Below are 57,671 nucleotides of genomic sequence, written 5' to 3' on the forward strand. Positions count from 1 at the left end.
TACCAATTTCAAAATATCTGTGTTAGGTGATGTTGCGCGCCCAGGCTCGTTCAAGATAGGCGCTGAACGGGTATCCATACTGGATGCACTCAGTATGGCCGGCGATATGAATGTAACCGCCCTGCATGATAATGTTACGGTGATCAGGGAAGTAGATGGTGTAAAAAAGTATGTGTCCCTCAACCTGACTGACAGTAAAGTGCTTTCATCACCTTACTATTACCTGAATAATAATGATGTGGTTTATATAAGACCGGGCAAAAACAAAGTGTTCAATAGTTCAAAATTCGTCACGCTGATTCCAACTATGATAAGCGCGCTGTCCCTCATCACAACACTTATTATCGTTACTGTTAAATGATTCCTACGTTATGAACCAAAAAAACGAAACAAATAATCGGGCTGCAGTTATTGATCTGAATGACCTGTTGAAGAAACTGGCATTCCATTGGCCACTTTATCTCATCCTCATACTGCTCTCTGTTTTGGGAGCATTCATCTACCTGAAATATGCCAAACCGAGGTATATGTCCAGCGCTAAGTTGTATCTGAAAGATGAAAAGAAAGGTGGTGGTGAAGAAATGGATATGCTCAAGTCGCTCTCCCTATTCAATAGCGGGAAAAATATTGAGAATGAAATGGAAGTAATCAAGTCCCCGATATTGATAGCCAAAGTAATCAGGGACAATCACTTCAACATTCGTTACTACCGGAAAGCAGCAGTTCGTAATGAAGAACTCTATGACAACTCCCCGTTCAGTATCCGGGTTCTTAGTGATACTGCCAATATCGGCAATTATATTTTTGATATAACCCCAGAAAGAAACGGTCTGAAAGTAAAAGCTGAATATGGTGATGACCAGACGAAAGATTTCACTGTGCAATCAGGCGTCCCTTTTACTGTAGGACGCGATCAGTTTAGCATCACTTACAGCACCCCCACTATAGAAGTTCCCCGCATGAATGACTATCGCATCCGGGTGGATTCTATTGCAGAACTGGCCTATGAAAAGTTGGATGATATAGGCACAGCGCTGGTGAATAAAGACGCGACTGTAATATTGGTGACTTATGAGGATGCCGTCGCTGCACGTGCTGCTCACTTTATCAATGCACTGCTGGATACCTACAACGATTATACGCTGGATGATAAGAACAGGGTAGCCCTGAAAACGATCAACTTCCTCTCTGTACGTATTGACTCCCTGCGCGATGAGCTGGGCTACCTGGAAAAACAGGAGGAACGATTCAAAGTGCAGCGGGGTATTACCGATATCGAAGGCACTTCCAAACTGGCCCTGGAACAGGTAAAGGATGCAGATATAAAACTGAATGATGCAAACATGCAGCTCTCCGTATTCGACCAGGTGGACGAGTACCTGAATGCACCGGGTAATAGTTATCCTTTCGCACCGATGCTGGGCACCGTTGATCAAACCCTGACGGCCATGATCAACAGGTATGAAGAGCTGCTGAAAGAAAAAAACAAACTCTCGCTCTCCCTGCAACCCAGCAGTATGATCGTACAAAACCTGGATGGCCAAATAGAAGATGCACGTAATACTATTAAAAACTACATCTCCGGTTACAGGCGCAACGCCGGCGTAGCACAGAACCAGATGCAGCAAAAGGTCAACCAGATCCAGGCTAAAATTGCCAACATTCCGGCTTACGAAAGAGAATATATCAATATCAAAAGACAACAGGGCGTAAAAGAAAATCTCTACCTCTACCTGTTGAAAAAGAAAGAAGAAGCATCGGTTTCCTATGCAAGTAATGTGACTGACAACAGGGTTATTGCTCCTGCATTCATTCCTGAAAAACCGGAATCACCCAGGAAAACGATGGCCTTTGTAGGATTCCTTGCTGCTGGTCTGGCACTGAGTACGCTTTACATCTACCTGAAATATTTCCTTAACAATAAGATCCTTAGCAAAACTGAGATTGAACAATTATTTGAACTTCCGCTTATGGCAGAAATATACCAGGATGAAGAAGAAACAGCCAAAAACTTTTCTCTTCAAAACAGGTCCGTACTGTTGGAACAAATTTTCAACTTACGTACCAATCTTCGTTACCTGTTGAGCGAACATACTGATAGTACTACTATCCTGGTTACTTCCAGCATTTCCGGCGAGGGTAAAACTTTCTTAAGTGCGCACCTGGGCAACTCCCTCACAGTGAATAAAAAGAAAGTAATACTGCTGGAACTTGACCTGCGTAAACCAAAACTCTCCAAGTTCCTGGGCATGGACAATTTTACAGGCATCACTAATTATATCGTAGAGAATAAATCTATCGACGAAATTATCCGCAAAGTGCCGGGTACCGACCTGCACCTGATTTCATCCGGACCTATTCCTCCTAACCCGGTGGAACTGATAGAAGGAAACAGGATGCGTACACTGCTGACCACGCTGAAAGAACGCTATGACTACATCATCATTGATACGGCGCCAATCGGTATCGTTTCTGATGCAAAGAGTCTGGCATCTTATATAGATGCCACCCTCTTTGTAGTACGCTACAATTTCACCCTGAAATCGAAACTGAAAGCAGTAGCAGAAAATATCAGAGAAGGGCATTTCCGCAAAACCGGTATCATCTTCAACGGTATTGAACAGGATAGTTTCTATCCAAACTACTATTACGACCATTATTCATATTCACAGGAAAATCTGAAAGTAAAAAGATGGTTTTCATTTTTCAAAAAACTAAAACATCGTCTTGCATAAGATCCTTCAAAATAGTGGTTGGCTGCTGATTGACAAACTGGCGCGGCTGTTCCTTGGTTTATTTACCATGGCTATGATTGCACGTCATATCGGCCCTGAGGAATTTGGTATCTGGAACTATTCTATAGCCCTTACTGCAATTGTAGGTGGTATAGCGGTGCTGGGGCTGGACAAGATTGTAGTGAAAGAATTGGTATCTGCCCCTGAGCGCAGGGATGAGATTGTATCTACAGCGCTGTGTATGCGAATTGTAGCGGGCATTCTATCCTGCACAATTTGTATTATGATCCCCTGGTTCACCAGGCAGAACAATCCTTTGTACATCTGGTGTACCACCATTACTGCTTTTAATATCCTGCTGCAATCATTCGATGTATTTGACTACTTCTACCAGGCACACAACCAGGTGCAACGGGTCATTATACCGAAGGTGACCATATTTGTTTTATTCTGCCTGATCAAGATTATGTGTATCAGGATGAATCTTTCTTTTATGATCATCCTGTGGGTATCTCTTGCGGAACTGGTGGTTACCTACCTGCTCATATTTGGGTATTACATCTGGCATGAAGGCATTGCCTCATTGTTTAAAGTACGCATGCAGGAAGCCCGCTACCTGATTTCACAAAGCTGGTCCCTCCTGTTCACCGGTGTACTTGTACTGCTGTACATGAAAAGCGATCAGCTGATGCTGGATATACTGACTACCCCGCAACAACTGGGAGAATATGCAGCAGCTGCCCGTATATCAGAGTTGTGGTATGCGATACCCACGGTGATAGCCGTTGCTATTTTACCCAACCTGATACAGAAAAGGCAAACCAATCACGGCAGGTACTTAGAAAATGTGGAGAAATGGATCCGGCTTTCTATGTGGGGCAGTACGGTGATTGCCATTATTATGACAATTGCTGCCAGCTGGCTCACAGGCATCTTATATGGCAGCCAGTATCCACATGCAGGTGTAATCCTTTCCATACATATCTGGGCGAATATACCCGTATTTATATGCGTTGCCATTATGCAATACCTGATAGTGGAAGGCTACTATAAAGCGAACCTGTATGCAACAATTGCGGGTATTGCAGCGAACCTGCTGATCAACCTGTTGCTGATTCCCTCACTGGGAGGTATAGCTGCAGCTATTGCTACCGTTATTTCCTATACAACCGTCGCTACCTGCCTGATTATCGTTGACAAAACCGGACAGGCAAAAATGTTCATTATAAAAATGCTACACCCAGGAAAGGCGCTTGCAGATATCTGGCAGTTGCATCTGGCGTTGAAGAGTTCTATTGAAAACTTATTATCTGTATTACGTCAAAAGTCGTTGAGTAAATGAGTCAAGTTAAAAATTTAATTGCCCGGTTGGGATCAAAGTTAGCACCTCAAATCAGGTACCTGGCTCCGGCGTACAGCTCGGAGGGGGAAGACCTGATTTTGAAAAGAATTTTTGACAACAAACAAAATGGTACTTATGTCGATGTGGGTGCACACCATCCTTTTCGTGTATCCAACACCTATATATTCTATAAAAAACGCTGGAAAGGCATCAACATTGATCCGAACCCCGGCTCCAAAGCGATGTTTGACAGATACCGTCCACTGGATACCAACCTGGAAATGGGGGTATCCGCCACCAGGCAGCACCTGACCTACCACATTTTCAATGACCCTGCGCTGAATACCTTTTCGCCTGACAAGGTGGAAGAATACACACAGGACCCTAAATACAAAGTGATTGGGGAAAAACAGATTGAAACCTGGCCACTGGGTGACATTCTGGATAAATACTTACCTGCCGGCACTGCGATCGACTTCCTTACTATTGATGCAGAAGGACTGGATATGGATGTGCTGCGTTCAAACAACTGGCAAAAGTATCGCCCTGCATACATCCTGGTAGAAAGCAATCCCTTCCTGCTGGGAGACATGTATAATACAGAGCTGGGCAAATTCATGCAGGCAGCGGGTTACGACATCTTTGCCAAAACATATTACACCTACATTTTCAGGAATATCAAAAGTCATTAGCGTATATGAATAAGTTATATGTACAGTATGGATGCGGTCCCTATTCAGCGCCTGATGGATGGACCAATTTTGATGCAAGTCCAACACTCCGGATCCAGCAGTTACCTATCCTTGGCAAATTGCTGAAAGGCAGGCTGCATGTTACTTTCCCAAAAGATGTTCAGCAGGGAGATATTCTGAAATCATTGCCTGGTATCAGTGAAATTTCCTGCGATGGAGTATACTGTTCTCATGTACTGGAGCATCTTTCATATGATGATTGTCTGCTGGCTGTGCGTAATACCTATCGCATTCTGAAACCAGGCGGCTATTTCCGCTGTGTATTACCTGACCTGGAATCAGCTGCCAGGGAGTATGTAGAAGACCTCGCCAATCATGATATCAATGCAAATACCAAGTTCCTCGAAAAAACGATGCTGGGCAAAAAGCAACGGCAAAGGGGATTCAAAAGTCTGCTGACAAGCACGCTGGGCAACAGCGAACATCTATACATGTGGGATCATCTCTCCCTGTCCAACATCCTGCAGGAAGCGGGTTTTAGTACCGTCCGGCAATGTGCATTCAATGATTGCCCGGATCCGATGTTTAAGCTGGTAGAAGAAAGAACAAGATTTGAAAATGCAGTATCACTTGAAGCTATAAAATAATGAAGCCCGAAACACCTGTGCTATTACTGATATTCAACCGTCCCTTTCAGACCATGCGGGTATTTGAGCAAATCAAAGCCCAACAACCTTCCCGGTTGTTTATCGCAGCAGACGGTCCCCGTCCTGGTAAACCAGGCGAAGCCTCCCTGTGTAAATCTACCCGGAATGAAGTGATGAATGCGGTGGACTGGCCCTGTGAAGTAAAAACCTTGTTCAGAGATGAGAACCTGGGGTGTGGCAAAGCAGTGAGCAGCGCCATCGGGTGGTTCTTTGAACAGGTAGAAGAAGGGATTATCCTGGAAGATGACTGCATACCAGATCCCACCTTTTTCAGCTTCTGTACCACCCTGCTGGAGCGATACAGACATGACAACCATGTTATGCACATCGCTGGCAGCAATTACCAGATGGGACACCAGAGAGGTGATGCATCTTATTACTTTTCACGATTCGCACACATCTGGGGATGGGCTACCTGGCGCAGGGCATGGAAACATTATGACTTTACCCTGCAGCGGTACAAGGATGTTTCCAGGAAAGGTATGAACCGCCAGTTCCTCACAGATATTGACAATATCTATACTAATAGAATCGATACCTGGGATATTCAATGGTTTATGAGTGTGTGGTTCAATCATGGATATGCTATTATTCCTAATACCAACCTGATTAAAAACATCGGGTATGGAAAGGAAGCAACACATACCCGCGCCACGCCTGCCTGGTTCAAAAAAATGGTGTATGGCAGTATCAGCAATATCGTTCATCCAAAAGAGATAAGCATTGACGATGCAGCTGATAATTATTCAGTAGCGAGCCTGTTCAATCCTCCTTACCTGTCTTATATGGCAAAGAAGATTGTAAGGAGCACGCCATTCCTCTATAACCTGTATAAGCGCATTTCGTAAATATGGATAGTATTTATAACGCCCTCATCAGCAGTAATCCATTCGTGGAGATGTTCAAGGAAGCTATGCCCCTTGTCATTGCCAGTATATTGTTATACCTGCACTACAGCAGGAGGATCACTGCGATGGAAACTGCTTTATTTGCCTTTGCCACTGAAGCTTATACGATGCTGATAGTAGGTCCTACCTTTACCGCGACTTTCTTTATCAGTGCAGTCTTCATGGTGGAGCAGGCACACAGGCTCTTTACAGGGCAGACACTCATCAGACGTGAATACCTGTTATTACTGGTACTACCGGCATTGTCAAGCCTTGTTATTTTTGTTCTTGTGCAGGTGTATAAAGATCCGTTCTATTATCCACCTGGTAAGAAATCGGCTTTCTACTTCAGACCCATTTATTTTTACATCAAGTCTTTTCTACCGCTCTTTGCACTGGGGGCTAAGATTGTACAGGAAAGGAAACAGTTGTCTTTTGAGCTGTATGCTGCCACCATGAAAAAGATTGCAAAATTTTCTTTTGCAATTGCCATTCTGCAGATCGTGTCACAATTTATATTTAAAAGTGAAGCATTGGGTGAGATCATCGGGTTACAACACCGTTACCTGCTGGAGCAATCCACATCCTTTTTCAGCCTGCGCATACAGGCATTATTTGCAGAGCCGAAAGTGTTCAGTGCATTTCTATCACTCACCATCCCCTTGTTTCTAAATGACAGGGAATACAAGTGGGCTGCGATCTCTCTGATCATGGGTGTGCTCACTGTATCTCAAACCTTCTGGATCAACCTGCTTTCGGCGGGAATCTGCTGTATATTCCTCGCCAGTATTTCATCTGCCAGGTTACGTATACTCCTATCCATAAGCATCATCATCGGTCTATTCCTGGGGGTCGCAGCATCCAGTAAATATTTTATAAAGCTGTACGCCAAAAACCAGACAAATACCTTTTATCAGTTAGTGTTCAAGCGCTCTGTATACAGGTATGATAATGAGATCTGGCAGAAAGACAATGTGGTAATGGGGATGCCATTGCAAAGAGATATGGAGCTGCCGGTGGTAGACTTCTTCAAAGATGAACCTTACCTGCTGCTGTCCGGCTATGGTGCGGGTAATAGTACGTTTATTCCTGCACAATACTTCTTTGGGCAAGTGAACTATGAAAACAGGTTGAACGGTATTGGCGGGCATAACCTGAATATGCGTTGGTTCTACATATTGGCAGAGTTTGGTTTACTGGCCCTCATCTGCTTTTTCGCAGTGCTTACTATAACAAGGCCACAGCTGGGGGCTTTTCAAAAAGGGTATTTCGCCTTTGTATGGGTATGCTTCTTTTTTAGTCAAATAGATCTGTTCCTGATAATAGTAGCAATGTTATGCGCTTACGATGATGGAGAGACTACTAAAATGACCATGTGATGCAGATATATTTAGACAATATTGTGTTTACGATTCAAAGGGCAGGCGGTGTGTCTATGTATTGGTATGAGCTCCTGAAAGGGCTCTGCAATACAGATCTGCCGCTGAACTTTCTGAATGCTGATCCGCATTCTGACAATCTCTTTGAGCAGCAGCTTGACTATAGTCCTTATCCCTGTATCCGTGAAAGCTGGATACCTCCAAAGTATCTGCGCTACCTGCCATTGCGGTACACACTGCCTTCCAGTGCTGTATTTCATGGTGGGTACTTACGTGTATCACCCCAAAAAGATATCGTCAACATTCTCACATTACATGACTTTGCACATGAGCGAAGGATGGCTACCCGATTCCCCCGCGGGCTGGCCAACATCCGGCAAAAGGCTTATGGCATACGCCATGCAGACGGTATTATCTGCATCTCAGAAAGTACCCGGAAAGAGCTATTGTATTTCTATCCCAAAACGGATCCTGAAAAAGTCAGGGTTATTCATCATGGTATTGCTGATTGCTTTTATCCCCTGAACAAACAGCAGCCGCCTGACTTCGCATTGCCCCCGTCACCTTATATTCTGTACATCGGCGTGCGCGGCCACTACAAAAACTTCGATCAGGCAGTGGCAACATTGCAGTTATTACCAGCCCAATACCAGCTGGTGATAGCAGGTGGTGAACCCTGGCAGCCCAAAGAAAGGGAGGTACTGGAACAGGCCATTCCAGGCAGGTATCATATACTCCGGGATGTGAGTTCCTCAGCGCTGAACATCCTGTACAATTATGCCTGGTGCCTCTTGTATCCTTCCTCCTACGAAGGCTTTGGATTTCCACCTGGAGAAGCCATGAAGGCGGGTTGCCCGGTAGTTGCTACCTACACCACTTCCATACCGGAAGTGACAGGTACCGCAGGACTACTGGTGAACAACCCCTCTCCTGCTGCATTTGCAGAAAAAATTCAATTGCTCGAAGATCAACATTTCAGGGATACAATTATTCAGGCGGGGTATACCCGATCGCAATTCTTTACATGGGACAAAAGCATTCAGGAAACAATCGCTTTTTACAAACATTGCTGGAACACTAAATTTTCACTATGAATTTCATTTTCAAAATTGCCGACGCGGCCAAGGTTTTTTTACAATCAGGAAGAGGTCTCAGTGCTTTGTGGAAAAAAGGAGGATCCATTGCCTCCACCACGATTTTGCATAACTGTAAACACTATATTCCGGAAATAAAAACAATCATCGATGTAGGCGCCAATCAGGGACAGTTTGCGCTTTCTGCACGTTTCTTTTATCCACGTGCCGGTATTCATTCTTTCGAGCCGGTGCCGGCTGTATTTAACACATTGCAGCAAAACATCAGCAAGGCGAAAGGTATCAGTACGTACAACTTTGCACTGGGTAGTACCAACGGCTTCCTGGAGTTCTTTCAGAACGATTATTCACATGCCAGCTCGGCACTGCATGTATCAAGTATACAGCAACAGTTTTTCCCACAGACCGCTTCTGAACACCAGATCAAAGTACCTGTAAGAAGGATAGACGACCTGTTTAGAAACATTCCTTTTGAAGCACCGGTGCTCCTGAAACTGGATGTACAGGGGTTTGAAAAAGAAGTACTGAAAGGGGCTGCTGCAAGCCTGGACAAAATAGATTACCTCCTGTTCGAAACATCGTTCGTACCTATGTATGAAGGAGAACCCCTCTTTGATGAGATGCATAATTATGTAAAAGAGCTGGGATTTGAATTCATCGCTCCTGTTGGTTTCTGCCAGACAGATGCTTTGCAAATTTTACAAATGGACTTGTTGTATAAACGAAAAACAGCAGCCTGAGCTGATCATCTTTTTTTTAAAGGAGTAAGAACAAAAAGCGTAGCAGTTTTGTAATAATAAAACCAAGCAAGCCCCCAAATTCACCACTCCGATCTTCATAGCCTACCCAAACCTGACTGAGTTAAAAACTAACAGTAACGCCAATAGGAAATTGATATACGGCAACCGATGCCTACTGTAATCTTGTGACTATGAAGAATCGAAATTATGCTGTACAATATTTACGGCAATTTATTGACTTTACCATACTGGGAGCGGCATTTGTACTTACCAGATACTATATCAGTACCAAGGGGGGGATGATATTTACTCCCCTGGATTGGATACTGCTTAGTATCAGTATCAGCACCTGGATCGCGCTCGGCTCGTCTCTCCGGTTGTATGATGAATATGATAAGGTTAACTCGTTTTCATTTGAATTTGTAGCTGTATTGAAAAATGTATTGTTACAATCATGCGTACTCACCTTCCTGTTTTTTTATCTCTTCAAAAACTATAGCTACCCACGCACCTTTACGTTATTGTATTCCACATATGTATTTGCGGGTGTATTGTTCACAAGATATGCAGTAAAGAAAACCTTGCTGAAACTCCGCAATCAGCGGCATCGCAAAAAAAATGTTCTGATCGTAGGCACTGGCGAAACTGGTATCGACTTTTATCACACTATTACCAATAACGGTCATTTCGGTTATAACTGTATCGGTTTTGTAGGCGACCAGGCGCAAACACAGTTACATGGGCAATACCTGGGCAATCTCTCTGAACTGACCAATATACTGGAAGCAAATGAAATAGACGATGTGATCGTTGCCCTGCCGGAATATGCCAGGGACCAGACGGAAAGCATTATTGTAGCCAGTGAACGCGCCGCAAAAAATGTGAAGATCATTCCCAATGTACACCAGTATTGTTCCCCTACGGTGAGTATGAACCTGTTGGGATCTTTTCCACTGGTAAACATCCGTTCCTGTCCGCTGGATGATCCGGCATTACAAAGAATAAAGCGGGGGTTTGATATCGCATTTACGCTCGTACTTTTCACTGCTTTCAGCTGGTTGTTCCTGCTGATTGCGGCGCTCATCAAACTGACTTCAAAAGGTCCGGTATTTTTCAAACAGGAAAGGTGGGGGCTGAAAAATAAAAAGATCACCTGCTATAAGTTCCGTTCCATGATCGTACAGACCAGTGAAGTGGATGCGAACGGCATGTTCCTGCAGGCAACCCGCAATGACAGCCGTGTTACTTCAATAGGCAGGTTCCTGCGTAAAACCAATCTTGATGAATTGCCACAGTTTTTCAATGTGCTGTTGGGCAACATGTCATTTGTAGGTCCGCGTCCACATGCCACTCCCCTGCATATAGAATCAAGGGAAACGGTGCAACACTATATGCGCAGGCAGATGGTAAAACCGGGCATCACAGGATGGGCACAGGTAAATGGTTGCAGGGGTGAAACCAGCCAGTCAGGTATGATGCAGAAAAGAGTAGACTACGATATCTGGTATATTGAAAATTACAGCTTCTGGCTGGATTGCCAGATCATATTCCAGACAATGGTGAACATGATAAAAGGGGATAAGAACGCTTATTAAGAATATGTCCGAACGATTATTACTGATTACAGGCAACTATAGTCCTGAGCCAACGGGAATTGGAAAATACAATGGGGAAATGATACAATGGCTGGCAGATAAAGGTTACGATTGTACTGTCATTACTACTTATCCTTATTACCCACACTGGAAGATACAGCCTCCTTATGAACAGCAGGGATGCTGGTATAAAAAGGAAGTACACGGGAGGCTCACTGTTTATCGCTGTCCTCAGTATATACCGGCAGCGCCATCAGGTATGAAACGTATATTGATGGATGCGACCTTTTTTATCGCTGCGTTCTTTCGGTTATTCACATTGTTGTTTACCACGAAATTCGATGTGGTCATGGTGGTCGTACCCCCGTTCCATTTAGGCTTTCTGGGCCTGTTGTACAAGTGGATCAGGGGGGCGCGGCTGCTCTATCACATACAGGACATGCAGATAGAAGCAGCCCGTGACCTACAGATGATCCGTTCCAGATGGCTGATCAATACCTTGTTCCGCATGGAGCGTTTTATACTCCGCAGGGCAGACCTGGTAAGCAGTATTTCGGAGGGTATGATGCGGAAGATTGCGGCCAAATCAGGCAGGGACATCTTCTTTTTCCCAAATTGGGTAGCCATCAGTCATTTCTTTCCCATCACAGAGAAAGCGATTCTCAAAGCAGATTTTGGCTTCCATGCGCAGGATAAAGTGATACTATATTCAGGTGCTATTGGCGAGAAACAGGGGTTGGAATCCATACTGGAAGTAGCCGGCGCTATGCAGACAGATACCCGGCTGAAGTTCCTGATCTGCGGGGCAGGCCCCTATAAAACAACTTTGGAAAACAAGGCGCAGGCCATGTCTTTGCACAATGTGATCTTCTACCCTACCCAGCCTTCTTCGCAATTCAACCGGTTCCTGAATATGGCAGACATTCACCTGGTAATACAAAAAGCCAATACCGCCGACCTGGTGATGCCAAGTAAGCTCACTACGATACTGGCAGTAGAAGGATTAGCATTGATCACGGCCAATGAAGGTACCAGTCTGTACGAGCTGGTAAGGACAAATGAAATGGGTATAGTGGTGCAGGCAGAAAACCAGCAGGCGCTGTATGAGGGATTGCTACAGGCTATAAACGAAGATTCCGGACACATCACCAGTCGTGCTGGAGACTATGCCCGGAACTTTCTCGCTATAGATTCGATTATGACAAGCTTTGAACAGACAGCGATTAAGGCTGCCAGATAATGCGTGCACCACCTTTTACATCGCCGCTGTATTCAGTGGAATTGAATATCACACTGCAGAAGCTGATAGTGGTTACGTTATTATCAATAGATACATAAACAGATCCTGATGATGTATCTGTGGTCCATGGAGCAGTAGTGATCGCCTTGGCCGTCAGTCTGCAATAGCCTGAAGGCAGTGAAGAACTGGATTTCTGGATAGAATAGATACCTTCAGCAGGAGGCTGATTGTTGGGGAATTCTACAGTAATAGTAGCATTCCCGTTTGTAGCAGTAACTACGTAATCGCTGGTACCAGTAGTCCCTACTACCTTATTGAAGGAGAGGTCAACCACACCTTGCAGGGTAGCCTGGTTACTATCCAGACCACAGGCGTTTGTAGGGCCAGTGACAACGATAGTATCAGAATTGCCGGTGTAGGTACAGCCACCTGTGGTAGTTACAGTTACTGAATACACATATTTTCCTCTGGTAGGAGCAGAGATCTTAGGTGCCGCATCTGTTGATGTATACCCATTGGGGCCGGACCAGACATAGGATTGAACGGCACTTACACCAGAACTGGAGAGCGTGAGCGTTTCATTGTTACCAATGGGACCATTGCTTTTGACTTTGGGCTTAAGGCCTGTATCGCAGGCGGCTCCGCCTTTGGAACATCCTGTTAGCGCGCTGATCCATCCTAAGATTAATACGATAAATATAGATTTATACTGCATTGCCAAATATTCATCAATACGAAATAATATTATATGCTTTACTGCCGTTAATATGTAACCAATAGCTCCAGCGTCGTACAAAATGTTCCATTTTTACTACCGCACATAGCTCTTCCAGCAAGAACAACCCTCGTTGCTTTGGCATCATATTGGATAAAAGGATGTAAATCGGAAATAAATATAGTAAATACTTTAGTTATTAGTATTTTTTAATATTAATAATATATGAACAGATACGGGTTTAGGTGCGTTAAAAAGATTAAAATTATATCAGTATCAAGGGGTTGGAGGGCATATATTATATAGGTAAAAAAAATTAAAAAAGTCAAAATTTAATAGAGAATTTAACATTTTAGATGAAAAATGGCTGTTTTCCGGGAGAGTTGGGCATAGATGATAATGGGGGGTTTAAAATGACTTGTGTGGATAATTTTCAAAAAAAAATCGCTTTTACCTGACGGTAAAAGCGATTTTTTTTTGTCCGGGCCTGCGGCCGGCTAATAAAAATGAGACTGGACTATAATTGAGGGCCAGATTATTTTATTTCAATTACTTGTTCTGCCAGGTTCCAGCCGCTCACAGTTACCTGTGCTTTGCCGCTTTTACCAATTGCATCACCACTGATAATCACTACTTTCTCTTCTCCAGGCACTACTGATACATAGTTATCATTGTAGAACACAGGCAGAATTCTCTTCTTTGTCTGTGCATCTACCAGTGATACCCTGTTAAAGAATGCCAGCGGACCACCTTTAGGGTTGCTGATCTTCACATGGATATCATTGCCTGATTTAGTTGCCGTGATCTGTGGTTTAGCAGCCTGCATGTTCTGCAGACCGGAGTAGTTGCCTTTTGCATCAGGGAACCAGTACAGGTTATCATCCATCACAGTTTTATCAGCTTTGATGAGGCGTACTGCCAGGAACACACCTTCCTTCTCTCCCAGCTTATCCAGGAAAGCTTTGATGTTCATGATCTTCTGTACATTGGATGGACCGATTTCAGAGAACACCTGTGTGATCAGCGTATCATGACCTTTCATATCATATGCTTTCAGTTGCAGCATGATGTCGTGATAGTAATCGAAAGTATTGTTTACAATGAATACTGTACCATCGGTTGGATTGATCATACCATGTACAGGTGTAGCACCGGCTCTGTTACCATACAGACAGGCGTTTGGATCCAGGTAGTAATCGTAGTGCTGTCCACGTAATGCAGTCCATGGGTTCTGTGTTTTCCAGATGATCACACCTGTGTACCAATCCCACATATGAGAACTGAAACCTTCCATCAGGCCACGGTACTGATCATAGTTTACCAGCTGTGCCTTGTTCGTCCAGTCCCTGATATCTTTGGGTTTACCATATACATCCAGTGAATTGAAGTAAGGAATGTATTTGTGATAATCCCATACTGAATCAACACCACCAGGTTTATTTTCAGGACCTACCAGGTTTTCTTTTGGTATAAAGCGTTCCAGTGATTCCAGGTCGCCTACGCCAACAGAGCCTACTTCGGAGTTGAACGGCCAGGTTCTTTCATTCCAGAATACATTCAGCGGCTGCCAGTTGTAAGGGCCGTCACCATTGCCACCCAGCATGTTGTAAGACATACTATCGGTGTTGGAATAATGGAAGAAGTAACGTGTACCATCCAGTTTAGGCATAATGCTGTCTGCCAGCACATCGAAGATATCTGTAGGAGGGGTAATTTCATTACCACCACACCAGAATGCCAGGGAAGCGTGGTTACGCAGTAGTTTTACCTGGTCCGCAGCGGAGTTGATCCACAGGCGGTGATCATCAGGATATTGTCTGCGGGTCCACTGGTCTTCTTTCTTCATTGGGTCTACCCAACGACCGTTACAGTCGCCGCTCATCCAGAAGTCCTGGAATACCAGCATACCGTATTTATCACAAGCCTGGAAGAACTCAGGCCTTTCGGTGAGACTACCACCCCATATACGGATCAGGTTCAGGTTCATGTCGCGGTGGAAACGAACTTCTGCATCGTAACGCTCGTTGGTGAAGCGGAACATTGCATCGGAAGTGATCCAGTTACCACCCTTGATGAAGATATTCTGACCATTTACAGAGATCTCACGGCTTCTGGTGTGCGCATTCCAGAAAGTACGGATTTCGCGTACACCTACAGTGATTTCTTGAGTATCGTCTACTTTGGTATTTTCTACAAACTCTACCTTGCTCTGGTACAGGTTCTGCGGGCCATAACCGGCAGGCCACCAGAGTTTAGGATCTTTCAGTTCCAGGTCGGGCAGTTGTACTTCGGTATGTGCTTTTGGCGCCAGCGTTACTTTGCTGCTCACGGTCACACCACCAATGGTATAACGCAGGGTACCTGCAATGGTTTTTGCAGTAGCGTTATCCAGTTCTGCGCTTACCTTGATTGTAGCAGGGGCCTGCTTGCCTTCCGGCCATCTTGGACCTGGTACATTGGTTACCACGTGTGGGTTGCTGATGTTCACAGCACCTGTTTTTTCGATGGTCACCTTGTCCCATATGCCGGTATTACGATCGCGCATGGGCTGAATCCAGTCCCAACCCGCGGTGTACTGAGGGCCTACGTTTTTTGCAATCGTACCATCGCCACCCTGGCCACCATTAGGATTACCAATATTGACAGGTGGATATACGATTACCGCCAGGCGGTTTTTGCCATCCTTTGCGAGGAAGGAAGTAATGTTGTAAGAATGACGGATGTAGGTACCGTAGTGGGTAGTCGCGTTCAGGCGGTGACCGTTCAGGTAGATATCGCAACCGTCGTTTACGCCTCTGAAGTGCAGCCAAACCTGGCCGTCAGCAGCAGGAGTCGCTTCTGAGAAGTCTTTTACGAACCAGTAAGTATAATGATCGCGCCCTGTGGTATAGATATCAGGTATACGTTCATTATTCATTCCATAGAAAGGATCTGGAACAAGTTTGTTGTTCAGTAACGTCGTTAAGACGGTACCCGGCACAGTAGCTGGTAACCAGCCTTTGAGCCCATAGGCAGGTGTTGACAGTGCTTCGCCCTTTACAGTGACGTCGGATACATTTGCACATTCCCAGCCACTATTAAGTTCATATTGGCTTTGCGCCATCAATTGTAAAAAGGGTGCCAGTAAGAGACCTGTCACATTCAGTAGTTTCCGGACCATAGTTATGCATGAAAGTTTAGAAGGCAATATTGCCTGTTCACTGTTCTGACAAAAATATACGTTGGAATTCCAAAATCAAAATGATGCTGATTAGTTAGGTCAAATATGAATTACAAAAGGAGAATTACGTATTAGAAAGGGGGGAAATAAAAAAGCCCCTTTGGTTAAAGGAGCTTTTAAAATACGTTTTTATTATTCTGCTTGTGAAGCAACTAATACTATTTTAAGATAAAGGTCGCCAGGAGGATCTACTGTTGTACCGGTAGCGCCCTGAATTTCAAGATAGAGTACGCCTGGTTTGTAGGTGTATACAATACTGGAACCATTGTACACATCTGGTAAAGCTTCCCAGGTAGTACCATCACCGGAAATATATGCTAATACGCCATCAGTCTGGTTTGTACTTTCATTAATTTCAGGCATATTAATCTGTGCATAGTAAGTTTTTGTAGTCTGGTCATATTGCCAGGCAGTGGAGGCAACAGATGTCTGAATTGTAATGTTAGGAACCTCTTGTGTGATGTACTCTTTTTTACAGCCAGAAACAAGGGACCCCAGGCCTAATACCAGTACAGCAAGCAATAATTTAGTTTTCATAAATAAGCATGTATTGATTAATTACAGAATAAGGAACATATATCCTAATCTTCAAATACGATGCCATATTTTGTAGAATTAACTTCCTTCTATTGCTTTCAATGTTTTTTCTGCCTGCTCTTTTACAGCCGGGTTTGCACTTTGCGTCATCGCTACTACCCTTGCTTTCATCTCTTCGGCTTTGCGTTCTGCCAGTACCTGCAGGAGTGCAATCTGCATAAGCGGTGGTTTATTTTGCAGAGAGATGCCTGCCGTAGAAGCGACCATATTACTCCGCATTGTGAGCAAAACATCCCTGATTAAAAAAATCGTACTACTGTCCACGCGATTCATTTCATACACCAGCGCAGCGATCATAGTGGTATTGCCTAACATGCCTGCTGCTTTGATAGCTGCCGTTTTTACGACCATATTACTATCGTTCAGTGCTGCCTGTATCACTCTTGTGGCAGTACGCTGACGGCTCTCGCCAAGCAATAATAGTATGCCTGCTTTCACTTCATCTTTTTCTCTTACTACTCTGTCTATCCAGTAATTGGTATTGGAAGTATTCAGGTTCTTTGCCGCCATCTTCAATGCTGCTGATCTGAAAGCGGGATCAGGATCTGCAGCGGCATCGCCTAATACCCTGTTGGCATCATTGAACCTCACGGTCACCATGATTTGCAGTGCAGCAATCCTGGCAGGCAATTGTGCAGGTGATTTACATTCTTTCAGCAGGCGGGCAGCAATTTTTCTTGCAGGTTCCTGTGGCCAGTTTTCCGCCATGCGCTGTGCAAATAATATATACGCTGCCGTTGCATTCATGCTGTCGTATACATATCCTGCTCTTGCCGCTGCAGCACGTAACAAAGAATCACTGCTTTCATTGCCTATGTTGGCAATCGCCATCAAAGCAACCCTGCGTTGACGCAGGTCTTTTGTATTTGCCAGTGCTGTCACCGCATCGAGGCCGCTCAGGTAACGGAGTTCTCCGATGGCATTGATCAGCGCTATTTTGCTATTGCCTTTTGCTTTTGATAAGGCATATACCAAAGTTGGTTTCGCCACCGGCCCACCAATTTGTATCAAGGCCCTTGCTGCAGCATCGCACAATGGCTCCTGCACCAGGTAAGGGGCAATAGTAGCAGCGGCGACGTCATTGCCACATAACTGTAACTGGCTGATCAGAAAATTTTTGGCGGGGATTGACGGCACCCATTTCAATGCCCTGCACCAGGCTTTTACAGCCGTTTTACGGGCAGAATCCTGCAGGGCGGCAGTGATATACCTTGTATACGCGGTGAGGGCATATTGCACTCTTATATTCCCGGTCTGCGACATCATCGCGAGTGTAGTCAGTCCCTCTTCTCCCAGCTTTTCCAGTTGTTTCATGGAGATGTTTTTCAGACTATCGTTGGGTGATGGCATTTCCTGAAGGATCGCATTGATCCGGGTAGCATAGGGAGATGGTTTCCCCTGCCCAGCTGCATATAGTATAGGGAAGAGGATAAATAATATAATCAGTTTCGAACGCCTCATGGTACATGGTTATTTCCAGGTGGTGCGCAGGGGCTGGTTCAGCAACCTGTTTGCACCTTCATCGAACAGGAAAGTTTGTTTTTCAGGATCATATTGGAGAGAGCGGCCCAGCTGAAGGGCGATCTTTCCAATATTGACAAGTGTACAGGAACGATGTCCGTTTTCTTCGTTTGTCACGAAGGTTTGTCTTTCTTTTACCGCTTTCACAAAATCAGTGATAGCCAGTAGTGGTTCAGGAAAGTTGGCCAGGCGTTTTTCCAGGTCAGGGATATCTGATCTGAAATCAGCATACAGTTTACCATTGGGTCCGGAAATGAAGGGGGCGTTTGCATCCCGGCCTTCCGGGTCCAGGATGATCTTGCTGCCATCCTGGTAGGTAAAGGTGATCTTCTGCCAGGTACCTACGGCATCCGGGTGTTGTAACGGTGTTTCCACCTCTACCTCAATCGGACTGGTTTCATCTTTATCCAACAGGTATTGCACAGGATCGAGGTAATGTTGCCCTGTTTCACCCAGCACGCCTGCTCCATAATCCCAATATCCACGAAAGTTCTGTATCCGGTTGATATTGTAGGGTTTATAGGGTGCAGGTCCCAACCAGCGGTCATAGTTCAGGGTTGCCGGCACAGGTTGAACCGGCAGGTTGGTTAAACCGGTATACTCACCAGGCCAGGTAAAACCCGTATGTGGTGCCAGGGTTATGGTGAGCGGCCAACCCAGTAGACCGCTGAAGGTCAGTTTCTTCAATTTTCTGACAGGAATATTAGTCCCGTAAAAGTTCCCATCTATGCGGTGGTTCATATTGAGCCGGAAGATGCGGCCATAGGTTTGCACGGCATTGACCACCTGCTTTCCTTCGGCAATGGAATGGGTCATCGGGGTTTCGCACCAGATGTCCTTCCCTGCGGCGGCGGCTTCCATAGCAATGAGGCCATGCCAGTGTGGTGGCGTGGCAATATGTACGATGTCGACATCCTTTTGTAAAAGAAGGTGCCGGTAGTCGTCGAAGGTTTTGACTTTTTTGTCTGTGAGGAGTTTACTTTTATCTACATCACAAATAGCGGTGAGGCGTGTACCGGCGTAGTCTATATGCTGATGGCCGGCGACACCCATACCGATCACACCTTTGGTCAGCTGGTCGCTGGGGGCAGGGTAGCCACGGCCCAACACATGCCGGGGAATGATAGTAAAGGCAACTACCGTTCCGGCTATATTTTTCAGGAAATCACGTCTATGGTTTGGCATAGGATCTTCTATAATGATCACGAGGGGACAAGATATGCATTTTTTATAAATATAAAGTTTTGGCCTCCTATCTGGAAAAATTTTACTTAAATTAGGGCTAGCCCTGAACCATTGAACACAAATTCCATGTCTAACAATCATCACGAAAAAGTAATTGCCAGCATTAGCGAATACCTGCTACTCAACCTGAATAAGCCGGTCAGTATTTCACAACTAGCTCATTCTCACTACATCAGTGAGTCAAAGCTCAAACAGGATTTCAAAAAATACAAGCAGCTTTCCCTGATAAACTGGTTATTGGAGCAAAGAATGCAAAAGGCTTTTCAGCTTTTACAACAATCGGATAGTAAAATTTCCGATATTGCGGAGGAAGTCGGGTATAGTAATGTATCCAGTTTCAACCGGGAGTTTAGGAAACATTATGCCTGTTCTCCCCAGGAAATCAGGAATGGAAATAGTGAATAAGTAAAACCATTAGGGGATTTTTAGCGTACATATACTCAGTGCCAAAAAATTTCTGCATTTTTCTTTGAAATCAGCAGCCTTGCCGAAAGAATTATCAGACAAGCACTTATATCTGTAGTACGTTATAATTAAGACTGTTCCCTGTAATTTTTACAAATCATTAACAGCCGTATTCGAAGTTTATTTTCTAAAAACAGCAATGTGTTTAGTAGTTTTGCCCCGCTTATGAAGTAATCGGTTACGATAGCCAGGCAGGCAGAATAGTATAAAGTGAGTGCATAACGTGTCATGCGAATCATAAAGATCTGGGGCTAATAACCTACAGGATACGTTGGGTTCTTATTGTTCCAATCTAATTATTATACATGTCGCCACTTTATATGCAAAACGAAAGACACCAGACTACAACAATGCACAATGCTTTCCAAATTACCATCGCGTAATCAAACATATTTACATAGTGCCTTGAAAAAGGGGCTATAACCTTCGTTTACGAACAATGCAAAATGAAATACCGGTACTTTAGTCCTTTAGTGCCGGTTTTTTTTTGTCCGTATCTCTAGTAGGAAGGTCTATTAGATCTGCTCTTTTCAGGGGTATTCTCAAGACGTTCATCCAGTTGCTCATCGCTCATTTCTCTTTCTGATTCGTCCAGCGGACGTTCTGCCTCTTCAAATGCTCCACCCGAACCAGTGTGCAAAATTTCGTTTTCTTTGGGTGAGCCGGTCGACGCGCCGGTGTCGTTCACGTAAATCATTGGTATACACGTTTTTCCATTCAAAGGATCAATAACAATGCTAATCTAATAAAAATCGTGGGTATTCCATAATGGTAGGGCTTTAACTCTATATTAAGAGCGGGGTTTTGCCGTGCAAAACCCCGCAGATCTGTTATTTTAATAATTTAATAATCCCCTTACCCCACAGTTTTCCAAGGCTCTCTGCCCCTACCTTGTTGGGATGCAGATAAAATACGCCCTGCCAGCCTTCTTCTGCCTGCAATTCTGCTGCCGCATGTTGCTTAAAGTACCCAAATCCCTGTTTATCACCTACAATCACCTGACCGGGTTTGGTTCTTCCATACTCCTTCACCAGGTTGCCTACCTCCGGGAAATAGGTTTGCAAACGGTCCAGACCACGCTGTAAATAGATAGCACCATTGTAAGTATTCGGGCTATACCAGATAGGCAAATGAATGACCACCCTGCTGTCGGGAAAATCCGTCAGCAACTGGTCTATAATCGCCTGTAAGTTCTTTTTATAGTTTTCGGGAGACACTGGCGCTCCATTGGGCCCTTCTACGGCACTATCATTGGTACCCAGATCAATAGAAAATACTAACAATGCATCTTTGTCTGCCTTATAAGCTTCAGCCGCAGCTTCTACTTTTTTAAATGCTTTGCCGGTAGCTGGCAGAAAATCTACTGTGGTGTAACCGCTTACGCCCTGGTTGGAAAAATTCACCTTTCCCACTCCTTCCTGTGTTTGTAGCCACTCCACCGTTCGTACCGGCGGTGCCTCCTTGTCAGGTTCCTTTAGCGTGGCTCCATGCGTAATGCTGTTACCAATAAATACAATGTTCAGATTAGTGGCGGCTTTCTTTTGCGCCATTGTTGGAAGCTGGGCAATCACCAGCATGAGCAGGTATACACCTGCCCGTTGGCCATAGGTTCTCATATACATGACAGTTTATCTCCGCCACTGGAAGTAGAAACAGCTACCCTCGCCTAAACGGGATTCCACCCACACCTTGCCTCCCTGTGTTTCCACCAGTAATTTGAGGATATTTAATCCTATCCCTGTGCCTTTGTCATCATCTTTGTCTACCTTTTCAAACAACCTAAAGATTCTTTCATTGTCCTTATCCTCTATGCCAGGACCATTGTCCTTCACATAAAAATTATAAAACTCACCATCCGGTGTACCCCCCACACTGATCTCTGCTAAAGCTTTATCATTATATTTAATCGCATTACTCAGTAAGTTCTGGAATACCTGTTGCAGTTTTTGTCTGCTGGTATGTAATACAGGCAGGTTCGTTCCCACCTGGATGTGTACATGTGCCGGGGGGAACAACAGTTTGATCAACTGCTGCAACAACTCGTTTACATCCACATCTTCTGTCTTGTTGGAGAACTGGTGTTCCTTGCTGTAGTCTAGAATGGCTGTGATCATATCTGCCATCTGGGTAGCGGCATTCACAGACATATCCATATACTCCGTCAGCATAGGGGATACCTTGATCCCATCTTCCTCCTGCATCAGCATCAGCAAACCGGTAATACCGGAAAGCGGTGTTTTCAGATCATGTGCTACCACATGCATAAAGCGCTCCAGCTGTCCATTGATCTGCTCTTTCTCTTTCAGTGTCTGCTTCAGTTCATCCTGATAGAAATATAATTGTTCGAATACATTTACCTTGGCTCTGGTCACATTGATGTCCAGGGGCTTTGACAGATAGTCTACCGCTCCTATTTTAAATCCTTCCAGCACATAGTATTCGTCTTTATTGATGGCTGTCACAAAAATGATGGAGATGTTCCGTGTTTTAGGGTTGGCTTTTAGTAACCGGGCTACTTCAAAACCGTCCATATCCGGCATCTGCACATCCAGCATAATCAACCCAATATCGTCATGCTTTAATACCAACTTCAATGCTTCATTGCCCGATGAAGCCTGTATAAAAGTCCTGTTATCCGCCAGCAGCATCTGTTCCAGCGATAATAAATTCTCCAATCTATCGTCTACAAGCAGGATGGTAAATTTTTTAGTCATAATACTCATGGGCTCTCTTTTAACGGCTAGTCTTATTTATATATACGAAGAAAACATTACTCACGGTTCATTAATTATAAATTTTATTATATCTTCAACTGACAGTACGTGAATCCCTTTGCACATTTCTATAGCGGCCAGTGGCATCGCCTCGAACGCGGCAGTAGCCGGATCCTGTACAATGCCGGTACCGCCTGCAGCGATAATATCGTACATACCTGCGGCGCCGTCTTTGTTGGCTCCACTCAATAAAATGGCCAGTGCGCTGCTGCCATATACCTCTGCCACACAGCTAAATGTCATGTCAATTGAAGGCCGGCTATAATTGACCAGTTCTGAATAATCCAGCATAAAGGTCTTATCAGCTTCCAGCATCAGGTGATAATTTTGTGGTGCCAGATAAATGTTGCGGGGTTTTACAGCTTCTTTATCTTCAGGTTCAATAATTCTTCTTTTGTTGGAAAGTAACCGGCCCATTTCACTCTGCACATTGCGGAGCCGGTGCAATACGATAACAACAGGCGTCTGCACATAATCGGGCAATGCATCGAGAATGCTGGTTAATACAGCGATGCTACCGGCTGACCCTCCGATTGTGATAATATCGTACTTTTTGTTCTTCATAAATTTACAACATCCGGTTTATCCTTTTCTACGGTAAATTTTATGAGCCGCATGTATTGTTTCAAATTTTTCATGGATGCTGGCAAACCTCATCGTTTCTTTGATCCCCATGGCCAGGTAGCCGCGTGGAGAGAGGCTATCATAGAATAATTGCAATACGTGGTTCTGCAGTTCCCTGTTGAAATATATAAATACATTCCGGCAACAAATGAGCTGGAACTCATTAAATACTGTATCTGTGACCAGGTTGTGCTGAAAAAAGGTAATGTGTTTACGAAGTTCCTTTTTGATCAGAACATTGTCATACCTGGCTGTATAATAATTTGAAAAATCGCCTAACCCTCCTGATTGAATGTAATTATACACATAGTCTTTCATATTATCCAGTGGCAGGATGCCCATGTTCGCCTTTTCAAGGTTCATCGGGTTGAGGTCAGTTGCATATATTTTAGTTCTACCAAGGAGCCCGGCCTCATGTAGCAGGATTGCCATAGAAAATACCTCCTCTCCGGTAGAACAACCGGCATGCCATATTTTAATATTCGGATACGCCGCCAGCTTGGGAAGTACCTGTGTCCGCAATGTTTGGTAAAACAGGGGATCGCGGAACATTTCCGTCACATTTACAGTGATAAACTGAACCAGCCGGTTAAAAAAGTTTGCATCATTGACCAGCTGATACTTCAGTTCAAATACGGTAGCTATCCCGGTATAGCTCATAAAACGAACAATACGGCGCTTGAGTGATGCCAGCGCATAACCGGTGAAATCATATCCGTATTGCAGCTTTATAATATTAACAATATCGACGAAATCTGCATTAGATATGTCTTCCTTCATAGAAACGTTACAAGGTTATACCATCCAAACATGCATTAATGATAAAAGTTTACTGCTGTCGATGGGCTTTGCTATATAATCTGATGCTCCAGCGGCAATACATTTTTCTCTGTCCCCCGCCATAGCTTTTGCAGTTAGTGCAATTACCGGCAGATTTTGATAACGAGGATTAGCTCTGATGTGGCGCATGGCTTCGTAGCCATCCATTTCCGGCATCATGATATCCATTAGTACTAACCGAATATCAGGATTTTCTTCCAATCTTTCAAGTGCTTCTTTTCCATCGGCAGCTGTCACGACATCCATACCATGTCCAGCCAACAATGCACTCAGGGAAAATACATTTCGCATGTCATCATCAGCCAGTAGCACTTTCAGTCCATCCAGGTTCCTTTCTGTTTTAGGTGCTCTGTCTGAAGGCTTTTGAGAATCAGACGCAGTCAGTTTGTACAGGAAGAGTTCAAGTTCGTCCATCAACCGGTCTCCGGAGAAGGTGGAGTTTCGGACGATGGCAGCAGCGTTCTTCTTCAGCGCCAGCTCATCGGCTTCTGAAATGTCGTGATCGAGATAGACGATCACCGGCACGTCTCTGGCAGTGCTGATCTGCTTGAGTTGGTTCAGCCTTGCTATGCTTTCTGAAATATCTGTACCGGCATCGAGTACGATCCCGTCATATTGATGGGATTGTAGTTCCAGGGCAGCTTCCCCCAGTGTTTTCACCAGGTGGTACTGGGTTTGTAACTGCCTTTCGTCACTCAGTGATTGCAGGAAAGGGTGATGGAGTAATACCCCGTCTGAGATTACGAGCACCTTTTTCAGTCTGGCTTCCAGCTGGGAGCTGATACCATTGAAGACACTCTCCAGGTCGGTCACCTGCAGTGGCTTCTGCGTATATCCCTCTACTTTATCACGTACCTGCAGAGAGATCTCTCCGGCAGATACTACGTGTACGAGTATATGTTTCAGCTCTTCATTGTTCTTCAGGATCTTGAGGATACTGCTGCCATCTATCAATGGCAGGTTCATATCTAATATAATAGCCGCTGGCAGGAACTTGCGGGCGAAGAACAGGCCATCATTACCATTCAGGGCAACGATGGTTTTGAATCCTTTCTGCCGCGCGAAGTCACGGAGGATAGAGGCAAAGTTGGCATCGTCTTCGACGATGAGAATGAGTTTATCCTGTTTGCCCAATGCATTACGATCGTCATCTACCAATTGTTCTTCAGGTGGGGCTACTTCTCTTACCACTACAGGTGCTTCCTTTACGATAGCAGGTGCAGGTGATGCATTCGAAACCGCATTGGTGCCGGTCTGCATCACAATCGTAAAGGTGCTGCCATGACCTTCAGTGCTGAATAACCTGATTTCTCCACCCAGGCGTTTCATCAGTTCCTTGCTTATGCTCAGTCCCAGGCCGGTACCACCGTATTTACGGCTGGTAGAGCCATCAGCCTGACGGAAGGCTTCGAATATCAATTGTTGTTTATCAGCAGGAATACCGGTTCCGGTATCTGATACAGCGATGTGCAGGCCATCGGGGTGCAGGGTCCAGGCCAGTTCGATGGTGCCGTCTTTCGGCGTAAATTTAAAGGCATTGGAAAGCAGGTTTTTAATGACCTGTTCCAGGCGCTGGCCATCCGTTTGTATCATGGCTGGTACAGCAGGATCTATGTTGGTAATGAAGTTGATATGCTTTTCATCTGCAACGACATGAAAGAGTTGTTCCAGGTCGCTGGTAATACTCCTGACAGCTACGGGTTCGATATTCATCTCTACCTTTCCTGCTTCAATTTTGGAGAGATCCAGGATATCGTTGATGAGTTTGAGCAGGTCGGAGCCGGATTTGTGAATGATACTGGCGTATTCCATCTGCTTTGGACTCAGGTTTTGTTCCTTATTTTCTTCCAGCAGGCGGGCCAGGATCAGCACACTATTCAGAGGAGTACGCAGTTCGTGCGACATATTTGCCAGGAATTCAGATTTATAGGTACTGCTTTGCTCCAGTTCTTCTGCTTTTTTAGACAATTCCTGTCTTGCCATTTCAAGGGCTTTGTTCTGCACGCTAATTTCATCGTTTACCTGGCGCAGTTCTTCTTCCTGAACTCTTAGTTCCTCTTCAGAAGCCTGCAGGATTTCGGACTGGCGGGTCAGTTCTTCGTTGGATTGACGTAATTCTTCCTGCTGGGTTTCGAGTATTTCTTTCTGGTCCTGTACCCTGGTGAGTAGTTCCAGTACTTTCTTGCGGGAGGCAGCCGCGTTGACAGCTACGGCTGTGGCGTGAGCGGTATTGCGCAGCAATTCCATGGCCCTTTCAGAAAGCGGGGTAAATGAAACGAGTTCTATCAACCCTACCAGGTCGTTATCATGCCACAGGGGCAGGCATATAACAATACCGGGGGTATTGTTGCCTGTGGCAGATTCAAGTCGCCAATAGCTGGCCAGAATATCTTTGACAACTGTCAGTTCTTTGTGGGTGGCAGCTTCACCGGTGATGCCTTCATTCAATGCATAGAATTTTTTAACAGTGGCAGGCAGTCCTTTGCCGGCACAAAGTTTCAGCAGTTTATTATCCACATCATAACAATAGAAAGCGCCACCGGGAAGGTCAAGATAATTGACCAGGGCTTGTAGATTTTTATAGGCGAGGGTGTCAATAACGGCATCCCCCTGCAAGCTTTCATTGATCAGGCTCATACCGGTGAGCAGCCAGTTGTTGGCATTTGCATTTTGATTGAGTGTTTCCGTTTCCTCTAATTTTACCTGCAATTCTTTTTGGGCTTTGAAGCGGATGTTAAACTCCCGGAAGGAGATGGTCATGAGTATGATAGCTACAAGCAGGATAAAGGCTGTATTAAGAATGAGGGCTGTAAAGGCAACCTCAACGTTTTCTATATTTGCCCCGTTTCTGTTGGCAAGCAGCAGTCGTTCTTCGACAATCATATCCTGGAAATCATTATGAATTTTTTCCAGCATTGCCCGCTCTTCTTTTGTGATTTCCATGGCATGGGAAAACACAAAACTGGTATCGTGCCTCACTCCCAGCCCTTCCCAATAATTTAGGATTCCTATCAATTCTTTTTCTATGGCAATCGTTCTTTTGAGCTGGCTGGCATTGTCCATCACCCTTTTACGGAGGTCGTAAAAGGCTGGCAATATTTTTGGACGTATATCGAAGTAAGGGTCAAGGTATTTGAACTCATGAGTGTTCCTGTAGGCGGTTCCTGCAGATTCGATTTCGTAAATATATTTGTTGATACGTTGTGCAGTCGTAATGACTTCATAGGATTGTTCGACCCATTCGGCCTGTGAGCGTTGTTTCTTGAAAGTAATGTAGGTAAAGACACCCCCTCCTATTACCAATAATATGGCGAAAGAGAAGCCTAGATACAGACGTGTTCTTAAGGAGTTCTTCATAGTTAACAAATATAATACAGATTCGATATAGTAAGGGCACTATAAGGGCATCAAAAGGTCACTTCAATATCCTTTGGATAATGAGATGCCCTATTGGAGACCTTATAATAATGAGTTTGTGATACGGCTTACGTATATAAATCTCAATTATATGGCTATAATTCCTTTGTTGGTAGTAATTTGCAGCTATATTCGAGTGCATAAAATCGTAAACAGAACATTTACCGCCCCGAATAATTTTAAATAATTTATAATGTTAAAAAATTAACGAATCGTTTGCAAAAAGGTGAAAACCTTTAGGGGTGATTTCGAGTATATATGGGTAAGCCATTAGTAGACCATGCAAAATCGCCTTCACTTCAACAAAAACGTGAACAATTTTTTATCATACACTAAAAACATACGGTTGTACATCCCGTACCGCCATTCATCAAAAATAAAAGCCAATATATGAGTAGTAAAATTCTGCTTATTGAAGATGATGAAGTGATGCCGAAGATTGTAGAAAGGATCCTGCACAAAGAAGAATACAAGATTGAACATGTGACGAATGGCAAGGAAGCCTTCCAGAAGCTGGAGGATACCAACTACGACTTTGATCTTATCATTACTGATATTATGATGCCATATGCCAATGGTTTCGAAATACTCAGTAAAGTAAAAAACCGTAAAGAGGGTAAACCAATTCCCGTGATTATTGTTTCTAATGCAGGGAACGAAGATATCATCCTCGAAGGCTTCAAACTGGGAGCTGACGATTTTCTGAAAAAGCCGGTGATACCCGGAGAGTTATTGATCAGGGTAAAAAGGCTGCTGATGCAATATAGCCGGTAATTACCGTTGGATATTCTATGTGACTGATGACCAATTGACCAATCCTTATGGAATTTAGCTTTTACGAATTCAGGTATGCTCCCCTGAGTATACAGATTGCATCCACTTTTATTGTTGTTGCCATTGTGTGTACGTTCTTTGCGTACCTCTCTATACTGGTCGGCAGGTACAAAGCCTACCGCCAGTCAGAAAGGTTGAAGAACCTGCACCCGATCATCGATGACCAGCTCATGGAGCACATCCTCCTGAATGAAGAGCTGGCCAGCGACGTGCCTGCCGACCATGTACAACTTCCTCTTGAAAGCTTTCAACAACCCATATTTGAAAAGAAATGGGCCCGTCAGGCGCTCATTGACCGTCTCATCCATTATAGAAATAATGTAAGAGGGGCGATGGGGGAACAATTGCGTAACCTGTACATTCAGCTGGATCTGGACAAGGATTCCCTGAAGAAAATGAAATCCCCTAAATGGGAAAGAAAGGTGCAGGCGCTGGCAGAGCTGAGCAACATGAACATGTCTATTGCTGACGTAAGCATCCTTCCGCTTACGAACAGTAATAACCGTGAGCTTCGTGCCGCTGCGCGTCATGCTTATATCAAGCTGAGTAAAAACGAGCCGTTCAAGTTCTTTGATGTGGTGACAGAGCCGCTGCTGCTCTGGGACCAGGTAGAGCTCTTTAAGATCATCTCTACAACTGAGCACATCGCTATTCCCAATTTTGCACAATGGATCACTTATTCTTCCAATAAATCGATTGTATCTTTCTGTCTGAAGCTGGTGGTGCACTATAATCAGTTAAGTGCCGTACCTGCTGTAATCAAACTGCTGGATACCAAAGATCACTATGTTCGTGCCGATGCCATTAACTGCCTGGGTAAGATGAAGATTGAAGATGTGGAAGAGAAACTGGTACACATGTATAACAGCCAGCCCCTCAATTGCCGGCTGGAAATACTGAAGGCATTCGGTAGGATCAGTAGTGGAAAGTATGTAGATTTTCTGCGTCAGGAATTCCTGCACGCCACCGATTTCGAAGTTCGTAAACATGCGGCCAAATCTCTCATTAATAATAAATGGGCAGCCAAAGGACTGATACAGGAGCTGATTGATACTGCTACGTCAGAAAACAAGCTGATCCTGAAACATAGCATGAACCCGTTAATAAAATTCTAGTTGTGAATGGATAATATCTGGGAAACTCTCGGACGAATATATGAGAATAGCGTTTTCATTTATGGTTCAATACTGCTGGTAACATACGCCTTGCTGGCTATCTTCTCAATGATATCCGTACGTGCATATGCCAAGAGGGACAATGCGGATCAGCTGAATACATTGCTCAGCTCTCCATTAGCCCCTGGCATTACTGTGCTGGCACCTGCCTTCAATGAAGGTCTTACCATTATATTTAATGTACGCTCACTGCTCACGATGAACTACCCCCGATATGAGATTATCATTGTCAATGATGGTAGTACGGATGACAGTCTGCAACAAATGATCGATGAGTTTGAGCTGGTGGAAGTTGACTTCGCCTACAATGCCAAGATCCAGACCAAGCCGGTACGCAAGATCTTTAAATCGTCGAATCCTGCCTACGCCAAACTGATGGTGATAGACAAAGTGAATGGTAAAAGTAAGGCCGATGCTGTGAATGCAGGTATCAATGCCGCTAGTTATCCTCACTTTGTATGTACAGACGTGGATTGTATTCTGGATAAAAACACCCTGCTGGAACTGATCAAACCGGTGATGCAGGAAGAGAAAAAACGGGTAATCGCAACAGGTGCTACCCTCCGTATTGCGAACTCCTGTGAGTTCGACCAGGGTGTGATGACCCGTATGCGGCCTCCGCGACAGCTCCTCCCCCGCTTCCAGGAAGTGGAATATATTCGTGCATTCGTGTTAGGTAAAATGGGGTGGACCCTGCTCAACTGCGTTCCGAATGTATCAGGTGGTCTCGGCCTTTTTGATAAGGAAATCGCGATACGCAGCGGGGGATATGACCATAGTTCCTTTGGGGAAGACATGGAGCTGATGACACGTATGTGCCGCTATGCACATGACAACAAGATTGACTACGCTATCCGCTATATACCAAAGACTCTCTGCTGGACAGAAGCACCTGTGACCGTTAAGATCTTTAACCGCCAGCGTACCCGCTGGGCCAGAGGTCTTGCACAGCTGATGTATGCCCACTTCGGGATGTTCTTTAATCCAAAGTATGGCAGAATGGGGATGATCATTTTCCCGTACAACTTCTTCTTTGAGCTGCTGGCGCCAATCATTGAGTTCACTGGTATCATCTACTATATTGTAATGACCATCTTCGGCCTCATCAACTGGCCTACGGCACTGATATTACTATTATTTGTATATACGTATTCGGTAATGATCACAACCATAGCTATCCTATGGGATCAGCTATCGTTTAAATATTACCGGACGTGGAAGGAAGTCGCTTTTCTGTGTACCACACCATTCATGGAATTCTTCCTCTATCATCCGCTGATCGTGATTTTTGCCCTTCGTGGATATTGGTATTTCCTGACAGGGAAGAAAAGTGCCTGGGGCAACATGCAGCGACGCGGATTTCAGCAAACACCTAAACCAGCTGCTACAGCAGCTACAGCTAAATAAATACGCCTGTGGAACTGATAAGAAATTTTTACGAAGGCTTTGTGTTCATTTATGGTTGTACAATGCTGTTTATGTATGCGTTGCTGGCATTCCTTTCCCTGAGAGGCATCCGGAAATTCCAACGTAAGAACAGCTATGTAGATTATACCAAGATGCTGCAGTCACCGCTGGCACCCGGTATTTCTATTATAGCTCCGGCCTTCAATGAGGCGGTGACTATTATTCAGAACGTACGCTCACTGCTTACGCTCAACTATCCCACCTTTGAGGTGATCATCGTGAACGATGGCAGTACGGATGATACGCTTCAGAAACTGATCAATGAGTTTGAGCTGGTGGAAATAGACTTTGCTTACAATGCGCGCATCAACTGTAAACCCGTAAAGCGCCTGTTTAAATCGACCAACACGGCTTATGACAAGCTTGTAGTGATCGACAAGATAAATGGTAAAAGTAAAGCAGATGCTTCCAATGCGGGTATCAATGCCGCTGCTTACAACTACTTTCTCTGTACGGACGTGGACTGTATCATTGAGAAGGATACCCTGATGCGCATGATCAAGCCTTTCATGGATGAAGAGCACCATAAGATCAAAGAAATTGGTGAGCCTTGTCCTGAGTGTGGTTTTGTACATGTGAAAGAAGACAGTATCCGTGTAATTGCAACAGGGGCTACTCTCCGTATTGCCAACAGCTGTGAAATTGACGAAGGGGTGATCACCCGTGTACGTCCACCGGAAAAGTGGCTGCCACGTTTCCAGGAAATGGAGTACCTGCGTGCTTATGTACTTGGTAAAATGGGGTGGAGTGTGATCAACTGTGTGCCGAACGTATCTGGTGGCCTGGGTTTGTTTGACAAGGAAATCGCGATCAAAGCCGGTGGTTACGACAGTAAATCATTTGCGGAAGATATGGATATCATTACACGTATGTGTACGTACATGATTGACAATAATCTGAAGTACGCCATCCGTTACATTCCTACAACACAATGCTGGACGGAGGGTCCTCCAAACATGAAAGTATTCAGCCGTCAGCGTACCCGCTGGGGTCGCGGTCTGGCAGAGATCATCACGATACACAGAAAGGTCATCTTCAATCCCCGTTACAAACAGTTGGGGATGGTCGTATTACCGTACAACCTGTTCTTCGAATTCCTTGCTCCCATTATCGAATTTACAGGGATCATTTATTATATCTACCTCATTATTACCAACCAGATCAACTGGCAATATGCATTGATACTGCTGGCGTTCGTGTACTTCTATTCTGTGATGATCACGACACTCGCAATATTATGGGACCATAAGACCTATCAATACTACCGTACCTGGAGAGAGGTATTGGGGCTGGCACTCATGGCTTTTATTGAACCTTTCATATACCATCCGCTCATCGTATTCTTTGCCCTGCGAGGTTATTTCAACTTCCTTACGGGTAAGAAACACACATGGGGAAATATGCAGCGTCAGGGATTTGGTAAGAAAAAACCTGCAAACACGTAAGATGATGTCTCTTTTTAAACATATACTATCAGGTATCCTGATATGCCTGTCCTTACAGGTAGAAGCGCAATTATTTAAGAAAGGCCCGGATGCGGACGACCTCTATAATGAGGCGGTGAAAGAAACTAAAGCGCAACATTATGCAAAAGCGATAGAGCTATCTAAGGCTGCGCTGGCAAAAAGGCCTGAGTTCACTGATCAGGAATTGCTGCTGGGCAGGTTGTATATGCTCACTGGTCAGACAGAACAAGCACGTAAGCATGTAAAAGCAGTACTGACCAAAGATCCGTTGTACAGAGATGCCTACCTGTATGCGATCAATATTGAGTTGGGCGCAAAGAAATATGATGAAGCAGAGTGCTATGTAGATGAAGGATTGTACCACTTTCCTGCAGACAGAGACCTGATGCTGAAAAAGCTGGGGATACTGGATGCCGGTGAAAACTTCTTCCAGGGCGGCATCTATGCGACGTCATTATTAGAAAAATATTCTTCCGATACTGTAGTGACCCGTGCTTATACCGGCCACTATATGCAGGCAGGCCACTTTTACCAGGTAAGAGGTAACCAGCCACTGGCACAGCAGAATTATGAAAGAGCACTGCTGGTAGATCCGAATAACAGGGAAGCAAAAGAGGCAATCACCAGTATGTATATCCGTAGTGGCAGCTATACCAGCGCCATGGAACGGATCAATGCAGAACTGGCAACGAATCCGGGTTCTTATGACCTGATGATGCGTAAACTGGGGTTGTTGCAGGATACACATGACTATGCCGGCGCACTGGCATACTTACAGATCATACTGAAAAGATTCCCGAACGATGGTAAAGCACGTAGTATAGATGCCCCATTACGTATGGAAGCTGCTGCGTGGTATGCCAATACAGATCCTTACTTATTGTATGAAGGTGTGCTGGAAAAGAATCCCGGCAACCGTGAAGCACTGGATAAAGTAATTGGGTTAAGCATGTCTCGTGGTGCATATCGCGAGGCGCTGGCATGGATAAACCGTGGGTTGAAAAATAGCCCGAATGATCAGCGCCTGCTGGCACTGAAAATGGATGTACTGGAAAGCGACCGGAAATTCACTGAAGCCGCTGCGCTGGCAGAAAAACTGCGTCAGAGCAATCCGGGGAATGCGGATCTGAAAAGCAGGTATACTGCCCTGAAAATAGCCAGTGGCAGGGATTATCAGTCACAGCAGCAGTACGACCTGGCATTGTCTGAATTCAACAAAGCGTTACAGGCAGATCCTAAAGATACCGCTGCGCTGGACATGACTGCAAATACGTACATCATCCAGAAGGATAACGTACGTGCGTTGCAGGTGTTAGATAAAGCACTACAAACATATCCAAATAATACCCGCTTCCTCATAAAGAAGAGCAGTGTACTGGCGGACATGGGACAATATGATGAAGCGGCAGCGATTGCATCCCAACTGCTGGAACGTAATCCGGGTGATGAACGCTATCAGGCGAACCTTGTGGATTTACGTCTTACAGCGGGTCGTATCCTGATGCAATCAGAAGAGTATGATATGGCAGCAGGGCAATTCAGGGCAGTACTGGCAGAACAGCCGAACAACCCTGATGCTATTAACTACCTCATCAATATGGAAACTGCGGTAGGGCAACCAGACAGCGCATTGCTCTATGCTGATCAGGGATTGAAATATTATCCTGATAATAAAGATCTTTTACTGAAGAAAGCAGGTGTATTAACCAGTTTACACAGGTATAATGAATCGAATGACATCACCTATCAGCTGATGCAGCGTTATCCATTTACCGTGAAATACCGGAATGCCTATACAGAAGGTTTATTGTCACTCGGCACATCCTATCAGCGGAACAGTCAGCCGGATAGCGCACTGGCAGTATTCAAACAGGTACTGGCAGTGAACAGACGTGATTCATTGGGTTTATTGTATAGCATTAATCTGCTGAATGGTAAACAACAATATGATAGTGCACTGGTATATGCAAATGAAGGGATCAGGTACTATCCTAATAATGATGCTTTTGTACAAAAGCGTGCTGTGACCCTTGAGAATAAAAAGGAATGGGTGGCGGCAGCCGCAGCTGCGGATTCTGTAGTATTGTTGAAGAATAACCCGGTGAATGTGGATTATGCAGACTACCTGAAGAGTAAAACGCTGAAGAATCAGTTTGGCATGTATTACCTGCATACCAATTATGATTATTCTGATACGAAATACAACATTGCAACACTGGAATACCGTCACTATATACCGCGCGGTTCCTGGGCTGCCAGGCTGAACTATGCAGGTCGTACACAGGGTACGGGGCTGATGGGTGAAGCGGAGATCTATTATAACCATACGCCTAAGATGTATTCTTATGGTCTGGTGAACTACTCCAATGGGATTGTGTTTCCACAGCTCAGACTGGGGTACTCCCTGTTCAAAACCTTCAGGCATAATATAGAAGGGGAACTGGGGCTGCGCTATTTAAAAGGAGATAGTATCAACAGTATATCAGGGCTCGCTTCTGTGGCTAAAACATGGAAGGATTTCTGGGTAAACTTCAGGGCGTACTTTATCAGCGACTCGCCTAACTTCTATACCTCCTTTAACCTGACGAGCAGGTATTATATGAACCGCAACCAGGATTATCTCATGTTTGTGGCAGGGTTGGGTACATCGCCGGATGATAAGAGCCGGTTGGTGCAGTTCCCGAAACTGGCCGGGTTATTGACACGAAGTGTGGGCGCCGGTTATATGAAGACATTCAAATACCGGACTACAGTTGGACTTAATGCCACCTGGATCAATCAGAAGATTACTGATACGGACTTCCAGAACCAATATGATCTTTATATAACTTTACAACGTAAGTTTTAAATATACTGACTCCCTCCCTGATACAGAGGGAGTTTTTTTTCAGTCTAATTTTAAATTTTCATGTTCAGAATGATGCACTCATTGTTATTAGCATTGACCCTTTTTTCATGTCAGTCTACGGTTTCCCGGATAGATCTGAAGAAGCATGTGATAGTGTTACCCGTAGAACCGACAAAGAATGAAACGCATGCAGGGTCCGTATTGCAGGATTACGTGAAGCGGATATCGGGGGTGACATTGGCTATTGTAAAAGAGAACAGTTACCAGAAGAATCAGGCGGCGATCTTTGTGGGGAATACGGAGCAAGGGGTTTCTTTTGGTAAATTAAAAGGAGAAGGATTTATAATTGCGTCTGATGCGAAGAATGTATATATCAAAGGCGGTACAGGAAAAGGTGTGGTGTATGGAGTGTATACATTAATAGAGAAATACTTTGGCGCACGGAAATATGCGGAGGGGCCGGCTTTTATACCAGCATCAAAAGATGTTAGCGTGCCGCAGCAGTTGATGGATAAGGAGGAACCGACACTGGTGTACAGGGAGACGTATTACCCCGCTGCGTTTGACAATGAATACCTGGAATGGCATAAGCTGCATAGATTTGAAGATCTGTGGGGGGTATGGGGGCATTCATTCTTTAAGATTGTGCCACCAAAGACTTATTTTTCTGCACATCCGGAATACTATGCATTGGTAGATGGGAAGAGACAGGCTACGCAGTTGTGTCTGAGTAATGAGGGGGTGTTTAAAATAACGGTGGATTATTTACGGCATGCGATTGCTGATAACCCGGATGCTTTGTATTGGTCGATTGCGGCAGAAGATGGAGGGGGATTTTGTACCTGTGATCAGTGTAGTAAGGTGAATAAGGAAGAAGGGAGTGCCGCTGGAACATTGATCCGGTTTATTAACAGAGTAGCTGCTCAATTTCCGGATCAGCATTTTACGACACTGGCGTATACCTATACCGCAAAGGCGCCATTAAAGACGAAGCCAGCTGCTAATGTGTATATTATGCTGAGTAGCATTGATGCTTACAGGCAGGAGCCATTGAGCACGATTCCTTCTGCAGCGGATTTCAGGAAGAACCTTGAAAGCTGGGGGGCATTGACAGATAATCTCTTTGTATGGGATTATACAACGCAGTTTACGAATTACCTGGCGCCATTTCCTGATTACAATAATTTACAGCCGAACTTACAATACATGACTGCGCATAAAGTGCGTGGGGTGTTCTCACAGGGAAGTGGAGATACGTATGGGGATATGGGGGCTTATAATGCTTATTTGCAGGCTCAATTACTGTGGGATCCTTCGGTGGATGCAGCGGCGGTTACGAAGGATTTTTTTAACGGGTATTATGGTAAAGCGGGTGCGGCTATGTTGGAATATGTGCAGACGTTAAGTGAGTCTAAGGCGCAGTTGGATATTTATGGAAATCCTGTGGCAAGTGCAAAGAACTATTTATCGCCGGAGGCTATTGATAAATATTCTACCATTTTGGATAAAGCAGAGGCAGCGGTAGAAGATCCATATTTAAAGAGAGTATATAATGCAAGATTGGGGCTGGAATATTGTGTGCTGCAGCAGTCACGTTTCTTTGGAACGGATAAGTATGGGTATTTACAGGCTTCCGGAAATGGGTATGTGGTGAATCCACGCTGGCCTGAGCGGGTGAAGAAATTTGTGGCGCAGTGTAAGGTGGCGGGTGTAAAGGAGATATCAGAGGGAGGTGCTTCGCCGGATGCGTATCAGCAGGAATGGGATAGTATTTTTTCGAAGAAGTGGGTGAATAGTCTGGCGTTTGGTGCGAAAGTGACATTGGTGAATCCGCCATCGGATGAATATCCGGCAAAGAGAGAAAGGACGCTGACGGATGGGTTATTGGGTACGAAAGATTTTAGTATTAACTGGTTGTTTATTTATGGAAAAGATCTGGTGGCGACGATAGATTTAGGGGGAGAAAAGACGGTGAATACAGTACAGATGAATTTCCTGAATGATCCAAGGCATTATATATTTACTCCTGCTACGATTACCGTGGAGACATCTGTGGATGGTGTGCATTTTACACCTGCGGGTACGCAGAAGAGTGCTTTTCCTGCAGAAGAGGATTATACAACGAGTATTAATACGTTTAAGTTTGGATTGTCAGCAGTGCATGCCCGGTATGTGAGAGTGACTGGGCAGTGTCAGGCTGCGGTGCCGGGGTGGCGGGGAGCGCCGCCTACGAAGAAGGCTTCGGTGTGTTGTGATGAAGTGTATGTATTTTAAAAATAGAAGTTTATGTATTCTAAATATTACAAAGGGTCGGTGCAGTGCACCGACCCTTTGTAATTCTGCAGCCAGTAATTGCTTCGCAATCATTGGCTATATTTTAAAATGCACATAATAATTACTTTCTAATTGCTCTATCACTGCTTCCGCCGTTTCTACAGCCGCGGCTGCATTCCGGCCTGTGATAATATTTTCATCCGTCACGACCTTTTCTCCTTTATAGAATACGGCGCCGATTTCTTTCAATCTTGTTTCCAAAGGGAAAGGGACTTCTCCTTTTTCTTCATCATTTGAAATTGCCGTAATATTCTTCCCTGCGAGTAAGCTCATTCCACTCTTATCTTTTGAACAACACAACCCTGCCACCCCGTGTGCCACAGCCGCGATGGGCTTATGCGCCTTGTTGAAATCCTGCAATAAACCATTCAGTTCCTTATTATCTACCAGGTCCCACATTGCTCCTCTCCCACCTGCAATAAAGATGGAATCAAAATCCTCGGCACTCACCTCAGACAACCTGAGCGAGTTAGCCAGCCAGTAGACGACGTCCTGATCAGCCAATAACTGTTGGTGTTGCTCTGCGGTTGGATCTAAGGTAACCCGGCCACCTTTGGGTGAAGCGACCTGAACTTCTGCGCCGGTTTCGATAAATGCATAGTAAGGGGCTGCCAGTGTATCAAGCCATAGACCTGTGTTACCTGGCTGATGGTGGGTTGTGGTTACTAACAATATCTTCATAAGCATTTGTTTTTGACGCAAATACTGCTGCAATAATAATGCCCCGGAGGGGTGCTCCGGGGCATTGGATTGTTAAAGAACTGCAATTATTTAAAAGGTACTTATTTAAGGTTGATTAGGTTAAGATTACTTATTATGAAGTTGCCTTGCTTTAGGATTACTTATTACGAGGCGACTTGTTTTTAAGATTACTTATTGCAAGGCGACTTATTTTAAGACGGCTTGTTTTAAGGTTACTTATTACAAGGCGACTTATTTTAAGACGGCTTGTTTTAAGGTTACTTATTGCAAGGCGACTTATTTTAAGGCGGCTTGTTTTAAGATTACTTATTGCAAGGCGACTTATTTTAAGACGGCTTGTTTTAAGGTTACTTATTACAAGGCGACTATTTTTAAGGTTCCCTTATTTTAAGGTGACTACTACGACAGAAGTAGCTGGCAGTTCTACAACAAGGTCATTCCCTTGTTTCTTCGCACCATTGAAAGTAGCGATCTTCACCTTGTCTGGCTTTTCGAAGGTATTGATGTCGGTATATTTACCAGAGGTAAGTACCTGACCGGTTGCGGTCTTCCATTGTACATCCTGCAGACTTGCTTTTACAGTGATCTTTTTGGATGGATCCAGGTTGACGAAAGAGATATGCACTGCTCCGGTAGAATCTTTGGATGCAGAGGCATTTACCGCAGGGATGCTTTCGTTGCCATTGGTATATAATGGGCTATTCAGCTGAATAGGCAGGTAAGCGGCGTCCATGTGTACCTGGAACAGGTCAAATACATAGTAAGTAGGAGTCAGCAGCATTTTTTCCTTGTCGGTCAGGATCAGGGCCTGTAATACGTTTACAGTCTGCGCCAGGTTGGCTAATCTTACACGGTCGCTGTGGTTGTTAAAGATATTGAGTGTAGAGGCGGCGATCAGGGCGTCTCTGAGGCTATTTTGCTGATAGAGGAAACCGGGGTTTGTGCCTGGTTCCACATCTGTCCAGATACCCCATTCGTCAACAGCCAGGGCTACTCTCTTTTTAGGATCGTATTTATCCATGACAGCGGAGTGTTTGGTCACGAGCGTGTCCATGACCAGGCATTTCCGCATTGTGGTAAAGTACTCTTTTTCGTCGAAGCTGGTAGCAGAACCTTTGTGGCCCCAGTCGCCAGGCAGGGTGTAATAGTGTAAGGACAGTCCCCACATCATGTGCAGCGGAATATCTCTCATACAAACCTCCGTCCAGTGGTAGTCAAAGTCGCTGGCGCCGCTGGCCATTCTTTTCAGTTTTGCACCCGGATAGTCGCGGGCATAAGTAGCATAGCGACGGAATTGGCCGGCATAGAATTCGGGGGTCATGTTACCACCGCAACCCCAGCTTTCGTTGCCTACACCCCAGAAACCGACTTTCCAGGGGGCAGGGTGACCGTTTTCAGCACGGAGCTTGCTCATTGGGCTTACACCGTCGAAGTTGAAGTACTCTACCCATTTAGACATTTCTTCAACAGTACCGCTACCTACATTCGCAGAGATGTAAGGCTCTGTGTGCAGCAGTTCGCAGAGGTCCATGAATTCGTGGGTACCGAAGGAGTTGTCTTCAGTGACACCGCCCCAGTTGGTATTTACCATTTTAGGACGATCGGATCTTTTACCGATACCGTCACGCCAGTGGTATTCATCTGCAAAGCAGCCACCGGGCCAGCGGAGGTTCGGAATGTGGATCTTTTTGAGCGCCTCAACGACATCGAGGCGGATGCGGTCTTTTTTAGGTACGTTCAGTGAAGAGTCAACCCAGAAACCATCATAAATACAATGGCCGAGGTGCTCAGAAAAGTGACCATAGATGTGACGGCTGATCTGGTGATCGGATTTACCAGATACCGTGAGGCTCGCTGTGGTTTGTGCCTTTGTAACCTGCATGATCACCAAAAGCAACAGGAAAGTGAGATTCTTTTTCATATACAATTTTCATTAGCGTAATTGCGAAGACGTGGAACGATGGCTAAGATAGAAAAATTAATTGTCAATTATACAACAATATTTCACCTTTTTATATAAGTATTAATACTCCGTTTAATATAAATGTCAGGTTTTGGTTTGCGTTACATTTGCGGGTATGGAAAAGATTATTTCAAACACACTTACATTGGACGCCTCCCCCGAAAAGGTATGGACCCTACTCACGGAACCAGGTTATGTAAAACAATATATGTACAACAGTGATCTGGTGACTGACTGGCAGGTGGGTCAGCCTGTAATATTTAAAGGGGCATACGCTTATCAGGCAGGAAGGAACATGTTATGATGTGCAGGACCAGCAGCATAATATCATTTATGCGAATGGGTACATGAATACGTTTGAGAATAAATCGCTGGATGCGGAGAATCTAAGTATTGAATTTAGCAGGGAGGCATTTTTGCAATTGACGGAGGGTAGTAATGATACGATGAAGCGATTTGCAGACCGATTAATGGCCGGAGGACCGGTGGTGATGGGTATACAGTCATTGCCTGCAAATGCGACGATACAGCGGGTCATACAGGATATTATACAGTGTAATTTCACGGGGCATTTGAAGAAGCTGTTTTTGTTGTCTAAAAGTATTGAGTTGCTGGTATTGCAGGCGGATGCGTGGCACCAGGCTTTTCAGTTTAGGGAGCGGCAGCAGTATAAGCGGGATGATGTGGAGCGGATTCATTATGCGCGGGAGTACCTGATCAATAATATTGAAATGCCGCCGAGTTTGTCGGAGTTGTCGAGGATAGTGGGGATCAATGAGTTTAAGTTGAAGAAGAAGTTTAAGGAGGAATTTAATACGACGGTATTTGGGTATTTGGCGGATTATCGTTTAGGCATGGCCAGGAGTTTTTTAGAGGAAGGGAATAAGTCGGTAGGAGATATTGCATATGAGCTGGGATACTCGTCACCACAGCATTTCAGTGCGGTGTTCAGGAAGAAGTTTGGGGTGGCGCCGAGTGAGTTGAAGAAATAATTTTTAAAAATATTTGGAGGATTAAAAACAATTCGTACATTTGCAATCCCAATCGCAGCCATGGTGCTGCGAAAAAGGAAAAAAGCTCTTAAAAATACAAGCGGAAGTAGCTCATTTGGTAGAGCACGACCTTGCCAAGGTCGGGGTGGCCGGTTCGAGCCCGGTCTTCCGCTCAGAGATTAAAAGCCTGATAAGATAACTTATCAGGCTTTTTTGTTTTTAATGCATTCTATTAGCCGGCCGTAGACCGGGCTGCTCATAAAAAACCCGCATTTGCCGTAGGCGAATGCGGGTTTTTATTTAAATAAAAAAGAGCCTTCCGGTATGGGACCGAAAGGCTCTTTCAATATGATAGAATCCTTATTTGTATTTAGGATTATAAAGCGTGTTTTCTGGAACATTTACCTCAGGCTTACCAGGATAACGGTGTTTGTACAATTGGTAGCAACCTCCCAGAACAAAAGACAAAAAGCAGAAAATGCTTACATAAAATAAAAATCTGGAAGACGACACCCAGTTATTGGTAAAGTCATTCTTGTTTTCAACAGTATTATTTTCCATATCTAATTATTTCGCATTGCAAACTTACATCATGTCAAATGAAAATCAAAGTAAATTTTTACAATTAATTTACTCTTTTTCCAAAGTTCTGAAAGTCTTCCTGTTCAGGAAATAATACCTCCAGATCATGATCCCATGAAACACTCCTGTCATACCCAGCAGCTTCTTCTGTGGCAGGGGATGTTTCTCTCCTGTATACTTCCTGCGCCAGCGGAGATAATCCACATAAGCTCTGTAAATGGCCGTCATATCTTTGGGTTTTCCTGCTACCAGGCTCTTCACCGCTGCCAGCACATCCAGAAAAAACCGCTGGAAGAGCACGATCCATCTATCATGCGGATGCAGGTTCTTCCACAACATCATCAGGTTATTCCTGAAATTCAGGTACACCTTCCTGGGATTTCCCTGTGGGAGGCTACCTCCACCTACGTGATATACAATAGATTGAGGACAATAGCAGATCCGGTACCCGGCCCGTTTCAATCGCCAGCATAAATCCACCTCTTCCATATGTGCAAAAAAATCCGCATCAAACCCTCCAACCTCATGATAACAGGAAGACCGGATAAACAATGCAGCACCCGTAGCCCAGAAAATATCCTGTTCGTCGTCGTACTGCCCTTCGTCCGTTTCGGTTGTATACAGGATACGTCCACGGCAAAAAGTATATCCCAAAATATCCATCCAGCCGCCCGCAGCACCTGCATACTCAAACTCCGGCTTATTATAATAAGCCCTCAGCTTCGGCTGACAGGCTGCAATATGATGGTCCCTTCTCATTAATGCGACTACAGGTTCAATCCAACCCGGCTCCACTTCCACATCCTGGTTCAGCAATACATAAATATCAGCATGCACATGTTGCAAGGCTTCGTTATATCCCCCGGCAAATCCATTATTAGTACTATTCTGAATAATTTTAACTGCCGGGAAATGCTCGCGTACAAATTTCACGCTATCATCCGTGGAAGCATTGTCTGCTACGTATAACTGCAGGTTCTCATAAGTTGACCTGCATACGGAAGGCAGAAAATCTTCCAGAAACTTACGTCCGTTCCAATTCAGGATGACAACTGCTACCGATGGTATTCCAGACAAAAGATACTGTATTATACGTGAGTAATATATTTAGCGTTGCAAATATGCGAAAAATACGTTAGTGTATAAGGGGTATTCCTTAAATTCGATCCTCATATGTTCAAACAGTTCATAGGCTGGAAATTCCTGCTGGTTACTGCGGCCGTACTCATCATCGTGGGTACGATCTGGTATGTAAGCAGCCTGGCACGCAAGATCGAAGATGAAGAAACCCGTAAGGTGGCTACATGGGTGGCGGCTAACAGAGAGTTGTTACAGGCTCCTGATGAGGCGAACCTAAACCTGGCTGCGGAAATCATTACCAACAATACGACTATTCCTGTGATCATCACTGACCGGGAAGGCCATATCATCGACTCCCGCAATCTCGACACGGTTCGTATGGCGCATGATCCGCAATATATTGAAGATGAACTGACTACATTCAGGAAGCAACACCGTCCATTTATTATGGAGATCGATACCCGGAGTAATCTTTATAACTACATTTATTATGGAGACTCCCTGATCCTCAAACAGGTTCGCTACTATCCATATATACAACTGATGGTGGTGGCCCTCTTTGTGAGTATCATGCTGATCGCCCTCTCCTCTTCTAACCGCGCCGTTCAGAACCTTGTATGGGTAGGGATGGCAAAAGAAACGGCACACCAGCTGGGTACTCCCCTCTCTTCTATAGAAGCGTGGATAGAATTGCTTAAGGAAACGGATGGGAATGAGCTGATGGCAACAGAGCTGACGAAAGATGTGAACCGCCTGAAACTAATCACTGAGCGATTTTCCAAGATCGGTAGTGTGCCGCAGCTGGAAGAGCGGGATGTGATCCACCAGGTGAGTAATATGATGCAGTATATTAAAAAGAGGGCGCCGCAAAAGGTGGTGTTTAACATGCATACGCAGGAAAATGAGATGCCGGCGATGATTTCGCCGTCGTTATTTGACTGGGTGATAGAGAATTTGTTGAAGAATGCGCTGGATGCGATGGAGGGTAAGGGTAGTATTGATATATTTATTGAGAGTCACCCGGCGCATATTATTATTGATATTACGGATACCGGGAAGGGGATTCCGAAGGCTAATTTTGAAAAGGTGTTTAAGCCGGGATTTAGTACAAAGAAGCGTGGCTGGGGGTTGGGGTTGTCACTGGCTAAGCGGATAATAGATGAGTATCATAAGGGGAGATTGACGGTGAAATGGTCAGAAATTGGTAAGGGGACGACGTTTAGGATTTGGTTGAGGAAATAAAAATGGCGGGTTCTGCAGAAAAAGTTTCAATTAAATTTGTTGGTTTTAAAAAAGAATTTAAATTTGCACTCCTTCAAAGCTGCGGAGGTGGCGAAATTGGTAGACGCGCTACTTTGAGGTGGTAGTGCCTGAAAGGGCTTGGGAGTTCGAATCTCCTCTTCCGCACACAGGGCGAAAAATTACATTTTAAAGTAATTTTTCGCCCTTTTTTATTGTGGGAATTGTTGGGATTCAGGTGTTTATAAAGTGGTGTATTTTAAATAAGTGTTCGATAACGGAAATGGGCAAATGAATGTGTTGTTTGGAAGTGAATATCGCGACAACTTAAAATTACTGATTATCAGATAGTTAAAAATAAATTCAAACTAACTTGATTTGATCAGATTCGAATAAATAATAATTTCTTTAGTTTTCTATAATCTGGTGGCTGTTTAGCAAGAATATAATCGATGATATTTCGGATTGATCTCAATGTCAATTTGAGAACTGATCTTATCAACAAGATAATATCTTGTGTTGTTACCCACACCTTTTCGTGGTAACAAAGAAGCTTTTGAGTGTTCATAAACAGTTGTCCTAACATAATCATAGCCATGTGCTTATGCCAGCTTTGAGCGCTTCGGGTTTGATACTCATTTAGACCTAATTCCTTTTTACCTTCTCTAAATGATTTTTCTATAAAGAACCGCTTACACTGCATATAAGCTAACTCTTTCATTGATGCTCCAGGTTTGTAGCACAGACTATATTTAATGGTGCCGTCAATATCCTTTCTAATTAATAATTGCAGTAGCTGACGTTTCTCTGTTAACGGATTGAATATATAAATCTCTCTACAATGGAACCAGGCAAAAAGCTTCTTCCCTTTGCTTTGATGACGTACCTTCATCCAGGTCCAATCTTTCTTTTTCAGTCCGGACATGTATTTCCGGATTGATATAGATTCTCTGTTTGGTCGTGCATAAACACTTTTTCGTCCTCTCTTTCCGGGGACGCTGACAGGGACTCTCATTTGAATTAGCTATTGGGCTGTTCCCGCAAAATGGTAAGGAGAATACCACAGATATTCCTTAGTCAACGGATCCACACTCAGAAACTTCCCCAATCTCGGATCATACACTCTCATCCCATAATCCTGTTCATTCCCATCTCCCTTCACCTCATTATCATTCTCCTTACCATTAAACCCATAACGATATTCATTCAAGCTATACCTCCTATCAACCTGCAACATTCCAAACGGATAATAATCCTGAGCACTATACACCACCGCCTTATTATCTCCTTCAAGATAATCTCCAAGCGTTACCAACACATTCCCCAAATGATTACTCAACTCATACCTCTTCCTATCAGCCTGATCCCATATTGAACCCGAACTATCTGTAGCCACCAACATCCCTGGTTCCCAAATTCCTAACCGACTACTTCCATACAAATCCTGCTCCTGCCAATAAACCTGATCACCTCCACCCTTTGTACCATACACAGACAAAGTATTCCCCTGAGCATCCCTCACATACCACGTCTTATTAATAACCCCATTATGCGTATATCCTTTATACACTCTATTTCCTCCCGCATCATACCTATATTCCAAAGAACTTGTATCACCTAAAGTAATACTTTTTATCTTTCCATAAACCGTCCATTCAACCTTCGTAATCCCCGCCTGTACTTCCTTCACCAGATTACCTATACTATCATACGAATAATTATTACTTCCCTGATTCTTAAGATCTTCCGTATATTCTGAACTAGTCACCGCATCATTTACCTGCAACAACTTATTATTCAACAAATAACCATTCGCATCTTTACTATAACCATATGTCAGGTTATCCATTCCCACTCCTTTCCCATTCGCGCCACTACCATTCCTGAAATAAGTAAGAATATTCCCGTTTGCATCATAAGTGACATCTTCCCTATAAGCATCTCCTGCTGTACTGCTACTCCATGAAGGTGTACTAGAAGACAAACTATGCTGACGCATGGATTTTAACCTGTTTAACTGGTCATAACGGTAAGAATATCCCACTGTATTGTTGAACTGGCTCAATGCCATCGTACTACGGCTAATATTACCATTATACAGGTTTCTCCCTATTTCTAAAGTACTACCATCTGTCCAGCCTAATGCCAAAGCACCAGCTATCGGCTTATAATCTCCTTTATAGTAATCCAAGGAATATCCATAAAGATCTGGTGCTACTACCGACCGAGCCTTATTGGCTACACCATCTCCTCCCATATCTGCCGCAGGAGATAAAAACTGACTATTCACCTGCTTCAACCATCCCTGCAAGGTATAAGCATAGTCTACTCCCTGCACCAGCTGATCATGCCCCAATTCCATACGTGCCAACGGGCCATGGTAATAATAACGATACCCCGCATCTGTTCTTGGATTCTCAATATCCCAACCATCTGAAGAGACAGTATTGACCCCTGTTGCAGATTTGATTACCCTATTATCCGCATCATAATCATACGCATACCAGAATTGATCGTTCCTATCATCCTGGTAATTATACCTCACCTTATTCACCTTTCCACTTACCAGGTCATACTTATACTCTATCTGCTTCATCTCCAGCCCCAACATCTGCTGCCACAATGTTTTCACATTTCCTATCTGGTCATAACTGTAATAAGTGACCTGCTGCACGGTGTCAGTAACCGCATCCTTATAACTCACGGCTGATACCCGCTTACGCAGATTTTCCTGTGTATACGCAAATCCACTATATGCAGAATCATAATAAGTACGTGTAATTTGTGTATTCGTACCCCCTGCCTGGAAAGAAGCCACACTCGTACTATCCAGGAATCTATCCGTTCCCGGGCTACTTCCACCTGTTTTCTCTCCAACTTCCAATATCCTGCTTTGCGCATCATAGAGCGTATAACTATACTTCCCATTTGCAGCCTGCTGCGCATTCTGCGATACCACTACTCTTCCTAATTTATCATACCAGAACTTACTCAATCCTCCATCCGGTGAATGCTGCCCACTTACACCATTCAACCCTTGATAAGCATAGGATGTCAACAATGTATGCCCCGGATACATCGGTGTATATTGGGTCTCCGCTGTACTACCGGCTCCTGTAGTAGTAGTAGAACCTGCTGCTGGCACATTAAACCGCCCCCTGTAAAGTAAAGACGTATTCAACGCCGCATAATAATCTGATGCCAATGACATACATGCCTCTGTTGCATTTGCAGCTATTTCATCTGCCGATAAGAGACGACTGTAATACCTGATCTGTTTTACATAAGTTAAGTTCTCAGGATAAGCTCCTACAGCAAGCGTCCATCCACAACCGCCTTTAGCAGTATCAGATGTAACTGCCGGACAAAGCTTACCATTGATATACACCGCGAGGTTATCCGCGTTTAAGGATGCACCCTGCACCACCACGTGCGTCCAGGGTCTCAGTGGCAAAACAGCAGCCATATTTGCAACTGTATGCTTTGACAATGTCAGTATCACACTATCTGCTGTACCCTTCATTGTATACAGGTCCATATGCATATTCTGTCCATTCAGACAGATATTTACTAAATACTGCTGCCCGCTGCTGGAAGCCAGGAACTGCCCACCACTGGCCGTAGAATCATACATCCACAGCTCAAGTGCACGACCACCTGTGGAAGAGAATGCACTCGTTAATGCTAATAATGCAGAGTCCTTACTTGTATTAAAACCTGCACCATCAAATGTACAATTGGTACCGGCGTGATTTCTTGCGCTGTCTACCTGCGCCTGCAGACTAGCTGCCATAAGATGTACCCCTTCCGGTGGTACTGTTCTTACCAGATTGCCTGCCTGATCGTAATAATATAAAGTGAAATGATACAACTGCTCATTCGTCGTCATTTGCAAAGCTGGCTGGGCTGCACCGCAATATGCGATGTATTCCTTCCTGAACAAGCGTTTTACTTCCTCTATATATTGATTATACAACACAGTGCCTGCCGTCACAGCTGCATCTATCATCAGCTTTGAACAACTATAGGGTTCTACAGTCACTGTAGCATATACGGGAGTATTGCACAACATTTTGGTGGAGCCTGCCGCCAGTGAGTCAAGGTAATCCTTGTAATCCCCATATGAAAGTGTAAAACCCCACAACTGATTCAAATAGGTGGCAACTACCGTCTCATAATTCACACTCGTACTATCCAGCCAGCTACCTATTTCTGTTTGCATCGCACTCCATCCTGTATTGAACTGCGTAGCCGTTATGGCACCTGTAGAGGCAGGGTCCATGAATACCGGCAAAGTCAGCTCGCTCGCCAGTAAATAGCGACAGTTATTACAGCTATTTTGTAAAATGGTCAATTCTGATGATGACAGCGTCATCGCATCACCATATTTATTTACCAGGTATTGGTATAAACCAATTGTTGAACCGGAGGCGTGATATTCACTTGCTAACACCGATAATTTACTACAAATATCTATACTTGATTTTTCAATTGTAGTCGATGCCGCCTGCATATGCACATCATATGGATAAGGTGACTCCAACAGCCATGGATTGCAGATCATGTTTAAAGCAGACAAGCTCAGCATACCTTTTATAGCATCTTTAAATGAGGTGTATCCTTCGGCGGTTGACTTTCCTGAAGGAGTAGTACTTGCTCCGGACTGATGGTCTGCATCGCCCCCTAATTCACAGATCTCTATCAATTTTGCACGCAACGACGTACGGATGGACGTATAATCTGAACGACCGTATAAACAAGAGTCTAATTCTGTCATCCATTTATCTGCCTGCGCCTCACAATTTGCCGTAATATTAGCAGCCAGCGCACTCGCTACTGATGCTGCAAGGGTTGCTGTATCCGTTGTGATACCAGCCGTACTGTAGGATATGTTGGTGATCCTGGATATTTTATATTGATAGGCGGTATCACAAGTACTGGTAGTTGGTGTGGTGGTCGTTTCAGGATAGGTACATCCCATCACTACCAGTGAGTCTGCTGTAATAGTACAGGTGCCTATGCCTTCCAGCGAGAAGGTTGTATCTCTGGTGAAGCTGCTAAATGTAAGACTGTTCCAACTTTCCCCAACACTACAATCAAATACAGATACAACACGTACCTTAATAGTATTTCCAGCAGGAATGTCCCGACCCAGGTAAACCACCTTCACATCCCAATCGGACCCATTATTTCCTCCTCTTGTATATGTCAATCTAAAATTGCTCTTTACAGCATCCACACTACATGAAAAATCTACTGTTGAATTATTACAGGATAACCCACCCGGCTTTATAGCACTCACCACAATCTCCTCCCCTACGCAAATATTAGCCACCGTCTGACCAGCTGCAAATACCACACTACTAACCTGTGTATAAGCTGAATCTTCTGATGGGTAATATAATGAAAGCGTTATGAATGTGGTTGTTAGGAGGGGAATATGGCTATTATGCCTGCATCAAAATAAAGCCATCAAATCTTTGGATCAATAATCAGGCACTTTGCCAAAAAACTGAAGCCATATAGCTGCGATACATAAAATTTTATTGTATCTTTTTTGCAAATAACTGCAACAAAATCTAAGTTAACCGGTCTTATTCGACAATGAGCTATTCCGCGGAACATAATTTCACTGACCAATTCCTTGTCGAACAGGTGCTTAAGGGCGACCAGCAAGCATTTACACGGATTATCCGGCAAACTGAAAAACTGGTAGCCCAGATAGTATTTAAAATGATTCCCTCCCCTGCCGACCGGAAGGATATAGTACAGGATGTCTATCTGAAAGTCTATTCCAATCTTCCCGGGTTCCGTTTAAACGCCAAGCTTTCCACCTGGATAGGGCAGATAACATATAACACCTGCCTGCATTATATCGAGAAAAAGAAATTGGTGTATTTGCCCTCTTACTTTGAAGAGGATGATGCAGAAGATCACCATGACCGTATCAGTTATAAACAGGGAAACATCGCGCAGAATGAGGTGGAAAAGGAATTACAGGCCAAAGATCTCACCGCTATTCTCAGCTCAGCTATCAAAATTCTTCAACCACCTATTTACCAGACGCTGATCATATTGTACCACCAGGAAGAAATGAGTTACGGTGAAATCGCTGAGATCACGTCGCTCCCGGAAGGCACCGTAAAAAATTATCTGTTCAGGGCCAGAAAGTCGCTTAAACAACAATTGCTGACGGCCTATAAAAAAGAAGAAATATGAAGCAGGTACATCTTTCAGAGAATGAAGTACAGCAATTGGCTATGAAATTGCAACAGGCTGATCCACTGCAGGCACAGCACCTTCGGGAATGTGCTGCATGTAAGACGGCAATAGCCAGTTACCAGGCAATATTCACTTCACTAAAAGTAATGGAAAGCCCCGCATTCGATTTTGACGTGGAGCAATTGGTAATGCCCCAACTACCTCAGCCGCAAAAGGCTGTTTCCAACAGTCAATGGTCTATCATACCTACCATTGGAATAGCTGTGGCCGTTTTTTGTATTCCTATCTTTATAATGAGCAGGTTCCTTTCTAATCTTGCAAAGGGCATTCCCGAGTACACCTTATATATTATTATAGTGACAGCCCTGGTTATTGCGGGCTTCCTGGGCAGGGAAATGGTGACCTCTTACAGGGAAAAAATTCGCCTGTTAAATTTTTATTGAAAAAGATGCAACATTCATTTGTTTGACCGGTCATATACGGTATAAACAATAAAACAGAAAAAAATGAAAAAGATCATCACTACTATAATGCTTGTTGCACCTGTATCAGTATTTGCACAATCACCGCTTTTTCCCGCGAACAGCGAAATCACCACTGAACTGCTCAGGAGTACAGTGGCCACCATAGTCCTTTTTATAGCATCTTCCTTTATTCTTTCATTGCTCAGAATATTGCTGAATAATCAGCTAAAGAAAAAGATGCTGCAAAAAGGAGTTTCAGAAGAGGTTATTGCCAATATGCTTCCACGTAAAAGTGAGCAGATTGCAGCAATTAAATGGTTTGCCATTCTTACTGCCATTGCTGTAGGATTAACAATTATCACATTTTTCCCTCCGATCGGCATTCACTCTGTAATTATAATGGCTGTAAGTGTAGCATTGGGCTTTTTAGGTTATTACTTCTGGGTGAAAAAGATTGAAAAATAAAGCATGGCTGGTTACCATCATATTCCTCACATTAATGCTTACATGTATGAAAACGGCATATATTCTATTTTCGGTTAGCGTGGTATTAGTTATCATTTCAATAAGTTTGTTCCTTAGTAATAATACGACCAGTCATAAAACGGCAGTTTCTTACGCTGAGACACCTACTGCTTATGTGTTTCGCGCATCCTACAATGCCAGTCAGGCTGAGTTGGTAGAAAAGTACATAGATAGCTGTTTTTCCCCGGTTGTAATTTTCGGCACCACTCATAAAGTAAAGAAAGAAGTGGTAACTGCTGACAATACCCGCTTTGATATCAAAGCATCCCAGGGAAACTTTTATGTAAAAGCAGATAAAAAATTAAATAGTCAGGCCGCTTTGGATAAGCTCATTAATACCTGCATGGGCTTGAAAAGTGTGATTAAACCCATATAACCATTACATAATCCATAAACATTCTTAGATGAAACCCTTGATAACCCTCATGGCTGTAAGTGTCATGCTCCTCTCTCTGTCCACAAAAGCCCAGCTGCCTGTCAGCAAGATCATTGGAAAGATCGTACAGGCTGACCAGCAGCCTGTCAACGCAGCCACCATATCATTATTGGTAGCAGGCAATACACAACCAGTCAAATTTGAGGTATCTGCTACTGACGGATCTTTTTCATTTGAAGATATCCGGCCCGGCATCTACAGGATAGTAGCAACGGCAGTAGGACTCGTCAAATATGAAAGTGCTCCTTTTACAATCGACTCATCCAACAACCAGACTACATTGCCGGTCTTTATAGTGAGTAAAGCAGATATTGAGCTGAAAGAAGTAGCCGTAACAGCCAAGAAGAGTTTTATTGAACAAAAAATAGACAGAACCGTCGTAAATGTGGATGCCATGATTTCCAATGCCGGTACTACCGCGCTGGAAGTACTGGAAAAAGCACCAGGCGTGCGCGTAGATCCTAACGGTACAATCAGCCTGAAAGGACAACAGGGGGTTACCATTTTTATTGATGACAAACCCTCCTATCTTTCAGGTGCTGATCTGCAGAATTATTTACGCTCACTTCCTTCCTCCACACTGGCACAGGTGGAAATCATGACCAATCCACCTGCCAAATATGATGCAGCAGGTAATGGAGGTATTATCAATATTAAAACTGTAAAAAAGAAGATCCAGGGTTTTAATATGGGTATTAACTTAAGCCCAAGATTTTCAAAATACACCAGCGTGAATAATAGTCTTGACTTTAACTACCGCCACAATAAATTCAACTTCTTTGGCAACTTTGCATACGGTACACGAAATAACTATAACGATATCAGCATCACCAGGAAATATAAAAATGAGGATGGCAGTCTGAAAGATATCTTTACACAGGACTCCTACATCCGCCGGAAAGGATATGGTGTAAAGGCAACTGTTGGTGCAGATTTCTATGCTTCTGAGAACACCACCCTGGGCATCACCCTTGACAATATGCTACGTTATCCAAAGAATACCAATACAAGCACCGGGCAAATATATGATAGCAAGATGATACTGGATTCTTCAATCGTTTCGATCAACAATGAAGATGGTAAATTCAAAAGCCATGGTGTCAATTTCAATATCAAACATGATTTCTATAAGAATGGTCCATCTATTCTTGCCAATTTCGACTACCTGACATACGATATCAACAACGACCAGGTATTCTCTAACAAAAGCTATTCTCCGGAAGGAGTATTCAAATCGGAAGACAAACTGGATGGTAATTTGCCAACTGATATTAAAATTTATTCTGGAAAGGTAGATTATAGCCAGACGTTCAAAGGTGACTGGAAATTTGAAGCAGGTGCGAAGAGCAGCTATACCAATACCTCCAACATCGCTAATTATTTCAATACTATTGGAGGCATCACTTCACCGGATTATGAAAAAACAAACAATTTTAGTTATAAGGAAAATATCAATGCAGGCTATGTAAACTTGAATAAGGATTTCAACAGGTTGAGTGTACAGTTGGGATTACGTCTCGAAACAACTTCTTCTAAAGGACATCAGCTTGGGAACGTAGAGAAACCTGATTCGGCCTTTGACCGTAATTATACGAACATCTTCCCTACGGTATTCCTGATGTATAGCCTGGATTCATTAAGCGATCATCAGCTTAAATTTAACTTTGGCCGAAGGATTGACAGGCCTTATTACCAGGACCTCAATCCCTTTATATCTCCTTTGGATAAGTTTTCCTACTACACAGGAAATCCTTATCTGCAACCATCCCTTTCGACAAAGGTAGAATTGGGCTATATCTTCAAAAACAAACTGACTGCCACAGCAAGTTATACAAACACGAAAGACCAGGTGTTTGAAACGATTGAGATCATTGACAATATCTACTATAGCAGACCTGGAAATATTGGAAAAACAAAACTCTATACACTTGACCTGGGTGCAGGTCTGGACCCTACCCCCTGGTTTACTTTCCAAATCAATGCACAGTTAAACTATTTTCATTCTAAAGGTAATTTCTATACAGGCTTACTGGATACCAAAAGTACTTACTTGTATACGCAGGGGATGGCACAGTTTAAATTGAAGAAGAATTGGATTATTCAGCTAGATGGTTATTATCAGACCAAAATGACAAACGTACAATTTGAGCTGGCAGCCAGGGGCAGATTGAATGCAGCTGTAGCGAAAGTATTATCGCCAAAGGCAACGCTCAAATTCAGTGTGTCGGATATCCTGTTTACCAATATCAGCAAAGGTACAATCACCAACCTTCAGCTGACAGATGCATACTTTAAAACGCTTTCTGATTCAAGAGCAGCTATCCTTACGTTAAGCCTTCGTTTGGGAAAGGCGGTAAAGGGTCAACGTAAACATAATAGCACAGGAGCTGATACTGAATCAAACAGGGTAAAGAACTAATCATTATTTTTTTCATCATGGAAATACAAAAGGGTAGCTTCCATTCCTGGAGATTACCCTGTTTTTATTTCAACAGATCACTATTATCGCAGTCAAAAAGTAATACAACAGATTTAACTCATTTGGCAATCGTCTATTAATTAAAAAATCTTTTGGGGGAGAGCAAATAATCTTTGTTCTTCACACAGCCTTTAATTACATGGATGTTGCTTAAAAAATGTCGAAAAAGTCAAAATTATTTGCATTCAGCTCCACATTGCTTTCATTTTCTCCATTTACAATTCTTATCAAAATCAATAATGGGATCAAATGTTAGATAGAGAACTCCTCCCGTGCACATTAGGCGAAAAATTACTTTAACAGTAATTTTTCGCTCTTTTTTATTGTGGGAATTATTGGGGTTCAGGTGGTTATGAAGTGGTGAATCTTAAATAAGTGTTCGATAACGTAAATGGGTAAATGATTGTGATTGTTATCTGATTTGAAAATTATCATTGAAAAATATTTATCCGGCACCATATCGATAGTGCTATCCTGGCAATATCCCCTATACCCCAATAACAAAATCAATGTTAGGACAAATAATAATGATTTCATAATCGCAAACAATTAATAAATAAAAAATGCAACACCCCAAATGCAGGATAAAAAACAATGAACACATTTCAAGTCATAGAAGATATATGCATTGAATGAAAATCAATCCCCATCATCTTTTAGCTTCTAGTAACGACATAATTTTATCAACACGCTTTCTCAATTCTTCATTCTCTTCTTTTAACCTCTCATTACTTTTATGTTCTTCAATAAGGTATAAAGTAATCTCTTCCACTTTCTGCAACAATAATCTATTCATTTCGCCGAGATCAACCCCATGGGCTAATACATCCGATTCTGCAGGAATGCCAGGCAGGTGTTGATTTTCACTAATATATTTCTCTATACTACTAAGTGAAGGTAGATTGTAAGATGGCTTGAAAACAAAGTCAGCCCAACTAGTTTGCGTAACTTGTAGCTTTCTTGCACCAATGGTTCCTTCAACGGCTAACTTATAATTTCCTGCTGTGGTGGTACCGATACAAAGATTTCCATTTACATCCAAACGCATCTTTTCTGTACCATCATTTGAACAAAAAGCTAAAAATTGACCGGTAGAGTTATTATGTCTCATAAAAAGAACTTTAGCACCCTCTACGCCAGCAATACTAGAAACGACGCCGAATGCAGGCGAATTTAAAGCAGTTGAATATGATCGAATACCTATATAAGTTCCCTTACCCGTATTATTTCCACCGGATAATCTAGCCAAAACGGAAGTCAGCGAATCACCTGAAGTTCCAGCCACATCTAAGGAGGCTCTTGGAAGTAGGGTTCCAATCCCAAATTTGCCACTTTCCGTAGATGTTACACTATCTGGCAAATAAACATTACCTACAAACGAATTCTTATAAGGAACAATGACAGGATTTGTAGCTGAAGCAATTAATGTACTATCTACAACCGACCAACCACCAAAATTTGCAGCAGTCTCACCAGGGAACCCCTTTGCAAAAACTCTAACATGAAACCTTATCCAATAAGCTTTGGAATCGATAAAAATCGAAATTTTCCCATTTTCGTTAGCCAGGGTTATGGGGGGATTAAATGAACCTGAAGAGGTTACGGCATAATGAGTAAAATCACCAGCAGTATTAATATACCAGCATAATGTAAGATTAATCGGGTTGGTATATTGGTAGTCATATCCTTCTATCATAAGTGTAGGCATACTTATATTTATACCATAAGGTATATTGGTCTTTATTTTGATTCCATAAACGGGAGTGCCGTTAATTTTATATGAACACACAACATCATCGATTTCTTGCGAATAGCAGGAAAAACATAGAAAAAGAATAAAGGATAAAATAAGAGATAGTGATTTCATACACGATATTTTAAGTATTAATAAGAGTTTTTTAATTGGGTTATAAAGTATCCGTAACCTATTATAATAATACTAACATAGAGATACTGACTTGCTCATAAAAAGGATCGTTCTAATTTCATACTCAGAGACCCTGTACCTGTTGATGACCAATGACTGCACGAGCCAGCGGACTATGCTTGTAGTATTCGTACTTATCTGTGCACCATCCCAATTCTGAAGCTTATCGTACAGGAGGTTTTTGAAGTCCCGGTTGGTGTACTTCATATTGATACCTGTGATATTGCGAAACAGGGTTGAATTTCCTCTGGCGGTTGTGAAACCGACGCGTACGGGGTATTGATCCCTGATGGTGAGGTTGAGATAAATCTGTATTGTATGCTGGTAAATATCTTTTTGCTGATATATGGGATAACAACGCCGGATTGGTAGTAATAGTCATACATGACATTCCCATGCACCTTCAGGAAAGGCTTACGGAGTAATAGTGGCCGGGTTATGGTGTCATAGTTATTTGCATGTAAGGGTACAAGGTTAATATTGCCAGCTGTGTCGGAAGCTAAGATATAGGACACTTCGCCGGAAGATTGTTTAATACCACGGGGGAATGCAACTATGGGTCCTTTACCCAGGGCGCCGGGCAGCGAGGTACTACGTTGTAATTGCGCATAGGTTACCAGGCTCCCTGCCGTGAGGAAGAATAACATAATGTATATGTGATTTCAACTTGCTATTTAAGCAGTAGTGATTGGGAATAAACATGTATAGGTATGCTTACACCGGTAATGGGTCCCAAGATTTTTAATGAGTAAAAATTATGACATAGTTTTTGTATTTGGATTAAAAAACGGGTATAGGCAATTCACAGACAGAAAAGGTTAAAATAGTTAGATGTGAGCAAAATTAGAGAATAAAAAGAGATTTCAAAATTTATTGTGAGTATTATATTAACGATTGGAGGAATAATGAAAAAGCATAAGGCCAGTTCCAAAGAACAAGCCTTCATAGATTTGCAAACAGTAATTTATTTTAACTTAAATAATCAGATTCAATAATCTTTTAATCTAACACTTTTTTACCCTTTATACTTTTTGTTTTTACCAGCCTTAGATCTCAATATTAGAGAGATTGGTAAATAATAAATTGTGTACCTAAACAAAAGTAAAG

General features: G+C 43.6%; 44 protein-coding genes and 2 tRNA genes (1 of these 46 running past the window's edge). 28 read left to right on the forward strand and 18 right to left on the reverse strand.

The genetic code is table 11. The features are described 5' to 3' along the window. The 11 genes from QQL36_RS33165 to QQL36_RS33215 all read left to right on the forward strand — a co-directional run. Positions 1 to 361 carry the end of a polysaccharide biosynthesis/export family protein gene (locus QQL36_RS33165; protein WP_083722109.1) on the forward strand. 404 nt of this gene lie to the left of the window's left edge, so only the last 361 of its 765 coding nucleotides appear in the window; its start codon lies off the left edge, out of view; its stop codon occupies positions 359 to 361. A 10-nt stretch (positions 362 to 371) separates the two neighbouring features. Beyond that, positions 372 to 2,735, forward strand: coding sequence for a polysaccharide biosynthesis tyrosine autokinase (locus tag QQL36_RS33170; RefSeq protein ID WP_321568201.1), 2,364 nt, complete (start codon positions 372 to 374; stop codon positions 2,733 to 2,735). Beyond that, positions 2,728 to 4,077, forward strand: a complete 1,350-nt coding sequence (locus QQL36_RS33175) for a flippase (protein ID WP_321568202.1) — start codon at positions 2,728 to 2,730, stop codon at positions 4,075 to 4,077. Before QQL36_RS33170 ends, QQL36_RS33175 begins: the two co-directional genes overlap by 8 nt. Beyond that, positions 4,074 to 4,769, forward strand: a complete 696-nt coding sequence (locus tag QQL36_RS33180) for an FkbM family methyltransferase (RefSeq protein WP_321568203.1) — start codon at positions 4,074 to 4,076, stop codon at positions 4,767 to 4,769. Before QQL36_RS33175 ends, QQL36_RS33180 begins: the two co-directional genes overlap by 4 nt. Before the next feature lie 5 nt (positions 4,770 to 4,774). Next, positions 4,775 to 5,416 (forward strand): class I SAM-dependent methyltransferase, encoded by a 642-nt coding sequence (locus QQL36_RS33185; protein ID WP_321568204.1) that lies wholly within the window; start codon positions 4,775 to 4,777, stop codon positions 5,414 to 5,416. After that, on the forward strand, positions 5,416 to 6,324 hold the full coding sequence (locus QQL36_RS33190) for a hypothetical protein (RefSeq protein ID WP_321568205.1): 909 nt from the start codon (positions 5,416 to 5,418) through the stop codon (positions 6,322 to 6,324). The genes QQL36_RS33185 and QQL36_RS33190 overlap by 1 nt, the downstream gene beginning before the upstream one ends. 2 nt (positions 6,325 to 6,326) lie before the next feature. Continuing rightward, complete coding sequence (locus QQL36_RS33195; RefSeq protein ID WP_321568206.1) at positions 6,327 to 7,742, forward strand: hypothetical protein; 1,416 nt, start codon at positions 6,327 to 6,329, stop codon at positions 7,740 to 7,742. Next, the gene (locus QQL36_RS33200) at positions 7,742 to 8,836 is read left to right on the forward strand and encodes a glycosyltransferase family 1 protein (RefSeq protein ID WP_321568207.1); all 1,095 of its coding nucleotides are present in this window, start codon (positions 7,742 to 7,744) and stop codon (positions 8,834 to 8,836) included. The genes QQL36_RS33195 and QQL36_RS33200 overlap by 1 nt, the downstream gene beginning before the upstream one ends. Further along, positions 8,833 to 9,576 carry an FkbM family methyltransferase gene (locus QQL36_RS33205; protein WP_321568208.1) on the forward strand — a complete coding sequence of 248 codons (744 nt, stop codon included), beginning with the start codon at positions 8,833 to 8,835 and terminating at the stop codon, positions 9,574 to 9,576. The genes QQL36_RS33200 and QQL36_RS33205 overlap by 4 nt, the downstream gene beginning before the upstream one ends. Before the next feature lie 191 nt (positions 9,577 to 9,767). Then, positions 9,768 to 11,171 (forward strand): undecaprenyl-phosphate glucose phosphotransferase, encoded by a 1,404-nt coding sequence (locus QQL36_RS33210; protein ID WP_321568209.1) that lies wholly within the window; start codon positions 9,768 to 9,770, stop codon positions 11,169 to 11,171. A 4-nt stretch (positions 11,172 to 11,175) separates the two neighbouring features. Continuing rightward, on the forward strand, positions 11,176 to 12,411 hold the full coding sequence (locus QQL36_RS33215) for a WcaI family glycosyltransferase (RefSeq protein ID WP_321568210.1): 1,236 nt from the start codon (positions 11,176 to 11,178) through the stop codon (positions 12,409 to 12,411). On the opposite strand, the gene QQL36_RS33220 is transcribed toward QQL36_RS33215, so the two are convergent. The 5 genes from QQL36_RS33220 to QQL36_RS33240 form a co-directional block, all read right to left on the reverse strand. Then, positions 12,395 to 13,126, reverse strand: a complete 732-nt coding sequence (locus tag QQL36_RS33220; protein WP_083722119.1) for a hypothetical protein — start codon at positions 13,124 to 13,126, stop codon at positions 12,395 to 12,397. The genes QQL36_RS33215 and QQL36_RS33220 overlap by 17 nt on opposite strands. A gap of 535 nt (positions 13,127 to 13,661) precedes the next feature. Continuing rightward, positions 13,662 to 16,286, reverse strand: a complete 2,625-nt coding sequence (locus QQL36_RS33225; protein ID WP_321568211.1) for a glycoside hydrolase family 2 protein — start codon at positions 16,284 to 16,286, stop codon at positions 13,662 to 13,664. A 192-nt stretch (positions 16,287 to 16,478) separates the two neighbouring features. Continuing rightward, positions 16,479 to 16,883, reverse strand: coding sequence for a hypothetical protein (locus tag QQL36_RS33230; RefSeq protein WP_083722121.1), 405 nt, complete (start codon positions 16,881 to 16,883; stop codon positions 16,479 to 16,481). Between the two features lie 78 nt (positions 16,884 to 16,961). After that, on the reverse strand, positions 16,962 to 18,404 hold the full coding sequence (locus QQL36_RS33235; protein ID WP_321568212.1) for a HEAT repeat domain-containing protein: 1,443 nt from the start codon (positions 18,402 to 18,404) through the stop codon (positions 16,962 to 16,964). Between the two features lie 9 nt (positions 18,405 to 18,413). Beyond that, positions 18,414 to 19,649 (reverse strand): Gfo/Idh/MocA family oxidoreductase, encoded by a 1,236-nt coding sequence (locus QQL36_RS33240; protein ID WP_321568213.1) that lies wholly within the window; start codon positions 19,647 to 19,649, stop codon positions 18,414 to 18,416. A 126-nt stretch (positions 19,650 to 19,775) separates the two neighbouring features. On the opposite strand from QQL36_RS33240, the gene QQL36_RS33245 reads away from it, so the two are divergent. After that, a complete protein-coding gene (locus tag QQL36_RS33245; protein WP_083722123.1) occupies positions 19,776 to 20,114 on the forward strand; it encodes a helix-turn-helix domain-containing protein in 339 nt (112 codons plus the stop codon). A 559-nt stretch (positions 20,115 to 20,673) separates the two neighbouring features. Here the strand turns inward: QQL36_RS33245 and QQL36_RS33250 are convergent. The 6 genes from QQL36_RS33250 to QQL36_RS33275 all read right to left on the reverse strand — a co-directional run bounded on the left by QQL36_RS33250 (position 20,674) and on the right by QQL36_RS33275 (position 27,769). Beyond that, entirely contained in the window at positions 20,674 to 20,814 is a 141-nt protein-coding gene (locus QQL36_RS33250) for a hypothetical protein (RefSeq protein WP_321568214.1), read from the reverse strand. A gap of 190 nt (positions 20,815 to 21,004) precedes the next feature. Continuing rightward, positions 21,005 to 21,790, reverse strand: a complete 786-nt coding sequence (locus QQL36_RS33255; protein WP_083722171.1) for a GDSL-type esterase/lipase family protein — start codon at positions 21,788 to 21,790, stop codon at positions 21,005 to 21,007. Positions 21,791 to 21,802: 12 nt separating this feature from the next. Beyond that, a complete protein-coding gene (locus QQL36_RS33260) occupies positions 21,803 to 22,897 on the reverse strand; it encodes a sensor histidine kinase (RefSeq protein ID WP_320576604.1) in 1,095 nt (364 codons plus the stop codon). Between the two features lie 51 nt (positions 22,898 to 22,948). Next, positions 22,949 to 23,512, reverse strand: coding sequence for a chemotaxis protein CheB (locus QQL36_RS33265; protein WP_321568215.1), 564 nt, complete (start codon positions 23,510 to 23,512; stop codon positions 22,949 to 22,951). Between the two features lie 18 nt (positions 23,513 to 23,530). Further along, positions 23,531 to 24,352, reverse strand: a complete 822-nt coding sequence (locus QQL36_RS33270) for a protein-glutamate O-methyltransferase CheR (RefSeq protein WP_321568216.1) — start codon at positions 24,350 to 24,352, stop codon at positions 23,531 to 23,533. Positions 24,353 to 24,367: 15 nt separating this feature from the next. Continuing rightward, complete coding sequence (locus QQL36_RS33275; RefSeq protein WP_321568217.1) at positions 24,368 to 27,769, reverse strand: response regulator; 3,402 nt, start codon at positions 27,767 to 27,769, stop codon at positions 24,368 to 24,370. Positions 27,770 to 28,219: 450 nt separating this feature from the next. Between QQL36_RS33275 and QQL36_RS33280 the strand changes: the two genes are divergently transcribed. The 6 genes from QQL36_RS33280 to QQL36_RS33305 all read left to right on the forward strand — a co-directional run bounded on the left by QQL36_RS33280 (position 28,220) and on the right by QQL36_RS33305 (position 37,893). Beyond that, positions 28,220 to 28,603: a response regulator transcription factor gene (locus QQL36_RS33280; RefSeq protein ID WP_321568218.1), complete on the forward strand. Its 384-nt coding sequence runs from the start codon at positions 28,220 to 28,222 to the stop codon at positions 28,601 to 28,603. Positions 28,604 to 28,650: 47 nt separating this feature from the next. Next, positions 28,651 to 29,778 (forward strand): HEAT repeat domain-containing protein, encoded by a 1,128-nt coding sequence (locus QQL36_RS33285; RefSeq protein ID WP_321568219.1) that lies wholly within the window; start codon positions 28,651 to 28,653, stop codon positions 29,776 to 29,778. A gap of 6 nt (positions 29,779 to 29,784) precedes the next feature. After that, positions 29,785 to 31,245, forward strand: a complete 1,461-nt coding sequence (locus tag QQL36_RS33290) for a glycosyltransferase (protein ID WP_321568220.1) — start codon at positions 29,785 to 29,787, stop codon at positions 31,243 to 31,245. An 8-nt stretch (positions 31,246 to 31,253) separates the two neighbouring features. Continuing rightward, complete coding sequence (locus QQL36_RS33295) at positions 31,254 to 32,750, forward strand: glycosyltransferase (RefSeq protein WP_321568221.1); 1,497 nt, start codon at positions 31,254 to 31,256, stop codon at positions 32,748 to 32,750. Between the two features lies 1 nt (position 32,751). Continuing rightward, entirely contained in the window at positions 32,752 to 35,619 is a 2,868-nt protein-coding gene (locus tag QQL36_RS33300) for a tetratricopeptide repeat protein (RefSeq protein WP_321568222.1), read from the forward strand. A 69-nt stretch (positions 35,620 to 35,688) separates the two neighbouring features. Beyond that, a complete protein-coding gene (locus tag QQL36_RS33305; RefSeq protein WP_321568223.1) occupies positions 35,689 to 37,893 on the forward strand; it encodes a DUF4838 domain-containing protein in 2,205 nt (734 codons plus the stop codon). 96 nt (positions 37,894 to 37,989) lie between these two features. Here the strand turns inward: QQL36_RS33305 and QQL36_RS33310 are convergent, their stop codons facing one another. Together QQL36_RS33310 and QQL36_RS33315 are read right to left on the reverse strand one after the other, a co-directional pair. After that, positions 37,990 to 38,634, reverse strand: coding sequence for a type 1 glutamine amidotransferase domain-containing protein (locus QQL36_RS33310; RefSeq protein ID WP_179091050.1), 645 nt, complete (start codon positions 38,632 to 38,634; stop codon positions 37,990 to 37,992). 403 nt (positions 38,635 to 39,037) lie between these two features. Further along, positions 39,038 to 40,576 carry an alpha-N-arabinofuranosidase gene (locus QQL36_RS33315; RefSeq protein ID WP_321568224.1) on the reverse strand — a complete coding sequence of 513 codons (1,539 nt, stop codon included), beginning with the start codon at positions 40,574 to 40,576 and terminating at the stop codon, positions 39,038 to 39,040. A gap of 157 nt (positions 40,577 to 40,733) precedes the next feature. Between QQL36_RS33315 and QQL36_RS33320 the strand changes: the two genes are divergently transcribed. The 3 genes from QQL36_RS33320 (at position 40,734) to QQL36_RS33330 (ending at position 41,783) form a co-directional block, all read left to right on the forward strand. Then, positions 40,734 to 40,922: an SRPBCC domain-containing protein gene (locus QQL36_RS33320; RefSeq protein ID WP_083722137.1), complete on the forward strand. Its 189-nt coding sequence runs from the start codon at positions 40,734 to 40,736 to the stop codon at positions 40,920 to 40,922. 1 nt (position 40,923) lies between these two features. Continuing rightward, positions 40,924 to 41,610 (forward strand): AraC family transcriptional regulator, encoded by a 687-nt coding sequence (locus QQL36_RS33325; RefSeq protein ID WP_321568225.1) that lies wholly within the window; start codon positions 40,924 to 40,926, stop codon positions 41,608 to 41,610. A 100-nt stretch (positions 41,611 to 41,710) separates the two neighbouring features. Then, positions 41,711 to 41,783: transfer RNA gene (locus QQL36_RS33330), tRNA-Gly, on the forward strand. Positions 41,784 to 42,240: 457 nt separating this feature from the next. On the opposite strand, the gene QQL36_RS33335 is transcribed toward QQL36_RS33330, so the two are convergent. Continuing rightward, the gene (locus QQL36_RS33335; RefSeq protein ID WP_321568226.1) at positions 42,241 to 43,269 is read right to left on the reverse strand and encodes a glycosyltransferase family 2 protein; all 1,029 of its coding nucleotides are present in this window, start codon (positions 43,267 to 43,269) and stop codon (positions 42,241 to 42,243) included. Positions 43,270 to 43,365: 96 nt separating this feature from the next. Here QQL36_RS33335 and QQL36_RS33340 point away from each other — a divergent pair, with 96 nt between their 5' ends. Together QQL36_RS33340 and QQL36_RS33345 are read left to right on the forward strand one after the other, a co-directional pair. After that, positions 43,366 to 44,514, forward strand: coding sequence for a sensor histidine kinase (locus tag QQL36_RS33340; protein ID WP_083722141.1), 1,149 nt, complete (start codon positions 43,366 to 43,368; stop codon positions 44,512 to 44,514). 81 nt (positions 44,515 to 44,595) lie between these two features. After that, positions 44,596 to 44,679 (forward strand) — tRNA-Leu (locus QQL36_RS33345). 214 nt (positions 44,680 to 44,893) lie between these two features. Here the strand turns inward: QQL36_RS33345 and QQL36_RS33350 are convergent. Both QQL36_RS33350 and QQL36_RS33355 read right to left on the reverse strand, forming a co-directional pair. Further along, a complete protein-coding gene (locus QQL36_RS33350) occupies positions 44,894 to 45,436 on the reverse strand; it encodes a hypothetical protein (RefSeq protein ID WP_321568227.1) in 543 nt (180 codons plus the stop codon). A 99-nt stretch (positions 45,437 to 45,535) separates the two neighbouring features. Next, a complete protein-coding gene (locus QQL36_RS33355) occupies positions 45,536 to 49,870 on the reverse strand; it encodes a hypothetical protein (protein ID WP_321568228.1) in 4,335 nt (1,444 codons plus the stop codon). A gap of 245 nt (positions 49,871 to 50,115) precedes the next feature. Between QQL36_RS33355 and QQL36_RS33360 the strand changes: the two genes are divergently transcribed. The 5 genes from QQL36_RS33360 to QQL36_RS33380 all read left to right on the forward strand — a co-directional run bounded on the left by QQL36_RS33360 (position 50,116) and on the right by QQL36_RS33380 (position 54,577). Beyond that, complete coding sequence (locus QQL36_RS33360) at positions 50,116 to 50,730, forward strand: RNA polymerase sigma factor (RefSeq protein ID WP_321568229.1); 615 nt, start codon at positions 50,116 to 50,118, stop codon at positions 50,728 to 50,730. After that, positions 50,727 to 51,176: a hypothetical protein gene (locus tag QQL36_RS33365; protein WP_321568230.1), complete on the forward strand. Its 450-nt coding sequence runs from the start codon at positions 50,727 to 50,729 to the stop codon at positions 51,174 to 51,176. The genes QQL36_RS33360 and QQL36_RS33365 overlap by 4 nt, the downstream gene beginning before the upstream one ends. Positions 51,177 to 51,239: 63 nt before the next feature. After that, positions 51,240 to 51,662 (forward strand): hypothetical protein, encoded by a 423-nt coding sequence (locus QQL36_RS33370; RefSeq protein WP_321568231.1) that lies wholly within the window; start codon positions 51,240 to 51,242, stop codon positions 51,660 to 51,662. A gap of 46 nt (positions 51,663 to 51,708) precedes the next feature. Further along, positions 51,709 to 52,098, forward strand: coding sequence for a hypothetical protein (locus tag QQL36_RS33375; RefSeq protein WP_143708786.1), 390 nt, complete (start codon positions 51,709 to 51,711; stop codon positions 52,096 to 52,098). Between the two features lie 28 nt (positions 52,099 to 52,126). Then, positions 52,127 to 54,577, forward strand: coding sequence for a TonB-dependent receptor (locus QQL36_RS33380; protein ID WP_321568232.1), 2,451 nt, complete (start codon positions 52,127 to 52,129; stop codon positions 54,575 to 54,577). 709 nt (positions 54,578 to 55,286) lie between these two features. On the opposite strand, the gene QQL36_RS33385 is transcribed toward QQL36_RS33380, so the two are convergent. Both QQL36_RS33385 and QQL36_RS33390 read right to left on the reverse strand, forming a co-directional pair. After that, entirely contained in the window at positions 55,287 to 56,504 is a 1,218-nt protein-coding gene (locus tag QQL36_RS33385; RefSeq protein WP_321568233.1) for a hypothetical protein, read from the reverse strand. Positions 56,505 to 56,767: 263 nt separating this feature from the next. Continuing rightward, positions 56,768 to 57,211, reverse strand: coding sequence for a hypothetical protein (locus tag QQL36_RS33390; RefSeq protein WP_321568234.1), 444 nt, complete (start codon positions 57,209 to 57,211; stop codon positions 56,768 to 56,770). Between the last annotated feature and the right edge of the window lie 460 nt (positions 57,212 to 57,671).

Source organism: Chitinophaga sp. LS1, from assembly GCF_034274695.1.
GTDB lineage: Bacteria > Bacteroidota > Bacteroidia > Chitinophagales > Chitinophagaceae > Chitinophaga.

Excerpts from the sequence above, each read along its gene's own strand:
- QQL36_RS33170 (WP_321568201.1), top strand. The coding sequence starts at position 372 with ATGAACCAAAAAAACGAAACAAATAATCGGGCTGCAGTTATTGATCTG.
- QQL36_RS33180 (WP_321568203.1), top strand. The coding sequence starts at position 4,074 with ATGAGTCAAGTTAAAAATTTAATTGCCCGGTTGGGATCAAAGTTAGCA.
- QQL36_RS33185 (WP_321568204.1), top strand. The coding sequence starts at position 4,775 with ATGAATAAGTTATATGTACAGTATGGATGCGGTCCCTATTCAGCGCCT.
- QQL36_RS33190 (WP_321568205.1), top strand. The coding sequence starts at position 5,416 with ATGAAGCCCGAAACACCTGTGCTATTACTGATATTCAACCGTCCCTTT.
- QQL36_RS33195 (WP_321568206.1), top strand. The coding sequence starts at position 6,327 with ATGGATAGTATTTATAACGCCCTCATCAGCAGTAATCCATTCGTGGAG.
- QQL36_RS33200 (WP_321568207.1), top strand. The coding sequence starts at position 7,742 with ATGCAGATATATTTAGACAATATTGTGTTTACGATTCAAAGGGCAGGC.
- QQL36_RS33205 (WP_321568208.1), top strand. The coding sequence starts at position 8,833 with ATGAATTTCATTTTCAAAATTGCCGACGCGGCCAAGGTTTTTTTACAA.
- QQL36_RS33210 (WP_321568209.1), top strand. The coding sequence starts at position 9,768 with ATGAAGAATCGAAATTATGCTGTACAATATTTACGGCAATTTATTGAC.
- QQL36_RS33215 (WP_321568210.1), top strand. The coding sequence starts at position 11,176 with ATGTCCGAACGATTATTACTGATTACAGGCAACTATAGTCCTGAGCCA.
- QQL36_RS33220 (WP_083722119.1), bottom strand. The coding sequence starts at position 13,126 with ATGCAGTATAAATCTATATTTATCGTATTAATCTTAGGATGGATCAGC.
- QQL36_RS33225 (WP_321568211.1), bottom strand. The coding sequence starts at position 16,286 with ATGGTCCGGAAACTACTGAATGTGACAGGTCTCTTACTGGCACCCTTT.
- QQL36_RS33230 (WP_083722121.1), bottom strand. The coding sequence starts at position 16,883 with ATGAAAACTAAATTATTGCTTGCTGTACTGGTATTAGGCCTGGGGTCC.
- QQL36_RS33235 (WP_321568212.1), bottom strand. The coding sequence starts at position 18,404 with ATGAGGCGTTCGAAACTGATTATATTATTTATCCTCTTCCCTATACTA.
- QQL36_RS33240 (WP_321568213.1), bottom strand. The coding sequence starts at position 19,649 with ATGCCAAACCATAGACGTGATTTCCTGAAAAATATAGCCGGAACGGTA.
- QQL36_RS33245 (WP_083722123.1), top strand. The coding sequence starts at position 19,776 with ATGTCTAACAATCATCACGAAAAAGTAATTGCCAGCATTAGCGAATAC.
- QQL36_RS33255 (WP_083722171.1), bottom strand. The coding sequence starts at position 21,790 with ATGAGAACCTATGGCCAACGGGCAGGTGTATACCTGCTCATGCTGGTG.
- QQL36_RS33260 (WP_320576604.1), bottom strand. The coding sequence starts at position 22,897 with ATGAGTATTATGACTAAAAAATTTACCATCCTGCTTGTAGACGATAGA.
- QQL36_RS33265 (WP_321568215.1), bottom strand. The coding sequence starts at position 23,512 with ATGAAGAACAAAAAGTACGATATTATCACAATCGGAGGGTCAGCCGGT.
- QQL36_RS33270 (WP_321568216.1), bottom strand. The coding sequence starts at position 24,352 with ATGAAGGAAGACATATCTAATGCAGATTTCGTCGATATTGTTAATATT.
- QQL36_RS33275 (WP_321568217.1), bottom strand. The coding sequence starts at position 27,769 with ATGAAGAACTCCTTAAGAACACGTCTGTATCTAGGCTTCTCTTTCGCC.
- QQL36_RS33280 (WP_321568218.1), top strand. The coding sequence starts at position 28,220 with ATGAGTAGTAAAATTCTGCTTATTGAAGATGATGAAGTGATGCCGAAG.
- QQL36_RS33285 (WP_321568219.1), top strand. The coding sequence starts at position 28,651 with ATGGAATTTAGCTTTTACGAATTCAGGTATGCTCCCCTGAGTATACAG.
- QQL36_RS33290 (WP_321568220.1), top strand. The coding sequence starts at position 29,785 with ATGGATAATATCTGGGAAACTCTCGGACGAATATATGAGAATAGCGTT.
- QQL36_RS33300 (WP_321568222.1), top strand. The coding sequence starts at position 32,752 with ATGATGTCTCTTTTTAAACATATACTATCAGGTATCCTGATATGCCTG.
- QQL36_RS33305 (WP_321568223.1), top strand. The coding sequence starts at position 35,689 with ATGATGCACTCATTGTTATTAGCATTGACCCTTTTTTCATGTCAGTCT.
- QQL36_RS33310 (WP_179091050.1), bottom strand. The coding sequence starts at position 38,634 with ATGAAGATATTGTTAGTAACCACAACCCACCATCAGCCAGGTAACACA.
- QQL36_RS33315 (WP_321568224.1), bottom strand. The coding sequence starts at position 40,576 with ATGAAAAAGAATCTCACTTTCCTGTTGCTTTTGGTGATCATGCAGGTT.
- QQL36_RS33320 (WP_083722137.1), top strand. The coding sequence starts at position 40,734 with ATGGAAAAGATTATTTCAAACACACTTACATTGGACGCCTCCCCCGAA.
- QQL36_RS33340 (WP_083722141.1), top strand. The coding sequence starts at position 43,366 with ATGTTCAAACAGTTCATAGGCTGGAAATTCCTGCTGGTTACTGCGGCC.
- QQL36_RS33350 (WP_321568227.1), bottom strand. The coding sequence starts at position 45,436 with ATGTCCGGACTGAAAAAGAAAGATTGGACCTGGATGAAGGTACGTCAT.
- QQL36_RS33360 (WP_321568229.1), top strand. The coding sequence starts at position 50,116 with ATGAGCTATTCCGCGGAACATAATTTCACTGACCAATTCCTTGTCGAA.
- QQL36_RS33365 (WP_321568230.1), top strand. The coding sequence starts at position 50,727 with ATGAAGCAGGTACATCTTTCAGAGAATGAAGTACAGCAATTGGCTATG.
- QQL36_RS33370 (WP_321568231.1), top strand. The coding sequence starts at position 51,240 with ATGAAAAAGATCATCACTACTATAATGCTTGTTGCACCTGTATCAGTA.
- QQL36_RS33375 (WP_143708786.1), top strand. The coding sequence starts at position 51,709 with ATGAAAACGGCATATATTCTATTTTCGGTTAGCGTGGTATTAGTTATC.
- QQL36_RS33380 (WP_321568232.1), top strand. The coding sequence starts at position 52,127 with ATGAAACCCTTGATAACCCTCATGGCTGTAAGTGTCATGCTCCTCTCT.
- QQL36_RS33385 (WP_321568233.1), bottom strand. The coding sequence starts at position 56,504 with ATGAAATCACTATCTCTTATTTTATCCTTTATTCTTTTTCTATGTTTT.
- QQL36_RS33390 (WP_321568234.1), bottom strand. The coding sequence starts at position 57,211 with ATGTTATTCTTCCTCACGGCAGGGAGCCTGGTAACCTATGCGCAATTA.